Origin of the sequence: Pseudomonas versuta (assembly GCF_001294575.1) — a bacterium.
Taxonomy (GTDB): domain Bacteria; phylum Pseudomonadota; class Gammaproteobacteria; order Pseudomonadales; family Pseudomonadaceae; genus Aquipseudomonas; species Aquipseudomonas versuta.
Window position 1 is genome coordinate 2990001 of record NZ_CP012676.1, and the last position, 57671, is coordinate 3047671.

The window sequence follows — 57671 nt, forward strand, 5'->3', positions numbered from 1 at the left end:
ATCGGACACAGGGTCAATGTTTCAAACTTGAGAAACGAACCAAACTCCGACGCACCCGCCTCGCGATTCAATACCAGATTCTCGATTCGCACCCCCCAGCGACCCGGACGATATGTTCCTGGCTCGATAGAGGTGATCATCCCGGCCTGCATGGCTGTATGAGGCGCGGGTGCAGCCTGATAGGCAATAACCTGAGGCCCTTCGTGCACATTCAGGAAATAGCCCACGCCATGCCCGGTTCCATGCCCGTAATCCACGGCCTCAGCCCAAATGGGAGCTCTTGCAATCGAGTCCAGCAAGGGCGACAAAATCCCTTTTGGAAACTGAGCCCGGGACAAGGCAATCACACCTTTAAGCACACGGGTGCAATCGCGCTTTTGCTCATAGCTCAAGGTGCCAATTGGTACCATCCGGGTAATATCTGTCGTTCCGCCCAGATACTGGCCACCGGAATCTATTAACAGCAGACCATCCCCCTCAACCACGGCATGCTCCTGCTCTGTCGCGTGATAGTGGGGCATTGCGCCATTGGCATTAAAAGCAGCAATCGTGTTGAAACTCAGCGATACAAACCCCGGACGACGCGCACGCGCAGCGGTCAACTGCTCGTCAATCGTCAACTCAGTGATGCGCTCGCGACCCAAGGCTGTTTCCAGCCAGGCAAAAAACTCACAGAGCGCTGCACCGTCCTGCTCCATGGCCTGACGGATATGAAACGCGTCATCCAGGCTTTTCTGCGACTTGGCCAGAGTAGTCGGGTTTACTCCTTCGACCAGCTTCACATCAGGCTGCAGATGGCTGAGCAACCCGCAGGTCACCCGCGCCGGGTCTACCAGTAACCGGGTTGAAGCCGGCAATGCTGCCAGAGCGTCATTGATTTCAATGTACTCACGTAGCTCGACACCATCATGCTTGAGCGTCTCCTGCAGCGCGGGACTGACCTTGTTCAAGTCCACAAACAAGGTGGCTTGCTCTGCATTAATCAATGCGAACGAAACAAACACCGGATTGAAGGAAACATCCGAGCCACGCAGATTGAACAACCAGGCAATGTCATCAAGGGTTGCAATGAAATGCGCATCAGCCTTGCGCTGAACAAGTGATTCACGCAATTGCGCCAGCTTGACTACGCGGCTCACTGTCGCCTGTGGCGGCAAATGCTCGTATACCGCCTGGACCGGCAGCGCAGGACGATCCTCCCAAACCTGCCCCAGCAGATCGATATCAGTGCGCAAAACAGCACCGCGCTCCTTGAGCTTACCTTCCAGTGTTCGCGCCGAGGCCAGTGCGAGTACCGCGCCATCAACCGAAACCGTAGCCCCTTGAGGCGCTTGTTCCGCCAACCACTCCAGCGGCCCCGGCTGCCCTGGTACCAACTTGACCAGTTCGATGCTACTGCCGGCAAGCTCCTTGGTAGCCTGCTCCCAGTAACGACTGTCAGCCCAAAGACCGGCAAAGGTCGGGGTCACAATCAAAGTACCGACCGAGCCGTAAAAACCCGATAGCCATTGCCGCCCCTGCCAATAGGCAGGCAAGTACTCTGAAAGATGAGGGTCGGCCGAGGGTACCAACAGTGCCTGTATTCCGTTCTGGCTCATTAAAGCTCGGGTGCGCGCCAAACGCTGCACTACCAACCCCGGATTCAACGACTGAGTACTCATTCTGTCTCCTGCTAGCCACGGCTAATTATTATTCCCGTCGGATAATGAATCAGCAGCTAAGACTGGGCAACCGCCCAAAAAGGTGCAGGGGCGGCTACGGCCGTTTTAATCGCATTTACTGCAGTATCGATATCCTGCTCGCTTGTAAAACGCCCCAGACTCAAGCGGATGGTTCGACTTGCCTTATCAGCGTCGTGACCAAGCGCGAGCAGCACATGCGATGGTGTTTTGCTGGCTGAGTTGCACGCCGAAGTAGCCGAATACGCCAGCACCGCGCTCAATGCAGAACTATTGAAGTGCCCTTGGGGGAAAGTCAGGCTCAAGGTATGGGGAATTCGTTGTGTTGGACAGCCGTTGCATTGCACCCCCGGCACAGCGGCCAACTGCGCCAGCAAACGCTCACGCAGAACGCTGATATGGCCCAACTCCTTGGAGAATGACTCGCTGGCCAGGGCAAAGGCAGCTCCCATTCCTGCTATCTGGTGAGTGGCCAGCGTGCCCGAGCGCAACCCCGACTCATGACCACCACCATGAATCTGAGCCTGCAAACGATCCTGCGCACGCGCGCCTACATACAGCGCTCCAATTCCCTTGGGCCCGTACACCTTGTGCCCGGAGAATGACATCAGATCCACAGCCCACTTCTGCAGGTCAATGGCTATCTTGCCTGCGCCCTGGGCGGCATCAACATGGAACAAAGCGCCGTGCTCGCGAACCAGCAAACCAATAGCAGAGATATCATTTACCGTCCCGAGCTCATTGTTAACCAGCATCAGCGATACCAGCAGCGTGTCTTCACGCAATGCAGCGCTGACTTGTTGCGCACTTACAAGCCCATCGCTATCGGGCGCCAGATACGTCACGTCAAACCCTGACTGCTCCAGGAACCGCGCCGTGTCCAGTACCGCCTTGTGCTCAATCTGACTGGTGATGATATGCCCGCGTGATTTGCCATTGGCCAGCGCAACCCCCTTCAGCGCAAGGTTATTGGACTCGGTAGCGCCCGAGGTCCAGATAATTTGCTCTGCCTTGGCGTTAATCAACTGGGCAACCTGCTCGCGAGCCAGCTCCACCGCGCTTCGGGCTTGCTGACCGAATACATGGGAGCCCGAGGCAGGGTTGCCAAAATTTCCTTCAAAGCCAAGACAGTCGACCATCACCTGAATGACACGAGCGTCCACAGGAGTGGTGGCAGCGTAATCGAAATAAAGAGGTCTTTTGTTCATTGTCAAACCTACTGAGCGTTCCGGAATCAGGCAGTGCTTGATATCAGAAGAGTGAAGCCACGTTAAAGAATGGCCATTAGAAATACCCGATCAACCTGGGTGACAAAAGAAGCCGCTTCATTACATGTCGTAGGAGCATTCCAAAATTCACGACATCGAAAAACCATAGCCCTATAAAGCGCCAAAAAGACCGGTTTGTGCAAGTCCGATATGCCATAAGGATATATAAATATGGAATTAGGTTAGTTTACGGAATAACAAAAGCACTTTATAAAGCAGCCTCCGGCTTTCCTTTGTGGGTATAGCCCTCCCCCTTAAAAGGAGCTGTACATGCAGCTTTTGACACTGCCTGCCACTCCGGCACTCGCTACCTCCATACGGGCCACAGCCCAGGTTTTTGCAGATCCCGCCTCCAAGGCGTTACTCGCGCATCTACAGCAAATAGCGCCCAGTGATGCCAGCGTGTTGATCATTGGAGAAACCGGCACCGGTAAAGAAATCGTTGCCCGGCACATACATCAACTCAGCCACCGCAACCAGCAACCGTTTGTGGCCGTCAATTGCGGAGCGTTTTCAGAATCGCTGGTCGAAGCCGAGCTGTTTGGCCACGAGAAAGGGGCATTCACCGGCGCACTGGGGGCCAAGGCCGGCTGGTTTGAAGAGGCTGACGGCGGCACATTGTTCTTGGACGAAATCGGCGATTTGCCACTGCCCATTCAAGTGAAGCTGCTGCGCGTGCTGCAAGAGCAAGAAGTGGTGCGGCTGGGATCACGCAAAAGCACGCCGATTAATGTTCGCGTACTCGCGGCCACCAATGTGAATCTGGAACAGGCCATTGATGCCGGTCACTTTCGCGAAGATCTGTATTACCGGCTAAACGTGGTCAGCCTGGTGCTGAAGCCTTTGCGCGAACGCCAAGGGGACATCCTGCCGCTGGCCAGACATTTCCTTCAAACCTACCGGCAACGGCTGCAACACGGCCCCACTGCACTGAGCACATGCGCTGAAGACGTGCTCATGAACCACCCTTGGCAGGGCAATATCCGCGAGCTTGAAAACGTCATGCACCACAGCCTGCTCCTGTGCCGCAATCAGACCATCACGGCCCAGGACCTGCGCCTGTCACAGTCGCGCAGCAAACGGCTGGAGCACCCCGTACCGCAGCATTGCACCGATACCCCGGATCACTTGCTGCAACGTGCATTTCAAAAGTTGTTCGAGGAAGAACCCGGTGCGCTGCACGAAGCCGTCGAGGACAGCCTCTTGCGTGCGGCTTATGAGTTCTGCCATCACAATCAGGTGCACACCGCCAAACTGCTGGGTTTAAGCCGTAATGTCACCCGCACTCGCCTGATCAAACTCGGGGCCCTGGCAGTGAACACACGAAGGCTTGATGCTCAAACCCTCTCGGCGTTCTGAACCGACACCCCAGCAGCAGCCCGGGGCACTGCTGCCGGGGTCGCCCTCAAGCGGGTGTCAGTTGTTCAAGCGTGCTTGCTTCCAGCTCGCGCACTAAAGGCAGTACACGACGCCCGAAATACTCCACCTCTTCCTGAAAATGCAGAAACCCCGCCAGCACCAGGTCCACGCCCAATGCCTTGAGCGCCACGATCCGCTGCGCGATCTGCCGGGGGGTGCCAATCAAGTTGGTTTTAAAACCATCGTTGTACTGAACCAGATCTTCAAAGGTTGACTTGGCCCAGTTACCTTCTCCCTCAAGCGAAGACTTGCCCGCCTGTTTTGCAGCGTCGCCAAAGGCATGGACCGCATCAATGTCGGCATTTTCAATGATTTCCTGCAACACCGCCCTGGCCTCTTCCTCCGTGTCACGGGCAATGACAAAAGCATTCACCCCGACCTTCACTGAGTGCTGGTTGGCTGCAGCCTTGGCCCGTATATCGTCGATTTGAGCTTTGATGCCTTCTGGTGTGTTGCCATTAGTGAAGTACCAGTCCGATACGCGGGCGGCCATATCCCGTGCAGCACGCGAGCTCCCGCCCTGAAATATCTCCGGGTGCGGCAAGCCCAGCGGCTTGGGCTTTAGGGTGTAATTGTTGATTCGATAAAAATCCCCCTTGAAGGTGAAGTTATCCTGGGTCCAGATGCCTTTAAGGACCCGAATGAATTCCTCGGAGCGGCGATAGCGCTCGTCATGCTCCAGCCAATGCTCACCAATGGCGTTGAATTCGCCCTTGAACCAGCCACTGACGATATTGACCGCGACACGGCCCTGCGTCAGTTGATCAATGGTAGCCAGCTGCTTGGCCGCCAATGCGGGTTTCCAGGGCCCCGGCAGGATCGCCGCGATAACTTTCAAATGCGTGGTAGCAGCCAATAACGCGTGACTGAACGCTACGGACTCGTGCTGAAACTCGGCACCATAACCCGCCGTGAAGCGGATTTGCGTCAGTGCATATTCAAAGCCCGCTGCTTCTGCCAACTGGGCGAGTTTGCGGTTGTAATCAATCCCCCAGTGGGTGCGTTGCTCAATTTTGCTGACGACCAGTCCACCGCTGACGTTAGGCACCCAGTAGGCAAATTTTATGGCTTGCTGACTCATTGGCATGATCTCGGCGTTAGGGAATGTCATGACTACAGAGCAGCATTTATGCCAACAGGTCTAAACCGCCTTTGCGCCCCGTGAAACCGCACCGGGCTGTTCATCAGGCATTTTTTTGTTGAATCACTGTTGGCCATGCAACACTTTTCGAACGCAAAAGGTCAGTCGCAGCTGGTGACCGTTATCGGTAAGATGACGCCCTTCGCGCGCTTGTGCGCTGTCCGTCCTGCCGAATTAAGCCGACCCGATGCCATTTGAACTCAGCGTAGATTTGACCACCCTCGCCATTCTGGCCGCAGTGGCCTTTGTTGCCGGCTTTATCGATGCCATTGCCGGTGGCGGAGGCTTGCTCACCACGCCGGCCTTGCTGACTGCCGGCCTGCCCCCGCACCTGGTACTGGGTACCAACAAACTCAGTTCGACGTTTGGTTCGGCAACGGCCAGTTTTACCTTTTATCGACGCAAGCTGTTCCATCCCAGAGAGTGGAAGCTGGCAATTTTCGGTACGTTGGCAGGGGCCCTGATGGGAGCCATCGTGGCCCATTACATGCCGGCCGAGTGGCTGAACAAAATGCTGCCGGTGATTGTTTTTGGCTGTGGCCTGTATCTACTGTTCGGCGGCACACCCAAAACTCCGATCGACAACGATGCTCCAATAAAAAAGAAATGGCAGCTGCCCCAAGGCCTGGGTCTGGGCTTCTATGACGGTGTGGCAGGCCCCGGAACCGGTGCCTTCTGGACGGTCAGCAGCATGCTGATGTACCCCATCGACCTGGTGAAGGCCAGCGGCGTGGCCCGCAGCATGAACTTCGTCAGCAACATTGCAGCGCTGTCGGTGTTTGTTTTTTCGGGGCATGTGGACTGGGTCATCGGCCTGACCATGGGCTTTGCCGTCATGGTCGGTGCCTTCTTTGGCGCCCGCAGCGCGATCAGCGGCGGGGCCAAATTCATTCGCCCGGTGTTTATCACCGTGGTCTTGGGACTGACCGTGCGCCTAGCCTGGCAGCACTGGTTCGGCCAGGCCTAAGCGTCGCGCCACATACACGTCGATGAGATAGCGGGCAATCGAGCGCGATGCTGGCAGCGGCGGCAAATGATGCACATTGAACCACTGTGCATCTTCTATCTCGTCCGCCTGGGGAACGATTTCGCCCCCCGCATATTCAGCATGAAAACCCAGCATCATCGAGTGCGGAAAAGGCCAGCACTGGCTGCCCAGGTACTGGATATTCCTGACTTCCACCTGCACCTCTTCACGCACCTCGCGAATCAGGCAATCCTCCGCCGACTCTCCCGGCTCGGCGAACCCCGCCAGCGTGCTGTATACCCCCGGCACAAAGCGCGGCGAACGGGCCAGCAGCACCTCATCACCCCGGGTAATCAACACAATCATGCTTGGCGAAATTCGCGGGTAACTACGCAGGTCGCAGGGCGCGCAGTACATCGCACGCTCCAGGTGTATCTGGGTCATGGCCCGCCCGCAGCTTCCACAGAAACGATGCTCTCTGGCCCAGCTGCCTATTTGCGCGGCGTAGCCCAGGACCTTGTAAAGCGTGTGATCGCCCTCCAGCATAAAAGCTCGCAAGCCCTGCCAGCGACAGCCTTCAACCTGCGCCGCAAGGTCAAGCTCCAGCAGGTACACCGGCTCCCCGTCCAGGTGACCGATGCCATGCTCGGCCAGCACCGTCAGGTCCTGACGCTTTAGCCATTCACGGGGGAACAACGGGCCATTATCGTCAAGTAAAAAACCGTCGGGGCCGCGTGCCACAGCCAGGCCGCCAGGTAGGTCTGTATCCAGTACTGCCGTGGTCCAACGCGGTGTCATGAAACGATCCTTGGTCAGGTTAAAAATCGTCAATCGAGAAATTCAGGCTTTTGTTTGGTCATATGGGCGGTCATTGCCAGCCGCAAGTCGCTCGACTGGAGCATGGCTGCGTTCCATGTCGCGACATACTCCAGACCATCGTCTACGCGGTGATCGCGCATGTAGCTGATCATCTGCTTGGTACCGCCAATAGCAATCGGCGACTTGCCCGCGATCTCTTGCGCGATCGACATGACACCTTCGAGCAACGCCTGATGATCGCTGTAGACCCGGTTGACCAGGCCAATCGTGCGCGCTTCGTCGGCCGCCACCATGCGCCCGGTGTAGGCCATCTCACGCAGCATGCCGTCGCCGATGATGCGCGGCAGACGTTGCAGGGTACCGACATCGGCAGCCATGCCCATGTCGATTTCCTTGATCGAGAATTGCGCATCTGCAGCCGCATAGCGCATGTCGCAGGCTGCGATCAGGTCAATGGCGCCCCCCAGGCAATACCCCTGAATGGCCGCCAGCACCGGCTTGCGGCACTGATCGACAGCATTGAACGAAGCCTGCAATTGCAAAATCTTACGCCGCAGCAAACGGGCGTTACGCCCGACATCCTTGCCCAGTTCATTGGCAACCGAGGCCAGCAACATCAGATCGATACCGGCCGAGAAATGCTTGCCCGCGCCGCTGAGCACGACTACGCGTACGGCATCGGTTTCATCGATCCACTGAAAGATTTCGACGATTTCGCTCCAGAACGCCGCATTCATCGCATTGACCTTCTCAGGTCGGTTGATCTGCACGTGGGCAATGTTGCCCTGTAACTCAACCTGAAAAGCCTGGTAGTCGGACATAAACTCAATCCTTTTTGGGGCGCAGTGCCGGTCAATAAGTCGCGGACTATAACAAGCACTGCGGGCCTCAGGCAGGCCGTTATTACGCCAAAAACCGGGCTAAAGAATAAAGCGCTCGATCGCCCGGGCAACGCCGTCTTCAAGGTTACTGCCCGTCACATACATCGCCTGCTTGCGTATGTCTTCAGGGGCCTGGCCCATGGCAATCGAAATCCCCGCCCGGTGGAACATCGCCGGATCATTGCCCCCATCACCGATGGCCGCCGTGCGTACCAGCGGCACATCCAGAAACTCGGCCAGAGTGGCCAACGCCTCACCTTTATTGGCTTTGAGCGCAGTGATATCCAGATAACGAGCCTGTGAGCGACTGGCGATCGCGAGCCCGCTCAATACAGGTTGCAAACGCTGCTCGAGATCCATCAATAACGGTGCATCGCTACAGGTCGCTACGATCTTGTGCACCCGGTGCAGATAAGGTTCATAGCTTTCAACCACCTTGGGGGGGTAACCGAGGCCGTGCTGCTCGTGAGAAACCATCTCGCCCGACGGATCGCGCACCAGCCACTCTTCATCGACAAACAGCCAGACTTCAACCGGGTGCTCCGCCAACAGGGCCAGGGTCTTCAGCACCCCTTCATACTGCACGTGATGAGATTGCAGGTACTCCCCCTGGGCGTTGACCAGCAGTCCGCCATTGAATCCGGCGACCGGCAACTCAATGCCCAGTTGCTGACTGATCTCGCGCATGGCACGCGGCGGCCTGCCGGAGGCCAGGGTGAAATAAACGCCCGCCGCCTGCAGCTTTTTAACCGCGGCCAGGTTTCCGGGACTGATGGTGTGGTCAGGCATAAGAAGGGTGCCATCCATGTCACACAGCACCAGCTTAATGGTCTCTTGCTTCACGTCACTCATCCTATGTTCAGCCAGACGCGACCATCGCGGGCCAGTAGTTCTTTTGAGGCTTCGGGGCCATCCTGACCGGCCGGGTATGGATGCACGTCCGAATGTTCACGCCACGCATCGAGAAAAGGCTGCACAGCGCGCCAGCCGTTTTCAATATTGTCAGCACGCTGGAACAAGGTCTGATCGCCGGTCAGGCAGTCGTAGATCAACGTCTCATAACCGGTGGAAGGCTGCATTTCGAAGAAGTCTTTATAGGCGAACCCAAGGGCGATATTGGCCATTTTCAGCCCCGGGCCCGGACGCTTGGCCTGAAGGTCAAACCACATGCCTTCGTTGGGTTGAATCTGGATCCGCAAATAGTTTGGCTGCAGCCGATCGACTTCGGTGTCGCGGAACTGTGCATAAGGCGCGGGTTTGAAACAGATCGCGATTTCGGTATCACGGGCACTCATGCGCTTGCCGGTGCGCAGATAAAACGGCACGCCGACCCAACGCCAGTTATCGATCATCACCTTGAGCGCGACAAAGGTCTCAGTGGAGCTGTCGGCGGCCACGTTGTTCTCTTCGCGATAACCCTCTACCGGCTTGCCACCGGACTCACCGCGGGTGTATTGCCCGCGCACCGAGTTTTTTAACGCATCTTCCTTCGACCACGGGCGAATTGCTCCGATGACCTTGGCCTTCTCGCCGCGCACCGCATCAGCACCAAAGGCCGCGGGAGGCTCCATCGCAACCATCGCCAGCAACTGAAACAAATGGTTGGGCAACATGTCGCGCAAGGCACCGGTATGCTCGTAAAAACTGCCACGGGTCTCGACCCCGACGGTTTCTGCCGCCGTGATCTGCACATGGTCGATGTAATGATTATTCCAAAAGGACTCGAAAAGTCCGTTGGAGAATCGACTGACCAGGATGTTCTGGACGGTTTCCTTGCCCAGATAGTGGTCAATCCGGTAAATCTGCTTCTCGCTCATGACGGTCAGCAGGCACTCGTTCAATGCTTGTGCCGTTTCGACGTCAGAGCCAAAAGGTTTTTCAATAACTACCCGGCGAAATGCATCCGGGGTTTCTTTAAGCAATCCGCCAGCGCCCAACCGCTGCACCACTTCGCTGAAAAAGCGCGGGGCAGTGGCCAGGTAGAACACCGCGTTGCCAGTGCCACTGGCGATGATTTTCTGTTCCAGCGCGGTATAAGTGCTGTCATCCAGAAAGTCGCCCTGCACATAACTGATGTTCTTCGCCAGCGAAGCCCACAATTGGGCATTCAAGCCCTTGCCCTCAGGATGATCCACTTTGCTGGCGGCTTCATTGCGAATGAAGTCCTCCAGCTTTTTGGCAAAACCCTCATCACTGATCGCATTGTGGTCGACGCCCACAATGTGCAAACCATCGTCCAGCAAACCGTCCCGACTCAAGTTGTACAGCGCCGGCATCAGCAGGCGCTTGACCAGATCACCGTGAGCCCCAAACAGAAACAGCGTGGTGGGCGGTGCCGGCTTGGTGTTGGATTTGCTGGACTGATCGGTCATTTCTTAGGTGTCTCCACATGGCCGCCGAAACCAAAACGCATGGCAGACAACAATTTGTCTCCATACAGGCTTTGCTGGCGTGAGCTATAACGGGCAAACAAGGCGTTCGACAGTACCGGAACCGGTGTCGACTGTTCCATGGCCGCTTCGATGGTCCAACGGCCTTCACCGCTGTCCGCCACAGCGCCCGAGTAACCGTCCAGCGGTGCGTCAGTGGCCAGTGCATCAGCGGTCAGATCCAGCAACCAGGACGACACAACGCTGCCGCGGCGCCACACTTCGGCGATATCACCCAGATTCAGGTCAAAACGCTGATCTTCAGGCAGGTTTTCACCGCCCTTCATCTTCATCAGGTTGAAACCTTCGGCGTAAGCCTGCATCAGGCCGTACTCAATACCGTTATGCACCATCTTGACGAAGTGCCCGGCGCCCGCAGGACCTGCATGGATGTAGCCACGTTCTGCGCGGTCATCATCTGAGACACGATCCTTGGTGCGTGCGATGTCGCCCATACCCGGAGCAAGGGCCGCGAACAGCGGATCCAGATGTGTGACGACGCCAGTGTCACCGCCAATCATCATGCAGTAGCCGCGCTCCAGCCCCCACACGCCGCCAGAGGTGCCGACGTCAACATACTGAATGCCTTTTTCGGCCAGCGCCTGCGAACGACGGATGTCATCTTTATAAAAGGTATTGCCGCCATCGATGATGATGTCATCGGCGTCGAGCAGTTGGCTCAGGGTTTCAATGGTGTCTTCGGTCGGAGCACCGGACGGCAGCATGACCCAGACAGCCCGGGGCTTGGCCAGGCCAGCAACCAGCGCAGGCAAGTCGGTCACGCCTGTGGCGCCTTCCTGCTCGAGGGCACTGACAAAGTCGGTATTGCGGTCAAAAACCACGGTTGTATGCCCATTGAGCATCAGACGCCGCGCGATGTTACCGCCCATACGGCCCAATCCAATAATTCCCAACTGCATGTACTGTTGCTCCCAACGACAAATAAATAGGTGTACAGCACCTTAGTGCAGCATTGCTTAAGGTGCCCGGCTGAGGATTAGTCCTAGCGCATGCTGCATAGTTTCGCACAAGCAGCCACCCAGATTCGCGATTCAATACACTCAGAAGACGAACGAGCACACCTGGACCGCAAAAAAATTAAAAGTTCACATCACTCAAGAAAGAAATCACAATCGGCCACGACAGTGATCCATGTCCGGCAACGGGCTATCTGGATACTCGATATAAAGTTGCCAGAGGCGAAGTGAACCATGACCACCATACTGTCCGCACGACCTGCCCAGACCCTCTATGTCACCGTCCGCCGTGATGAGCTGCGTCAACTCAAAGAGGAGTGCGTGCAGTTGCGCCAGGAACTCGAACAATTGCGCCGGCAATTACAGAGTGCCCAGGCTGGCCATGTCAGCCTCCACGACTGATCCCCCCACAACACGCGGCGAGCCAGAGCCCGCCATCATCCCTGACAAAGTTTTCACATCCCGTTAGCAATACTTCAACACTTTGCGGCTGCTCATTAGTGATGCGGCCCTCACTTGTTGTGCCGGGCTAAACGGCATTGACGATTCAAGTTGTTATCAGCTGGAGCGCTGTATGGGGATGTTCAAACGCAGTAACACATCTGCGAAAGGTTTCGACTGGGCCGGACTCGGCTGGCTATTTCTGTTCTTCTGGTACTTTTCCGGCATTACCCAACTGCTGATCCAACTGACGGGCACCTCCGGATTTTCGGGCTTTCGCCAGGCGTTCATAATGAGCGCCATCTGGCTGGCACCCATGCTGATGTTCCCAAAGCATACCCGCGCAATGGCGGCCGTCATCGGCGTGGTGCTGTGGGCGTGTTCCATGGCCAGCCTCGGTTACTTCTTCATCTATCAGCAAGAATTCTCGCAAAGCGTCATCTTCATCATGTTCGAGTCGAACGTGTCTGAAGCCGGCGAATACATGACCCAGTACTTCGCCTGGTGGATGGTGCTGGCGTTCCTTGCGCACACCGCTTTCGCCGTATTCCTCTGGACCCGTTTGCGCCCGGTGTACATGCCCCGTGCCCAAGCCTGGACAGTAGCCATTGCCTTGCTGGTGGCGATTGTCGGCTACCCGATCATCAAACAATCGATCAAGCACGACACCATGGCCGCTGCCATGGAAAGCTTTGAAAGCCGCATAGAGCCTGCAGTGCCATGGCAGATGGTGGTCGCGTATCGCCGTTACCTGGAGCAACTGGACAACATGCAGGGCATGCTCGCCAGTGCCAGCAAAATCCCGCCATTGACCAACCTCAAGGACAATGAAGCCGGCAAGCCCACCACCCTGGTACTGGTCATTGGCGAATCAACCAACCGCCAGCGCATGAGCCTCTATGGCTACCCGCGCGAGACAACCCCCAATCTTGATAAATTGCGCGATCAGCTGGCGATTTTCGACAACGTCGTAACACCGCGCCCTTACACCATCGAAGCACTGCAACAAGTCCTGACGTTTGCTGATGAAGAAAACCCGGACCTGTACCTCAGCACCCCGTCGCTGGTCAGCGTGATGAAACAGGCCGGTTACAAAACCTTCTGGGTGACCAACCAGCAGACCATGACCAAGCGCAACACCATGCTCACCACGTTCTCCGAGCAGGCAGACCAACAGGTCTACCTCAACAACAACCGTAACCAGAATGCGCGCCAGTATGACGGCGACGTGATTGAGCCCTTCAACAAGATCCTGGCCGACAGCGCGCCACGCAAACTGATCGTGATTCATCTGCTCGGCACGCACATGAGCTACCAGTACCGTTACCCGCCGACCTTCGACAAATTCACCGATCGCACCGGTGTCCCCGCCGGCCTGACCGATGACCAGGTACCGACTTACAACAGCTACGACAATGCCGTTTTGTATAACGACTTTGTGGTGTCGAGCCTGATCAAGGACTTCGCCAAAACCGATCCCAACGGTTTCCTGCTGTACCTGTCCGATCACGGTGAAGACGTTTTCGATTCGGTTGGCCACAGCACCCTGGGCCGTAACGAAGCCAAGCCGACCGCTCCGATGTACACCATCCCGTTCATGGCCTGGGCCTCGCCAAAATGGCGTGAAAGCCATACCTGGAATTTCGCCAGCGACCTTGGCCGCCCGTATAGCAGCTCACAGTTCATCCACACCTGGGCAGATCTGGCCGGTTTGAGCGCTGACGAACTGGACGATAAAAAGAGCCTGGTAAGCGATCAGTTTGTCGCGCGTCCGCAATTGATCGGCGACCCGTACTCGCGCCCGCAAAAAGCCTTGATCGACTTCAGCCTGATCAAACCCAAGCCCCCTGCAGCGGGTAATGTGGCCACGCAGTAAAAAGCACAACGGGGAGCCAATACCTCCCCGTTGAGTGTTAGTTCACTACTGGAAACAATCAGAAACAACAATCATTCGCGATTACGCTAATTCGCCCCCTTGTCATTCGTTTGAAGCACTAGACCACTTCACAACAATGACAAGGAGCCGGCAGCGATGTTCGCGCCCACCACCCGTTCGATGACGTTAACCCTCGGCCTGCTAAGCAGCACCATCAGCCCCTGCCTCATGGCTGATAGCGAGATCAAGGACGAAACACGTTCCACCTCAATGGAACTCGGCAGCACCAGCATCACAGCCCAGGGACTGGGTGCAACGACTGAGAACACCGGTTCCTACACCACGGGCACGACCAGTACCGCCACCAAACTCAACCTGAGCATCCGCGAAACGCCGCAGTCGATTTCGGTGGTCACCCGCCAGGAGATGGACGACTTCAACCTCAACACCCTGACCGAAGCCATGCGTCATACCACCGGTGTCGTGGTGCAACACAACGATTCGGACCGGGTCAGCTATTCGTCTCGTGGCTATACCATCAACAACTTCCAGATTGACGGCATGCTCAACACCTTCAGTTTCATGAAGTCTGATGCCGACACCATCATCTATGACCGCATTGAAGTCATCCGGGGCGCAACAGGCCTGACCACAGGCGCTGGCGACCCGTCCGGCACCATCAACATGATCCGCAAGCGGCCAACCCGCGAGCTCCAGGCCAAAGCCGGCGTCACCGGGGGCAGCTATGACGACTATTACAGCTACGTTGATGTCGGCGGCCCGCTGGCGTTTGACGGGCGTTTGCGCGGGCGTACCGTGCTGGCTTACCGCGACAGCAAATCGTTCCGCGACAACTACGCACTCAAGCGAGAAGTGGCCTACGGCATTCTGGAAGCCGACCTGACAGACGACACCACAGTTGCAGTCGGATATGACTACCAGGACAAGCAAGTGCAGGGTTCATCCTGGGGAACAACACCGTACTGGACCGGCACCGGCGACAAAGCCGGATTTGGGCGCTCAACCAACCTGGCCACGTCATGGAGCTCATGGCCCATGAAGGACAAGACTGCATTCGCCACCCTGGAGCAACGACTGTTCAATGACTGGCGTCTGAAAGCGGCCTACACCCATCGCACCAGTGATGCCGAAGGCAAGGTGTACTACGCCGGCGGTGGTTTCCCCAATGCCGATGGCACCGGCATGTCGGCTTTTAGCAGCCATTTCATCGGAGAGGAAAAAATGACCGCCATCGATGTGAATATCTCGGGCACCTACCCGTTATTCGGGCGCGAGCATGATCTGATGCTGGGTTATGGCGAAGCCAAAAACGACAACACCTCGCCCTTGATGGTTGAACTCAACCCAGATAACTACCGCCAGATTCCGGACTGGCGGGACATGAGCACCATTGCCAGGTATCAGGACTTTAATACCGGCATTCAGGGCACCCGGGACATCATCAAACAGAAGTCAGGCTACCTGGCCACGCGCTTTAACCTGACCGATCAATGGCATGCCGTGCTCGGCACGCGGTATGGCAGCTGGCAAAGCTCCAGCGCCAGCACTGAGTTCGATGAAGCGTCCAAAGGGCTGGTGCATGCAAAAAAAGTTCAGACCCACAACGACATGCTCACCCCTTACGCGGGGGTGCTCTATGACTTCACCGAAGAGCTGACGGCCTATGTCAGCTACACCGACATTTTCAAGCCGGGTACCAACAAGGATATTGGCGACTCCTACCTGGAACCCGTTGTGGGCAGCAACTATGAGCTGGGGCTCAAGGGCAGCTTCTTTCAGGAGCGGCTCAATCTGTCGTCGGCCGTGTTCTGGAGCAAACAGGATAACGTGCCGGAAATCGACGACTCGGCACCCCGCGGGCCCAACGGCGAGCAATATTACAAATCCGGGGGCAAGGGCAATAAGGTCAACGGTTTCGAAATCGAGCTGGCCGGTGAAGTGATGCGTGACTGGAACATGATGGCCGGGTACACCTACACCCACTCACGTAACGCTGCGGGCAAGCGGATGAACACCGCGGCACCCTTGAACCTGGTAAAGGTGTCGACCACCTACCGCCTGCCTGCCGAATGGAAGGCCATGACCGTGGGGGCTGCCGTCAACTGGCAAAGCGATATCTACCGCGCGGCCAATCGTCCGACCGCAGAGAAAGACGCCAAGGGCTATCCGGTTACGTTCAAGGAAGACATCACCCAAAAGTCCTACACCCTCGTCGATCTGATGGCCCGCTACGAGTTCGACAAACACGTCTCGGCCACTTTGAACGTGAAGAACCTGCTGGATCAGAAGTACTACGAAAACGTCGGCTTCTATAACGGCGTGTTCTGGGGTGATCCACGGACCGTTAGCCTGGGCCTGGAGTGGACGCTCTAACCAGCCACAGGCTTTTGTAACTGCTGCCGCGTTCTGCGGCAGCGGCTATCGAGGTTGAGCCTTACAAATATTTATTCCAGAACAACATGCGACCATATGCAGGGTCGAGCTGCCCCTCACTGAAACCGAATTTCCTGTATGAACCTTGAGCTACCGGGTTTCCCTCAAGCACTTCAAGGGTGATCTTGCAGCAGTCACGCTCACGGGCAATTTCTTCTACCTTGAGCAGCATCTTCTGACTCAGGCCCAGACCACGAAATGCATCGACCACTGAAACGTCGTGCACGTTGACCAATGGCTTGCCGGCAAAGGTCGAGAAGCCTTCAAAACAATTGACCAGCCCTGCCGCCTCGCCATTTACAAAGGCCAGTACGCTGAACGCATGGGGACGTTTGGCCAGCTCGTCCGGTAACTGCTCCAGTACCTGCGCCGACAACGCCTCACCGCCGCCCATAGGGTCCTTGGCGTAGTGATTCAATACGTCTCTCAAGGCCTGGGCGTGTACCGGGTTTGTATAGTTTGCTTGCACTACCACGACATCCGACATTGCGTATGTTCCTCGACGACTTGGGTTCTTGGTGTCCGATTTTGACGACACCAGACCTTAGCGTGCCGCAAGCGACGCATACAAGTGCCCGGATCAGATATGGCTTGAGGGATCGATGCCTTGCATCAGCGCGTCGATTTTCGGCGCCAGGGTGTCGGCGTCCGGATAAATCAGAATGTGGCGAAACTGTGCATTGGCCTTGCGATACGCCTCGACATCCACAGCCGCTCCGCCCGCCATCTCCTGGCTGATCAGTAACAAATCAAACTCATGGGCTTGAGCGTCATACAGGCTCACTAACGCCTGCTGGTGATACAAGGGAGCAATGCGGTAGTAGCCCGCAGCATTGAGCGACCTTTCTAAGGTTAAAGCCTGGGCCGGTTCGGTGTCGGCAATCAAAATTCGTAATGACTTGGTGGGCATGATGTCTGAACCATCGTCAAAAGCATTCTGTTAGAACGGAACACGTCAGCAGTACTGCATGTACCGAAGCCAGATAAGTGCACTTTCGGACATTTCAAGACACCGTTTATCTCGTCACTGATTTGACGACCTGCACACTGGCAACAAAGTCAAAAACAGGCCCGGGGCTCATGCCCCGGTCTTTCTCCAGGGAGCGCCGGGCGACGCCCCCTCATTATGCTCCTGACTATCGGCTACGCCATCACTGCCAGCCAAATTTGCGGATGTAGAAACCCTTCACCGCCTGAGTCAACACCATGTAGGCCAGCAAAATCATTGGCAGGAACACAAAGTACAGTGGCGGCAACGCCTGCAATTTGAAGTAGGCCGCCAGCGGTCCCATCGGCAGGAATATCCCCACAGCCATGATGACGCCTGTCATGACCATCAGCGGCATCGCTGCACGGCTTTGCAGAAACGGAATTTTTGGCGTGCGGATCATGTGCACGATCAGCGTTTGAGTCAGCAACCCGACCACGAACCAGCCCGACTGGAAAAGGGTCTGGTGCTCAGGTGTGTTGGCTTTAAACACGTACCACATCAAGGCAAAGGTCAGAATGTCGAAAATCGAGCTGATCGGGCCAAAGAACAACATGAAACGCCCGACCTCGGCGGGCTGCCAGCGCTGCGGTTTTTTCAGCATTTCCTCATCGACGTTATCGAACGGAATAGCGATTTGTGACACGTCGTAAAGCAGGTTCTGGACCAACAGGTGCATGGGCAGCATCGGCAGAAACGGGATGAACGCACTGGCGACCAACACCGAGAACACGTTGCCGAAGTTCGAGCTGGCGGTCATTTTTATATACTTGAGCATGTTGGCGAAGGTCCGGCGCCCTTCCAGCACGCCCTCCTCCAGCACCATCAGGCTTTTCTCCAAAAGGATGATGTCCGCCGCTTCCTTGGCGATATCCACTGCGCTATCCACTGAAATCCCGATGTCCGCCGTACGCAGCGCAGGCGCGTCGTTGATTCCGTCCCCCATAAAGCCAACCACATGGCCGTTGGCTTTGAGCAAGCGCACGATGCGTTCTTTGTGGGTGGGTGTGAGCTTGGCAAATACGTTGGTGGTCTCAACAGCCACCGCCAGCTCGGCATCGGTCATGCGCTCAATGTCGTTACCCATCAGCAGCCCCTGTTGCTCCAGGCCCACTTCCCGGCAGATTTTCGCCGTCACCAGTTCGTTATCGCCAGTCAGGACTTTTACCGCAACTCCGTGTTCGGCCAACGCTTTAAGCGCGGGCGCGGTGCTCTCTTTAGGCGGATCAAGGAACGCCACATAACCAATCAGCGTCAGGTCCTGCTCGTCTGCCAGGTTGTAGGTATCACGCCCGGCAATCATGGGTCTGGCCGCCACCGCCACTACCCGCAACCCTTCTTCGTTAAATGCTGCGGTCACCTGGCGAATACGCGCCAGCAACTCGTCGCTCAGGGCTTCCTCCGACTCGCCATGGCGCACGGTTTTGCACACTGACAGCACCTCTTCGACAGCACCTTTGCAGATCAGCAGATGGGGCTGATCCTGCTCGGCCACGACTACCGACATGCGCCGCCGTGTGAAGTCGAAAGGGATTTCATCCACTTTGCTAAAGGCAGTGCCCACATTTAACTCTCGGTGCACCTCGACATGCTCCAGCACCGCCACATCCAGTAGATTTTTCAGTCCGGTCTGGTAGTAGCTGTTGAGGTAAGCCATTTCCAGCACGTCATCGGATTCTTGACCCCAGACATCCACGTGCCGTGCGAGAAAGATCTTGTCCTGGGTCAAAGTGCCGGTTTTATCGGTGCACAGTACATCCATCGCGCCAAAGTTCTGGATCGCGTCCAGCCGCTTGACGATGACTTTTTTACGCGACAGAAACACTGCGCCCTTGGCCAGGGTTGAAGTCACGATCATCGGCAGCATTTCCGGAGTCAGGCCAACGGCTACCGACAATGCAAACAGCAAGGCTTCGGTCCAGTCGCCCTTGGTAAAGCCGTTAATGAACAGAACCAGCGGCGCCATTACAAACATGAAGCGGATCAGCAACCAGCTGACCTTGTTGACCCCGGTCTGAAACGACGTAGGACCACGGTCCGTCGCGCCGACACGCTGCGCCAGCGCGCCGAAGTAGGTGTTATTGCCGGTCGTCAGTACAACTGCCGTGGCCGCACCGGATACCACGTTGGTGCCCATGAACAGAATATTTTCCAACTCCAGCGGGTTACTGGTCTGGCTGTCGGACTGTCGGGAAAATTTCTCGACCGGCATTGACTCACCCGTCATCGCCGCCTGGCTGACAAACAGGTCCTTGGCGCTGAGCACCCTGCAATCTGCCGGAATCATGTCGCCCGCGGACAACACGATCAAATCCCCCGGAACCAATTGCTTGATCGGCAGTTCAATGCGTTGCGCGCCTCTGATTTGCTGGGCTGCGCCGTAGAACTTGCCAAACATTGGCGAGCTGTCAGCACTGAAATCGCGCCGCATGACCGTCGCGGTGTTACTCACCATGGCCTTGAGCGCGTCCGCCGCCTTGTTGGACTTGGCTTCTTGCCAAAACCGCAGCAACGTCGACAACACCACCATGGTGCCAATCACCACCGCAGCCTGAATGTCATCAGTGGCCAGAGAAACAGCTGCCAGCAAGGTCAACAGCAAATTGAACGGATTTTTGTAGCAGTGCCACAAATGCACCCAGCGGCTGAGGGGCTGTTCGTGCTCAACTTCATTGAGCCCGTGTTGCTGGCGCAGGGCTTCAGCCTCGGCTTCGCTCAGGCCATCAGTATGCGTACCCAGACTGTCGATCAATACCGCACTATCGCGGTTGGCTGCTGCCACCAGGGTCTGGGCCAGTGTCGCAGGCACTTCACGGCTGACCGTGGTGTTGGTCAAACTGTCGAGCAAGGCCAGACGCCGGAAATGCCGGCCGATATGGCGAGTGCGCAAAAAGCCGGCGAAGAATTCTTTGAGGGTGAGTTTCATCGTGCTACTCCTGCGCCGCCTGCACTCACCCGTTCAGAGTGACTATGCAGACGGCCTAAATCTGGAACCGTCATTCATGGTTTTAAATCCCGGGGCGAACCAGATGCTCGCGTCTAATCGAACAATCGGACACAGCCCGGCAATGCGGGCCGATGATGGCGGCGACGGATTGGCATAAAGAAGTTGCCCATAACGATTTCCCCTGACGATCAACCAAACGGCGCAGCGGGCACACGCGTACGACATGTCGCGACCTGCCACCAAGGGCATTGATCACACACGTTTCAGTGTCGATGAGAGAACTTGCGGGGTCGGGTCGCTACTGACCCGATCAAGACGCCGCTTCTCGCTACTCAGCAAGAAAACGGCAGGGGAATCTGCGCGCTAGCTTGCCGGGAATATGCCGGTGTTGATAACCGGCCGACAACTGTGACTCGAGTTTTTACCCACTGAGAGCCTGCGCTATTAATGAAAACGCCGGCAGCTTACGCCCGACGTTTTAGAGAGTAAACCGCAGCAAGGCTTCGGTTTTGTGAATTAGAAGGATCTTCAGGCGGGGTTCAGTTTCACTCATATGAAGTGACATAAGGGCCCGAAACAGGGAGTCAAACCCTGGTATCCAATGCAGAATCAGCCTTCTGGGGGCGCTTGTCACAGGCGCGCAGCGACATGAAAGCCTTGCCGGGCGAATCGGCATGACAGGCAGCTGCGGGTCGCTCAAGCCATGCCTGACCTGACAAAAATCTGCATGCATATCACTGCCTTGCCAGGCGTATCAGTGACCTGGAGGTCATCGCGGCTCATGTCAAAAACGCTCAGGTATTCAGTCCATGGCGCCCGCCTTGGCGCCTCGTAACGCTGCCCGGCAAACTCGCCGTTCGTGGTCTTGGCCTGGACATCCCCGCTTACAATACTGGCCACGCCGACAGGCCCGAAAACACATCAAAACTCAGGTGTTATCCCACTGCCTGATACGAATCCGGCAATGCTTCATGGCGTTGACAATATGCTTCTCGACCATGCTGCGTGAAATGCCGAGGCGCTCGGCAATTTCCGGATGCGACAAGCCTTCAAGCTTGCGCAGTAAAAAGCTGTCACGGCACGCCGCAGGCAGTTCGGCCAGAGCGCGCTGGATCAAGTCCAGGCGTTGATGCTGGTCCATCAACACCTGGGGCGAGGGGGTGAAAAAGCGCTCCTCGGCGTCCAGCACCTCCAGCGGTTCAACCTGACGCAAAGCGTTGCGCCGATGACCATCAATCACCAGATTGAGCGCCGTGCGATATAGAAATGCCCGCGGCTGCTGGATCGGCTCATCACTGGCGCGCTCAAGCACACGCACGTAGGCGTCATGCACCACATCTTCTGCCGCCTGGGCATTGCCCAGCCTGGCACTCAAAAACTTCACCAGTTCGCGATAGTAGTTTTCCAACATGACTCCTGGCCGCAGGGTTGCGGCAACATTCCATGAGCGCAGAAACAGGCCGAATCAATAGCGGCATGATGATGGCACTTTTGCAGATGTAATTTATAGCAATTCTCATATAGATTTAAGATTGCAGCGCTAAACCACCCTGAAACATTATGTAACAAGCGTAAAAACAAACACTTAAATCTGCGATTCACTCTCTCGTTTACTCAACAGCTCCCGTGTCTGTCGGTTTGCCGACAGCGTTCGCTTTTGCCGTTTACGGTTCAAACAGCGTAGCGACGGGCCGACTCCTATTGGCCGGAACCCAGCATGAAACGCCCGAGACAGAACCGTCGTGCACTTTTCATCTGCCTGTTGGCATTATTCGTTGGAGTTCTGACTGCGTGGCTATTTGTGCCCCCGGGTCGCCAAGCGTATGACACCGTCCCTGTCACACGTGCAGATATTGAAAGCAGTGTGACGGCCCTCGGCACCCTGCAACCGAGCCAATACGTCGACGTGGGTGCGCAGGCATCAGGGCAAATCAACAAAATCCACGTCAATGCCGGTGATGAAGTCCAAGAAGGTCAGTTGCTGGTCGAAATCGACCCGGCGACCCAGCGAGCCAAGCTCGATGCCAGCCGTTTTGCCACGCAAAACCTCAAGGCTCAACTACAGGAACAGCGCGCACTGCACGACCTGGCCAAAAAGAAATATCAGCGCCAGCTGAATCTCGCCAAAGGCGGCGCAACCCGCGAAGAAGACATACAAAGCGCACTCGCTGAAGTGCGTACCACCCTGGCACGGACCGACATGGTCCAGGCGCAAATCCTTCAGGCCCAGGCCAGTTTGCGCAGTGACGAAGCAGAACTGGGCTACACCCGTATCTACGCGCCCATCTCCGGCACCGTGGTGGCACTGGATGCACGCGAAGGCCAAACCCTCAATGCCCAACAGCAAACACCGCTGATTCTGCGCATTGCCAAACTCTCGGCCATGACCGTCTGGGCAGAAGTCTCGGAAGCAGATATCGGCTACGTCAAACCGGGCATGCCAGCGTATTTCACCACCCTGAGTGGGGCTAACCGGCGCTGGAACACCCGGGTACGGCAGATTTTGCCCGTGCCGCCCAAACCTCTTAATGAGGCCAGCCAGGGCGGTGGCAGCCCTTCGAGCGCAGGCAAAAGCGGCAGCGCGCGCGTGGTGCTTTACACCGTACTGCTCGACGTCGACAACACCGATCAGGGGTTGATGCCTGAAATGACTGCCCAGGTGTTTTTCGTCGCTGGCCAGGCCAAAGACGTATTACTGGCCCCCATCATTGCCTTACAGGGCAGTGCTGAAAGCAACCGGCAAACCGCCCGTATCGTGAGCAGAGACGGCAAAATCCAGTCCCGCGAGATCCGCACCGGAATCAGTGACCGCTTGCGGGTAGAAATTATCGATGGCTTGAACGAAGGCGATCACCTGCTCATCGGCCCCGCCACCGGTAACGGAGGCTGAATGCCCACTCCCCTGATCGACCTGCAAGATATCCGCAAGGTCTACGGCGGCAGCGAGACGCCCGAAGTTCACGTACTCAAAGGGATTAGCCTGTCGATCCATGCCGGAGAGTTCGTGGCGATTGTCGGAGCCTCGGGCTCGGGCAAATCCACCCTGATGAACATTCTGGGCTGCCTCGACCGCCCGACCTCAGGGCGCTATTTGTTCGCAGGTGAAGACGTGGCCCGTCTGGACAGTGACGAACTGGCCTGGCTACGCCGCGAAGCCTTCGGCTTTGTGTTCCAGGGTTATCACCTGATCCCCTCGGCGTCGGCCCAGGAAAACGTCGAAATGCCGGCCATTTATGCCGGCATGCCCGCCGCCGAGCGTCACGCACGGGCGGGCGCCCTGCTCGCCCGCCTGGGCCTGGGCGAGCGCACGGCCAACCGCCCTCATCAGCTGTCCGGCGGTCAACAACAACGGGTATCGATTGCCCGCGCCCTCATGAACGGCGGGCACATCATCCTCGCCGACGAACCCACCGGCGCTCTGGACAGCCACAGCGGCGCCGAAGTCATGACCCTGCTTGACGAGCTGGCGAGCCAGGGTCACGTGGTGATCCTGATTACCCACGACCGCGAAGTCGCAGCGCGGGCCAATCGCATCATCGAAGTGCGCGACGGCGAGGTGGTCAGCGACAGCGCCAGCGCTCAACCGTCTGCGCGCGCCGATAACCCTGACGCCTTGCAGGCCGTCGATTTACGCAAACGCCTCAATGAAGGCAGCGAAGCCCGCGGGGCCTGGAAAGGCGAGCTGGTCGACGCGGTTCAGGCGGCCTGGCGGGTGATGTGGATCAACCGCTTCCGCACGGCCCTGACCTTGCTCGGCATCGTTATCGGTGTGGCCTCGGTGGTCGTGATGCTGGCGGTGGGCGAAGGCAGCAAACGCCAGGTCATGGCCGAAATGGGGGCATTCGGCTCCAACATCATTTACCTCAGCGGTATGCCACCCAGACCACGGGCACCGCCGGGCATCGTTAGCCTCAACGACGTCGCAGCGCTTTCGACCCTGCCCCAGGTACAAATGATCATGCCAATCAACGGCGCGCAAATCGGCGTTCGTTACGGGAACGTCGACCACACCCTGTACACCGGCGGCAATGGCATCGACTTCCCGGCGATTTTCAACTGGCCGGTGGTCCTGGGCAGCTTCTTCACCCAGGCCGACGAAGACGCCGCCGCTGCCGTAGCGGTGATCGGTAAAAAGGTCCGGGACAAAGTGCTCAAGGATGTACCCAACCCTATTGGCCAGTACATCCTGCTGGAGAACGTACCGTTCCGGGTGGTCGGCGTACTGGCCGAAAAAGGCGCCAGCTCCGGCGACTCCGACAGTGACGCGCGTATCGTGGTGCCCTACTCCGCCGCCAGCGTGCGCCTGTTCGGCACGCACAATCCGGAATACGTGGTGATCGCGGCTGCCGATGCAAGCAAGGTCAGACAAACCGAAAAAGCCATCGAGCAGTTGATGCTCAAACTGCACCACGGCACGCGGGATTTCGAGATCACCAACAATGCGGCGATGATCCAGGCCGAAGCCAAAACCCGTAATAGCCTGTCGCTGATGCTCGGTTCGATTGCCGCCATTTCATTGTTGGTGGGGGGTATCGGGGTGATGAATATCATGCTGATGACCGTACGCGAACGTACCCGTGAAATCGGTATCCGCATGGCCACCGGCGCCCGTCAGCGCGACATTCTGCGCCAGTTCCTGACCGAGGCCCTGATGCTCTCTATGGTCGGCGGGCTGACCGGTATCACCTTGGCCTTCATGGTCGGTGGCATTCTGTTGCTGTGCGATGTGGCGGTGGCGTTCTCCCTGTTTGCGGTCCTCGGCGCCTTTGGTTGTGCGCTGGTGACTGGCGTTATTTTCGGCTTTATGCCGGCCCGCAAAGCTGCCCGGCTAGATCCGGTCACAGCCCTGACCAGTGAATGATTCGATGAACCTGTCCTTGAGCGTGCTGACTGCGTGCCTGCTGCTAAGCGCGTGCAGTCAGCCCCTGCCCCATAACAGCCCTGCGCCGATACCGCCTTCGAGCTGGCAATCGCCCCATGCACTGGCCAGCCAGGCAGGCAGTCGACAATGGTGGAGTCATTTTTCCAGCACGGACCTTGACCGTTTGATTACTCAGGCCCGTACCTCCAGCTACGACCTCGCAGCCGCCGTCGCACGCGTGCAGCAGGCCCGGGCCAGCGCCGTGATCGCTGGCGCCCCGCTGATGCCTGAAGTGAAATTCGGTTCCAGCGCCAATCGCGAGAAGCTATTACGTGGCAAGGGCTATAGCCAGCTGGATGCCAGCGATGACAACAAGGCCGTGGCCTATTTTGACGCCAACCTGAGCGCCAGTTATGAAGTGGACTTTTGGGGCGGCAAATCCGCAGCACGGGACAGCGCCGTACAGGCGCTCAAGGCCAGCGAATTTGATCAGGCCACGGTGGAGCTGACCTTGCTCAGCAGCGTGGCCAACAGTTATGTGCAAACCCTGGCCTTCAACGAACAACTGCGCATTGCCAGGCTCAATCTGGCCAACGCACAGAGCGTCATGCATGTCGTGCAAACCCGCTATGACGCAGGCTCGGCCACAGCCGAGGAACTGGCCCAGCAAAAGAGCCTGGTGGCCAGCCAGCAACGGCAATTGCCACTGGTTGAGCAACAGGCCCAAGAGGCGCGAATCACCCTGGCCGTGCTGCTAGGTCAACCGGTGCAAAGCCTTGTTTTGGGCAACACTGCGTTCGACCAGTTGCAATGGCCATCGATTGGCAGCGGCTTGCCCAGCGAACTGCTGACCCGGCGCCCCGACATCGCCAGTGCCGAAGCCAGACTCGCCGCTGCAGCGGCCGACATCAGGGTGGCGCGAGCGGCCATGCTGCCCGGCCTGACCCTGAGCGCGAGCCTGGGATCGGGTTCAGACCGTTTCAGCGATGTCCTGCGCAGCCCGTTCTACAGCCTCACCGCCGGGCTGGCAGCGCCGATCTTCAATAACGGCCGCCTCAGCGCCGAACGCGACAAAGCCACAGCACACCAGCAAGAGCTGCTGCAGACCTATCGGGGGAGCATCATCAACGCTTTTGCCGACGTCGAAAAAGCCCTCAACAGCGCCAGTGGTCTGGACCAACAACGGCACTGGCAAGACGAAGAACTGAAACAGGCACAGCAGGCATTCGATATTGCCGAACACCGCTATAAAGCCGGTGCCGAGATATTGCTCACGGTCCTGGAGACCCAGCGCACGCTGTATCAGGCCCAGGACCAGAACGTACAACTGCGTCTGGCCCGGCTGCAGGCCAGCATTGCGCTGTACAAGGCATTGGGCGGAGGCTGGCAGGTGGATATCCCTCACCTGTAGGAGCGAGCTTGCTTGCGAGCTTTTATTTCAGACACCGGACAGCTCGCTCCTACACGAGTTACGGTAAGCCACTGGATGGAACTCTGAATGACGGAGGGGATCAGTGATTCATGACCTGCGGTTAAATGTGCTTTGCCTGACTTGCGGTTTTTCCCGCAGAACAAGGCGAGGATACTCAGTCTGATTCTTACGACCTCCAAGGAGTTATCCATGACAGTTCCAGCATTCGGCGTCGGCACGTTCCGTCTTAAAGGCCAGGTGGTGATTGACTCAGTCAAGAACGCGCTAGATTTGGGCTACCGGGCCGTCGATACCGCGCAGATCTATGAGAACGAAGCCGAAGTCGGCCAGGCCATTGCCGAAAGTGGCATAGCCCGTGATCAACTGTTTATCACCAGCAAAATCTGGGTCAGTAACTTCGCCCACGACAAGCTGATTGCCAGCCTCAAGGACAGTCTGAAAAAACTGCGCACCGACCATCTGGACCTGACGCTGATTCACTGGCCGTCACCGAACGACGAGGTGCCGGTCGCAGAGTTCATGGGCGCGCTGCTTGAAGCCAAAAAACTGGGTTTGACCAGGCAGATCGGCATTTCCAACTTCACCATCGCGCTGATGAAAGAAGCCATTGCCGCTGTCGGTGCCGAGAACATCGCCACCAATCAGATTGAACTGCACCCGTACCTGCAGAACCGCAAAGTGGTTGAGTTCGCACAGAGCAAAGGCATCCATATTACGTCTTACATGACGCTGGCCTACGGCGAGGTACTGAAAGATCCGGTGATCAAGGCCATTGCAGATCGTCATGGGGCAACCAGCGCCCAGGTGACCCTGGCGTGGGCCATGCAACTGGGCTACTCGGTGATTCCGTCATCCACCAAGCGGGCCAACCTGGAGAGCAATCTCAAGGCCTGCGCGCTGACCCTGAGCGAAGAAGACATGGCGCAGATTGCAGCGCTGGATCGCGGCCATCGCCTGACAAGCCCGCAAAGCGTTGCGCCGAAGTGGGATTGATCGCTGCACGGTGATATACAACGGCGAGCTTGCCTGATGATGCCGGAATGCGGCTGAAACTATCGCCAGGCAAGCTCGCTCCTTCCGCCGTGATTTCTAATGGGTCCCGAACCTCTCTAGCTGCATTTCCTGAAGCCGGCTCAGCGTACGGCGAAAGGCAAACTCCAGGTAACCCAGGGTATACAGCTGATCCATGGGCACTTGCGCCTCGATGCACACCGGTACTTTACGGTCGTAGCACTCGTCTACCAGTGCGATAAAACGTCGTACGCTGTCGTCAAACCTGGACAGTTGCGGCAGTTCACGATCCCCCGCCTCGACTTTCACCGGCCCATCTTCGGTGCCACGGGCGATCTTGCCTTCCCGCTGCTCGGCGCTCAGGCAAGGCACCTCGCTGAGCAGAATCACCTTGAAGCGATCGCAGATATCCATGAACTCACTGGCGGCCAGCGGCTGCTCGCACAGTTCATGGAAGTTGCACCACAGCACGCTATCGCTGGCTTGCACCACGCGCAGCGAACGGTGTCCGACTCTAACCGGTTGATCACTCACCGCCTGCCCCCGGGTCAGCTCTGCAAACACTGACGGCATGACACTGGGCTGCCCGGGCCCGGTCACCCAGTAGCGCTGTCTGGCGATGCCGGGATGCAAGCGGTGATCCTCGCTGCCATCCACCGAAACGATGTCCATGTGCTTGAGAATGGCGGTAATCGCCGGGGCGAAACGTTCTTTATTGTGCCCCTGGCTATAAAGTTGTTCCGGCGGCTGATTGGAGGTGCAGACCAATACCACCCCTTCATCAAACATCACCTGAAACAAGCGCCCGAGAATAATGGCGTCGCCAATGTCATTGACGAACAGTTCGTCAAAACACAGAACCCTGAGCTCTTTGCCCAACTCCTTGGCCAATACCTTGAGCGGGTCGGCGGTACCGGTCAGTTGAAACAGACGCTGATGCACCCATTGCATGAAGTGATGAAAGTGCTGACGCCGCGCCGCAACCCGCAAGCTTTGGTAAAACTGATCCATCAACCAGGTTTTGCCTCTGCCCACCGGCCCCCACAGATACACCCCCCTGACTTCCCGCGCGCCTTGATGCAGGGCTTCGTGGCAGTGCTGCAGCGCCTGTACTGCTTGCCATTGAGCGGGATCATGGACAAAACCTTGCTGCTCGACGGCCTGTCGCCAGGCACTGAGGGGGGATTGGGTATTCATTGCGATAACGGGCTCCGGAATCAGACGCGCAAGTATGCCAGCAAGGCAGCGATTTTCGGCACTTGAAATTTTCCTGGCCGCCACCACATTGTTACCCGAGCGGTAACAGAGCATTTTGCCATCGGATCTTTTTACTTTGATGGATCGGCGTATTATTGAGCAGGTGAAATGAACAGCAGTTGAAACACCACGGTACTTCGTACGACGCTGATTGAACCTTCAACACGCGCCGTAACTTCTTTCCGCCCGCATGGCAAATGAAGTCAGTCAGTTTGATAACTTTAGAGGCCACTTACATGAAAACTTTAATTGCATTATTCCTTGCCGGTTTTGCCAGCCTGGCACTGGCCAGTGGAAGTTCAACGGTTGATCCCTCGTCGGTCGAACATTACAACTACGGGTCGAAACTGGACATTGCGAAAGTGATCAGCCTGTCCAGTATCCCTGACGTGTGTGAAGTCGTACCGGCGCAAATGATCTATGAAGACTCTCATGGTCAGCGTCATACCCTTGAATACCAGGTGATGGGTGACGGTTGCAGCAACCACTAGGCACACGCAGTTGCATGCACGGATGCAACCCCCGGGCCCCCTCTTTGCAGGGGGCTTTTTATTGGGCGGTTAAAACACAGGATTATTACTGATCCGGAAAGACTGCATGACAAAGTTTTGACTTTAATCACTGCGGGAGACGCGTATTCTATGTTCATCCCTCACCACAACATTGAAACAGGGCACGGTACTTCGTGTTACGCCGCACTGCTGACGGCGTAATAACTTCGACCGCCGGCACGGCAATAGAAGTCAGTGATACGTGATTGTTTTAAGGTCTCAACAATGAAAAGTTTTATTGCTCTTGCATTGATTGGTTTTTCAACACTGGCCGCTGCTGATGAACTTCAAGTCGCCCAGCCACAACCGGTTGTAGAACATTACACCTATGCCACTAACCTCGATATTGCGAAAGTCATCAGTGTTTCGCCAACCGACGACGTCTGTGAAGTGGTGCCGGCACAAATGACTTACGAAGACCATCAGGGTCAGCGTCATATTCTTGAATACCGCGTAATGGGCAATGGCTGCAGTAACGGCTAATACCCCCGCGCCAGGCTCCAGACTAGCCCCCGTTGTACGGGGGCTTTTTTATGGGTGGTATTGAGGGGTAATCTCGACGCTCAGTTACGGCAAGGAAGCAATGCTCATGCAAGCGCCCCCCACCTTACGCACCCGGCAATTATTGCTGCAGCCACTGACCCTCGGGGATGCGGCGGCAATTCAGGAGCGCTTCGCGCACTGGGAGGTGGTGCGCTACCTGAACGCTGCTGTGCCCTGGCCCTACCCTGACGACGGTGCGCTGAGCTATGTGCGGGATGTCGCCTTACCGGCAATGGCCCGCGGCACGGAGTGGCACTGGACGATACGTTTGCGCTCGCGCCCCGACGATGTGATTGGCAGCATCAGCCTGATGGATCAGGTTGATAACCACCGGGGGTTCTGGCTGTCACCGCCCTGGCAGGGTCAGGGTTTGATGAGCGAGGCCTGTGAAGTCGTGGACAATTTCTGGTTTGAGACCCTGGGACGCCCGCTGATGCGTGTGCCAAAGGCCGCACCTAACGTGGGATCGAGGCGAATCTCGGAGCGCGGAGGGATGAGCCTGGTGAGCAGCGAAGAAAGCGACTTTGTCAGTGGCAGGTTTGCTAGGGACCTATGGGAAATAACCCGCGAGCAATGGCTGGCTCAGCGCCACCGCACCTAAAACAAAGCCCGACCCTGCACAGGCAGGATCGGGCTCGAAGCGCTTGGCAAGCGGTTCGTGAAAGACGTCAGAATCAGTCTTTTTTCTCGGAAATCACTTTGCCGTTATGGTCAAAAGTGGTTTCGACCTCGACTTCCACGCCGTCAATTTTCTTCAGGCCCTCTGCTTTCCAGATGCCTGCAGCCGGATTTTCCAGCTCGATTTTCTTGATCACGGTGTAGCCATTCTTACCCTGAAGCACTTCCACTGCTTCTTTGGAGAATGCCCAGTTCGGGCCAGGAGTGGCAGCAGCCATCGCAGCGCCGGAGCTCAACAGAACAGCGGCAGTGATCGCAGCAGCAAAGGTTTTCTTCAACATTGTCTTAACTCCATTAATTGATGTTGCGTCTGGTACTGAATGTGACTGGAACAACCGTAGCAGATATAAAAACGTCCATAGGGCTAAATGGCCTGATTTTGACATGGCTCATGCTCTCGTTAATTCACGCGCAGAGTTAGAATGCCCGGCACCCAGGAGAACCAATGAGCGAAACACGCCTCACACACACCCAAGTTGATGCCATCACCGAAGCTGCCGCTCAGTGGTGCATGCGCTTGCACGAGCCCGATTGCACTGAACAGGAACGTGAAGCCTTCGCTGTGTGGCTCAAGGCTGACCCTCTGCACGCGCTTGAATATGAAGCCATGCTCGACATCTGGGATGTCAGCGAACATTTGCCCCGTCCTGCCAAGGTCATTGCACTGCCTGGCCGCCAACCTCACAGCACTTGGCGCCGTTTGGGCATCGCGGCTGCTATCACCCTGCTAGCGCTTCCGCTGGCCGCTTACAGCGGCTGGCAATTGGGTTGGGTGCCCAACGCTTACGAGCGCCTTGAAGCCAGCAGCAGTATGAAAACCGTAACCCTGCCCGACGGCAGTCAGGTAGAGCTTAATCTCGGTACGCAACTGACCTTCAGCAACTACAAAGACCAGCGCCGGGTGAACCTGAGCAAGGGCGAAGCTTTTTTCAAGGTGCGCCACGATGCTTCCCACCCGTTCGTGGTGCAGGCAGCCGAAGGCCGCATTCGAGTCACCGGCACACAGTTCAATGTGTGGAGGTATGAAGACCAGGTGCGGGTGACGCTGCTCGAAGGATCGGTGCTGGTGACCGGCAACCAGAACCTGAGTGGTGACGGCCTGCGCCTCGAACCGGGGATGCAGGCCCGCTATAAAGCGGGCGACTACACGCCACAAATCAGCCAGACCTATGCCGACACTCCGGACCTGGCGTGGCGCAACGGCAAGCTGGTGCTGGACAACCTGACCCTGGCCGATGCCCTGCCCTTGATCAACCGCTATCTGGACACGCCCCTGGTACTGGCCGACAACGCCACCGGCAAACTGCGCATTGGCGGGGTGTTCAATACCCATGACATCAACCAGTTGGTGACGTCCCTGCCCAAGGTGTTGCCGGTGTACCTGAGCCTGAACCAGGACGGCAAGCCGATAATCAACGGCCGACCAGGCAACTAGACTCAAAGCCACCACCCGGCTAGAGCCTGTACTGAAAACGAAGCAGATTAAAGAAAATTAATAAACGGTCACCCCCCCGGCCACACAGGGCCTTTGCGTGAGCCCGACGATTTCACGACAAATTTTCTACATCCCGGTGTTCATGATTTACGCCGCTCATTCGTCTAGTTAACTAAGAGCACTTTTTTATTTTCCTGATCAGGCTCTGAAAAGGAGTTTTTTGCATGCCAAACCAGCAAATGCCAACGGACGGCCAACATCATCGTGAGTCCGTTTTCCAGCCTGACCCCGGGTTGCTGGAAGCGCTTGCACCATTGCAAGGCAACGAACGGATCCGCCACTTACTTAAATGCTTCGGGCTGCGTACCAGCCTGGTGCGACTCAAGGTCATCGATGCGTTGCTGACAACAGTCGGGAGCGATCGCCGGCTGGGGGTGCGCGGCATGCACAGTCACTTGCTGGCACTGGATATTCCACTGTCATTTCTGAGTGTGCGCGAGGTGCTCAAGCGCCTTTGCAGCGAGGGGGTGGTGGTGCTTAACAACGATAAAAGCTACAGCCTGCATCCACAGGCTGAAGCGGTTCTGACTGCCAGGATCGACGCTTAGATCTTGGTCTTGCGGCGCATCACACCGTTGATCACCACAACAACCACTGCCACGCCAATGGCAATGTACTGGAACATTTTCTCGGAGATCATGCCGGCGTTTTGCATGTACGAAAGACCGAACATGATCCCCAGAACCACCAGTGAAATCAGAATCGAATATTTCAAGCGCTGTGAAGAGGTCATTACCTGTTCCTGAAAGTGAGGCTAAAAACGTCAGCCGGAAATTTAACAAATATGTCGGGGTTGCGGAGATGATTTGAAACAACCGTGGTCTCATCTTACAGCCGGGAACGCTTTTTAGCTCCCTGGCGATAACCTTGAGGATTGGCCCATGTTGCATCGAATCACCCGGCTGGCTCCGCTCTTGCTCATCCTGGCCATGAGCGGTTGCGTGTTTTTCCCAGACCATGGAAGGCATCACGATCATCGCTACTATGATGGCGGCCCAGGCTACTTCCACCGCTGATGCTTGAACCCGAGCCTGCCCGGCAGGCTCGGGTCAGTGCCGAAAACCACTGCCGGGTCGCCCGCACAAATCCACCAGCCAGTCGACAAACACCCGTACCCGGGAAGACAGTTGCCGGTGTTGCGGGTACAACGCCGTCAACGCCAGACGCGGTGGCAAACAATCCCCGAGCACCTCTTGCAAACGCCCTTCGCGCACCAGTTGTGCGACGTGATAATGCGGCGTCTGCACCAGCCCGTACCCCGCCATGCACGCTGCCAGATACCCTTCTGCGCTATTGACCGAAACCTGCTTGGGCAGATCGATCAGACGCACCTCGTCCCCGGCCTGAAACTCCAGCCCGTAGCGCTTGCCCGACACACTGGAGAAGTACTCCACCACCTGATGCCCGCTCAGGTCTTCGAGCGATTGCGGTACTCCGTGGGCCTGCAGATAGTCGGGGCTGGCGCATGTCACCTGATCCATCATCACCAGAGGACGCGCCACCAGCGAATCATCCATCGTCAGACCGCCACGGACCACGCAATCCACACCTTCACGAATCAGGTCCACCGGCCGGTCACTGAGGCCGACTTCCAGCTCGATCAGGGGGTAACGCCGGGTGAACTCGGGTAACGCCGGGAACACCACCAGACGCCCCACCGCCGCAGGCATATCGACGCGCAACTTGCCTTTTGGCTGGCTGCCCCTGAACAGCCCCTCGGCCTCTTCAAGATCGGACAGCAAGCTGACGCAGCGCTGGTAGTACGCAGCGCCATCCAGGGTCGGACTGACCTGGCGTGTGGTGCGATGTAACAACTGAACGCCCAAATGTGCTTCCAGTTGCTTGATCAGCACCGTGACCGAGGCACGGGGCATTTGCAGGCTGTCTGCGGCCCTGGCAAAGCCACCCAGGTCGACGATCCGGGTAAAAACCAGCATGGCGTTGATTCGGTCCATGGTCTGTCCACTGTTTAGATTTTACGAATAGTCATAATGCTTTTACCCGGTTTATCTTGCCAGTATCGCGGTTAACAATGGCCCCTCCATAACTCAGGAGCACCTCGCATGCACACTCGCCAACTCGGTAAAGACGGCCCGCAGGTCAGCGCTATTGGCCTGGGCTGCATGGGCATGACGGATTTCTATACCACCGGCAGTGACACCCGCGAAGCCGTGGCCACCTTGCACCGCGCACTGGAACTGGGCATCAACCTGCTCGACACCGCCGACATGTACGGCCCGCACACCAATGAAGAACTGATCGGCCAGGCGATTCGCGGCAAACGTGACCAGGTTTTTCTGGCCAGCAAATTCGGAATTGTGCGGGATCCGGCCAACCCCGCGGCCCGCGGCGTGAGCGGACGTCCCGAGTACATTCGCCAGTCCATTGAGGGCAGCCTGAAACGTCTGGGGGTTGAAACCCTGGATCTTTATTACCAGCACCGCATGGACCCCGGCGTACCGATTGAGGATACCGTCGGCGCCATGGCCGACCTGGTCAAGGCCGGCAAGGTGCGATACCTGGGTTTGAGTGAGGCCTCGGCCACAACTCTGGAGCGAGCGCACAAAGTGCATCCGATCAGTGCCCTGCAAAGTGAGTACTCACTGTGGAGCCGCGACCCCGAGGACAACGGCTGCCTGGCGGCATGCCAGCGTCTGGGTATTGCATTTGTGCCCTACAGTCCGCTGGGCCGGGGATTTTTGACCGGAGCACTGAAGTCTGCCGACGACTTTGCCGCCGATGATTACCGTCGCCTCAGCCCGCGTTTTCAAGGTGACAACTTCGCCAAAAACCTGCTGCTGGTCGAACAAGTGCAAGCCCTGGCCGCAGCCAAAGGTGTGACTGCCGGGCAATTGGCCCTGGCCTGGGTGCTGGCTCAGGGGGATTACCTGATCCCGATTCCGGGCACCAAACAACGCAAATACCTGGAAGAGAATGTCGCGGCACTGGACATCAAACTGAGCACCAGCGAACTGCAGGCACTGCAAGCGATCTTCCCGGCCAGCGCCGTGGCGGGACAACGCTATGCAGAAGAATCGATGAAGCAGCTCAACCGCTGAGTTCTGGATTCCACAGGGCAACCCCCGCACCAGAAGTCCCCTGAAAACGCTGTAGGAGCTGGCTTGCCAGCGATAGGGTCACTGCGGTTCTTTTTGAAAGACCGCCGTGCCTGAATCGCTGGCAAGCCAGCGCCTACAAGTAAGTGAGAGCCTCAGAAATCCCGTTTGTAGAAGATATCCAGCGAGCTGGCGACGCCGCTGGCGACCTCCACATAGACCCGCTTACTGAGCTTGTAGCGCAAGGCAATGGTACTGGCAGGTTCAAACACGCCAACGCCATAACGCACGCTCAAACGCTCGTTGATCTTGCCACTGGCCACGACTGCGGTGTCATTGCCGCTGCCTTCGGTGTCGAGTTCAAAATCCTTGATCCCCAAATGATTGGCCAGATCAGTGGTAACCCCTGAACTGCCCATCAGCCCTAACCCCAAGGCCGCTTGCGCCAGCAAGTTGTCATCTTCGCCTGTGCCTGTCAGCGGACGTCCCAGAACCAGGTACGACAACGCCTGTTCCTGACTCATGGCCGGCTCCGAGAAAATCTGCGTGGTGGGCTGCTCGGCGCTGCCCGTCAAGCGAATCCCGGCGATGACGTCATCGGTCTGGCGAATCGCTTCAATGTCCAGATACGGCTGATCGATGGGCCCGGCAAACAACAGGCGCGCCCGGCGTATCGTCAACTTCTGGCCATAGGCCCGGTAACGGCCATTGTTAAGACGCAATTCACCGCGGGTGTCCATGTTGTTGCCGATATGGACCTGACCCGCCAGATCAGCATTCAGACCAAAGCCCGAGAACGTCAGCAGCTCTTGCCCGACCACCACATTGATGTCCATGTCGACCACCATGGGCGGCGCTTCATCCGACACCTGTTGCCCGACAATCACGGTGTCATCCGAAACCTTGACCGTCGAAGGCGGCAACTCCCGCACCACGATTTCACCTTTGGGGATGTTCACCGTGCCCGCAATCAACAAGGTGTTGTCGGCGTTGAGCGAAATTTTCAGGTCAGGCGCAACCTCGAGTTTGGCGTATGGCTCGACCGTGACCGGAAGATGGTTGCCCTTGACCAATATATTGACGGCCGTGGCTTTGCCCCAGGCCACATCACCGCTGATGCTGCCCTGCCCCTGCTTGCCGCTGGTCCAGCCACCATTGAGCAGCGCGGTTTCACCATTGATGGTGGCCGTCAGCTGCAGGTTCTCGAAGTTGGTCGGCAGTTGCGGGCCGGACACTTCACCACCGGTCAGAGCCACATTGCCGTTGATGTGCGGCGCCAGTAAACCGCCCGCGATCGTGCCCGAACCATTCAACTGCCCCGTGAGTGTCTCGACCATGGGCACAAAGGGACGAATCACCGATACATCCAGCCCGCTCAGACGGAACTCGCCGGTAACCGGCTTGTTTTTTGGCAGCGGATTGATCCGTGCACTCAGCATCAATTGCCCCAGCTTGCCGCCGTCAAAATCAAACCGTGTGTCGACTCGGTTGGGCGTCAGGTTGCTGGTCAATTTGAACGTCTGGTACGGTAAGTTCAGCCACTGGCCTTTGTCCTTGATACGTAAAGTACCGCCGCTGGCATCCACCACCACCTGGCCTTTTGGACCGCTGGCAGGCAAGTCCAGCAACAGGTCTGCGTTGAGCTGGCCCTGCCACTGGAAGTCCTTGGGAAACCATTGCGCCAGACTGTCGAGGGGGAATTGCTTGAGTTGGAAACGCAGCTGCGGGTCCGGCATCAGACGCTGGTCTTCACTGCACAGGCTGGCAGGGCCGGAAATCCAGCATTGCGCCCCCAGATTGACCCGGCCATCGGCCAGACGCTCCAGGCGTACCGGGTTTTGCAGCACCCAGTTCTGGCCGCCGGCCTTAACGTCACCACTGACCACTCGCCCGCGCCAGTTGTCTTTATCCAGACCGCCGTCAAGCGCCAGCCCCAGCTGCAGAGTGGGCCCCTGCAAGGCCAGCTTCAGCTGTTGACGCTTGATGTCGCCGCTACCGTTGACGGTCAGTACGCCGAGCTGAGTATCTCCCGCCTCGATTGCGCTGCCCTTGAGGTTGATCTGACCGCGCTGATTGCGATCAAGGGTGGCGTCCAGTGTCAGGTTTTGCAGGCGGTTGTCCGCAAACGCCAATTGCTGGCCATTAAGCACGACCTTGCCTTGCGGAGCCTTGAGGGTCCCGGCAACGTCGACGCGACCTTTAAGTTGCCCGCGCAGTTCAGGCCATAGCTGACCCAGACGCGGCAAGTTGAGGTCCAGTTGTGCCTTGATCTGCTGCTGCAAACTGGCGGTACCGTTAATCCGGTTATCCCCTAGACGAATGTCCAGCGCACTGACGGTCCAGGCTTCACCTTCGCCCACGGCTTTGGCCTGCAGCATGGCAGGCAAGCCACGCAGACGGCCTTTTAGATCCAGATTGGCGTCCAGCTTGAGGCGCTCGTTCTTGAACTCGCCGGTGCTGCGCAAGGGCCCCGCCAGCGTGCCGGGCAATTCGGCGACCCAATACGCGGGGTCGATGGCGCTCAAGTCCAGCGCGGTATCCCAGGCAACACCGTCGGCAAATTGAACATTCACATGGCCCTCGGCTTTGCCCTGGCCGGCAACCAGCTTCAACTCCGGCAGGAAGATTTTGCCCAGATCGCCACTGAACGGGCTGCTGAGGCTGAACTTGCCTGCAGGGCCGTCGAGGTCGGCCTTGAAGTTGCCCAGATAATTACCGTCGCGGTAGGAGACTTCGCCGCTGAAGGCACGCAGATCCACATCCGGCTTGGCGATAACCGGATAAAGGTTATGCCAGGGAAATTCCAGCCAGTCGATTTTGGCCTCGGCACTCAATCCCTCATGCCAGTCCACCTGCCCCGAAAGCTTCAAGTGCTGCTGCGGGCCGGAGGTCAACTCCAGTGCCGCGACTTGCGCGCTCTTGGCATCCACTCGTCCTTTGAGCAGCAGGTTCACCGGAGTATTTTCGGCCGGCAAGGTGGCGTTGCCATTGAGTTCGTAACCGTCCTTCAAATCGCCTTTGGCGGTGAGCACCAGTTGATTGAGCTGCAAGGTGTCCGGCAGGTCGAAGCCGGGCTTGAACTGCTCCGACGTGATTTTCAACTGCGCCGGCAGGTTATCGGCCAAAGGCTGAAGTTCGCCCGCGATGTGAGCATTGAGATAACCGCTGGTATCCGCGGTCAGGTTCAGCGTGTTGCGCACATTGCCATCGACCTTAAGCGCCAGTGCCAATGGCTTGCCATCCGGCGCAGGCAGGTTGATGTTGCCTTGCAGGGTCAGCGGCCAGTCGCCATTGGGCTGCAACAAGCCGGACAATTCCACATTCAGGTCGTCACGTTCGACATGTACCGAGTCAATCTGTAAACCCTTGGCTGTCCATTGTGCCGCCATCTGCATGCCCTTGAGCTGCTCGATGCCGTTGAACAGTACATTGCCGACTTTCACGACCCCGACTTCGATTGCCAGCGGCAATTTGAGATCAGGCAAGCTGACCGGTCCGCTGCTGCTGTCTTCGCCCGGAGGAAATTGCAGGCTGACCCGGTCGGCCTGCAACTGGTCGATACACAGCGTCATGCGGGTCAGACAACCCGGTGACCAGGCAAAAATCGGCCGGTCAACTTCGACCCGGCTGGTGCCTTGCTCCCACAACAAATGATCGGCGCTCCACTGGCCGCCCAAACGCCCGGCAAAGTTGTCCACCTGTAAACCGGGTACTTGCCCCAATACCCAGCGGCTGCCTGCCTGGGTGCCGAGAATCACACCCACACCGATAACCACCAGCAACACCAACGCCAACAGCACAAGGCCGACTATTTTCAAACCACGAATCACAGCTCAGGCCCCATCGAAAAGTGCAAACGGACACCGCCATCGTCATCCAGCGCATGGGCCAGGTCGAGACGGATCGGGCCCACTGGCGAGATCCAGCGAATGCCCACACCGACCCCGGTTTTCAGGCTTGGAAAGTCCAGGGTGTTGAACGCATTGCCTTGGTCGACAAAGGTCGCCCAGCGCCATTTTTCAGCAAACTGATACTGGTATTCGAGGCTGCCGGCCAGCATGTACCGCCCGCCGATGCGGTCGCCTTCCGAGTTTCTCGGTGACAGGCTCTGGTAGTCATAACCCCGTACGCTTTGATCGCCACCGGCGAAGAAACGCAAGGACGGCGGAATCGACTTGTAGCCGTTAGTTGCGCTGCCACCAAACTGGATACGGCCCAGAAATCGGTGTTTGTCCCACAGGGTGGTCAGGGCTTTGAACTTGATATCGCCATGCAACAGGTTGGTGTCCGACATCAGACCTTCCTTGGCCACCCGGACATCGGTGTTGATGCTGTAGCCGTGGCTCGGATCAATGCGGTTATCACTGCGCAGGACCGAATAGCTCACCCCCGGCATCAGCAATGTACTCAGGCCATCGTCATCCCCCAGGCGATATTCTTCGCGCTGCCACTTGAGCGAAACAATCCGCGTCCAGCCGTTATCCAGCTTGCTGTGCCACTCCGGCCCCACCGTCAGCAATTTGCTCAGGGTATCGGTGTTGGCAATTTCTTCGTACTGATAGCCAGCGGCCAGACGTAATTTGTCGGTCAGGGGCGGGTCCAGGGGAATGTCGTACCAGGCACCGACGTTTTGCTTGGGCTGGGATATTTCAGATTCAAAGCCATAGCTGTCACCGCGCGGGTTATCCCAATGGCGCGTCCAGCTGGCTTTGCCTCGGGGCCCGGTGTCGGTCGAATAACCAAGACCCAGAGTCATGGTGCGCGGTTTGCGCGTTTGCAGATCCACGTCGACCGGAATCACCTGCCCTACCGCGGTACTCGGCGCAGCATCAACGCGCACGACTTCAAAATAGCCGCTGCTTTGCAGGTTTTGATTGAGTTCGGCAATCAATTCCGAGTCGTAAGGGGTGTCGGGTTTAAAGGGCACCATGCGTTGCAGCAGGATTTGATCGAAGGGGGCGTCACCGGCAAAACTGACTTTGCCGAGCACGTATCGCGGCCCGCTTTCGTAGACCAGATTGATATCGGCAAATCCGCCTTTAGGATCGACCAGCAGTTCGTGCTTGATGAATTTACCGTTGAAAAAACCGTAGCGCAGGGCGCGGTTCAGAATCAACCGTTTGGCTTGTTCGTAGTTGCCCTGGTTAAGTACCGCACCGGGCTTTAGATCATCACTGGCGGGGATTTGAAAAGCCTTGAGCGAGGCCGCCGGGCCTTCGACGCGCACATTGACGTTACGCAGATGCACCGGCTCACCGGGATCAATGCTTAACACCAGGCGCGGCGGATCACCGGGGCTGACCTCGGCTTCAATGATGGGTTGGTAATATCCCAGGGCCTGGGAGGCTTTCAGCGCTTGCTCCTGGGCACCACGCTTGAAGCGCAGCAAGGCAGCCTCGTCGCGATCGCCGAGGCTGCCGATATAGCCTTCCACATTGGCCTTGAGGGCATTGTTTGCCGGCTTGACCTTGACCACCAACTCGCTCTGGGCAAATGCCGCGAAGCTGCTGATCAGCAGGACAAGACCACTGGTAAATCTTCCTGGAGACTTCATAGGCGCGAATGCTATCACGGGCAGGAGTGCGCATAGAGCGCACCTATGCCCGCAAATCCGCTTTTAAGCTGTCTCTGTATGTAACACCTGCGGGTTGGCGTGAAAGAACACGTGTTCGAGCACCGGGCCGATCGCCACTTCGCCGATTTCCACATAACCCTGGCGTTTGTAAAAGTCCTGATAATGCGGGTTGCCTGTATCGAGCACCACGCCTTCGGAATGTTTGTCCTCAGCGCACCAGTTGTGCACGGCCTCAAGCAACTGTTCGCCATAGTGCAAGCCTTGAAATTCTGGATGGATGCCCAACAGTGGCAGCATGTGTACCGCATCGCCCGGCACGCAGGCCTGGACCGCCTGATGATAGTCAAGATAGCGCCGCGTGCACCGCAGGCCGGTGCTGAGCAGCATGCGCAATTGCCACGCCCAGCTTTCGGTAATGCCCAGGCGCCGCTGAGGCGGTGCGATCAGGGCGATGCCCACAAGACGGTCATTGACCAGCAGGCCCAGCGCGGGCAAGTCCTGCAAAAAATGCTGTTTGACCAACTCCCGGACCGTGGCCCGGACCCGTTGTTCGTAGCCTCGATGCTGCGCCTCAAACAAGTAACGGAACGTCGGTTCATGGCGATAAGCCTGGTAAAGCAAAGAACGTGCTTCCCTTGAATAGCCGCTGTCGAGCATTTGAATCTGGCTGGCAGCGTTCGACGTTTGCGTCATGACAGTTAATCTCCCTGGCGGATGGCGGCACTTCTAGTGAGTACGAGCCTCCGGGGGCCACAACAGTTCAATCGTGACCACGTGCATCCTACGTTAGCAGCGCATTTGCCCCACTGCACGCTGGCCGCTAACATCGCAGTTTTACCCAGGACTGCCCGCCCATGAAAATTGTTTCCTTCAACATTAATGGCCTGCGCGCTCGGCCGCATCAGCTGGCAGCGCTGATCGAAAAACATCAGCCCGACGTGATCGGCCTGCAAGAAACCAAAGTCCATGACGATCAGTTCCCCCTCGCCGATATCGAAGCGCTGGGCTATCACGTGCACTTTCATGGGCAGAAAGGTCATTACGGGGTCGCCCTGCTCTCTCGCCAGGCGCCGCTTGAATTGCACAAAGGCTTCGCCAGCGATGAAGAAGATGCTCAGCGGCGGTTTATCTGGGGCACGTTCGCTGACGAAAACGGCCAGCCGGTGACCATCATGAATGGTTACTTCCCACAGGGCGAAAGCCGCGATCACCCCACCAAGTTCCCGGCCAAGCAGCGCTTTTACAGCGACCTGCAACAATTGCTCGAGAGCCAGTTCAGCAACGAGCAGCCATTGATCGTGATGGGCGATATCAATATTTCCCCGCAAGACTGTGACATCGGCATCGGCCCGGACAACGCCAAGCGCTGGCTAAAAACCGGCAAGTGCAGCTTTTTGCCTGAAGAGCGCGAGTGGATGGAACGTCTTAAAGGTTGGGGGTTGGTGGACAGCTTCCGCTACCTGCACCCGGATGTGACTGATCGCTTCAGCTGGTTTGACTATCGCAGCCGTGGTTTCGAAGACGAGCCCAAGCGCGGCCTGCGCATCGACGTCATTCTGGCTTCCCGGGGGCTGGTGCCACGCATCAAGGCTGCCGGTGTCGACTACGACCTGCGCGCCATGGAAAAGCCCTCGGACCATGCACCGATCTGGCTGGAATTAAGCTGACCCGGTGCAGGAGCAAGCGTGCTCGCGAGCTTTTTATCGAGCCCGTATTGCTTAGCGAGTGAACGCGCCATTCTTGAGAAGCTTGCTCCTGCAGGGTTTTGGGACGAAGGTGACAGCCACCACAAAGCCCGGGGCCTGGACCTGTGTCATCGGGCTGAAACACATCTGATTTAAATTGCTGGCACTTCTATGGCTCCAGGAAGGTGCCCGCTGATGCTGCGCTTTATGTCGCTAACCCTGCTCTGGGCGATCACCAGCCTGGCCATTGCCGCGGACTTGCGGATTCAGGGTTCAAATACCATTGGCGCCAATCTTGGGCCGGCGCTGGTACAGGCCATGCTGGCACAGCAAGGTTTGCACGACATTCACAGCGTCCCGGCATCCCCTCCCAACGAGCACAGCATTGTCGGCACCGACGCGTCGGGCCAGCAAGTGCGGGTGGATGTGGCAGCCCACGGTTCCGGCACCGGGTTTGCCGCACTCAAGGCCGGGAAGGCGGATCTGATAGCGTCCTCACGGCCGATCAAGGACCGTGAACTGGTTGAACTCGAAGCCCTGGGCGACCTGAAGAGCCCGGATGCCGAGCAAATCATCGCCATCGACGGACTGGCAATTATCCTTCACCCGGACAATCCGCTTAATCAATTGAATACCGAGCAACTGGCACAGATATTCAGCGGCCAGATTTCCACATGGGAGGCTCTGGGCGGTATTGCCGGCCCGATTCATTTATATGCCCGTGATGAGCAGTCCGGCACCTGGGAGATTTTTAAAGAGTTGGTGCTCAGCCGTAGCGGGAACCCTCTAAGCCATAACGCACAGCGTTTCGAGTCCAGTGAACAGTTGTCGGATGCAGTCAGCAATGACCCTCAGGGCATCGGTTTTATCGGTTTGCCTTACATCCGCGCAGCCAAACCCGTGGCTATCGTCGACGGGCTGTCACAACCGATGTTGCCGCTCAACAGTTTGATTGCCAGCGAAGATTACCCGCTGTCACGGCGCCTGTACTTCTACCTGCCCCCGGCCATCCATAATCCATGGGCCCGGGCACTGATTAGCTTCACCCAAAGTGCACAGGGTCAGGCCATCGTGGCGCAAAACGGTTTTGTCGCGCAAAGCGTCCAGGCCACTAGCGTGACCCCCGGCGCGCATATGCCCCGGGACTACCAGACGTTGACCACACAGGCGCAGCGTTTGTCAGTCAATTTCCGCTTTGAGGAAGGCAGCGCCTCGCTGGACAACAAGGCGCGTCAGGATTTGCTGCGGGTGGCCGACTATTTAAAGGCCAACGGCAAGCTCGACAGACAAGTGACACTGGTGGGTTTTGGCGATGCCAAGGACGACCCCGAACGCGCACAACTGCTGTCGAAACTGCGAGCCATGGCAGTACGCCGCGAGCTGGTCAAAAGCGCTGTAGTGCTGCGCGAGATCCGGGGTTACGGCGCGCAGATGCCAGTGGCGGCCAACACCGAAGATGAAGGCCGTATCAAGAATCGCCGGGTTGAAGTCTGGGTGTATTGAGCCGGCAATACGCTTGTAGGAGCTGGCTTGCCAGCGATGGCATCGCTGGCAAGAGTCATGCTTTACGCCTGCAGATCAGCGTACTTATCCAGCTCAAACTTGCCCACAGCGGCCCGATGCACTTCATCCGGCCCGTCAGCCAGGCGCAGGGTACGTTGCATTGCATACATGTAGGCCAACGGGAAGTCTCCCGAAACCCCTGCGCCGCCATGGATCTGAATGGCCCGGTCAATCACCCTCAGTGCCACGTTGGGGGCAATGACCTTGATCTGAGCAATTTCGCTTTTTGCGATTTTATTACCCGCCGTGTCCATCATGTACGCGGCCTTCAGTGTCAGCAGCCGGGCCATATCGATCTCCATTCGCGAGTCGGCAATTTTGTCGATATTGCCACCCAGCCGCGCCAGCGGTTTACCAAAGGCCGTGCGCGACAGTGAGCGTTTGCACATCAATTCCAGTGCCCGCTCGGCCATGCCGATTGAGCGCATGCAATGGTGAATGCGCCCCGGGCCAAGACGGCCTTGGGCAATCTCAAAACCGCGCCCTTCGCCCAGCAACACGTTTTCGTAGGGCACCCGCACGTTATCGAACAACACTTCGGCATGCCCGTGGGGCGCATCGTCGTATCCGAATACCGGCAATGGCCGTACGATTTTCACCCCCGGCGTGTCGACGGGCACCAGGATCATCGAATGCTGCTGATGGCGCGGGTTCCCGGGATTGCTCAAGCCCATGAAGATCAGGATTTTGCAACGCGGGTCACAGGCACCCGAGGTCCACCATTTGCGGCCGTTGATCACCCACTCGTCGCCGTCGCGAACAGCCCGGGCGTCCATATTGGTCGCATCGGACGAAGCAACATCGGGCTCGGTCATGGCAAACGCTGAACGAATCTCACCACGCAGCAGCGGCTCAAGCCATTGCTGCTTTTGCTGCTCGCTGGCGTAGCGCACCAGTACTTCCATATTGCCGGTATCCGGCGCCGAGCAGTTGAACGGCTCCGGCCCGAGCATCGAACGGCCCATGATTTCAGCCAGCGGCGCGTACTCCAGATTCGTCAGCCCCGCGCCCAGGTCCGATTCAGGCAAAAACAGGTTCCACAGCCCTTCGGCCTTGGCCTTGAGTTTCAACTCTTCCATGACCGCAGTTGGCTGCCAGCGATCACCTTCAGCCACTTGCCGGTCGAAAATCGCCTCGGCCGGGTACACATGAGCGTCCATAAACGCAGTCACGCGCTCGCGCAGTGCCTGAACTTTCGGGGAATAAGCGAAATCCATGGGTGGCTACCTTTTACCGGAAATATCGAGAAGTGATGCCCGATGCTAGAACAGCCACCTACCATTTACCCTGCCTATTTACCGCGTGTATTACCATTCATAAGCAATATATGATTCGCGAGCCCGACTTTCTAAAACAAGAGCTCTGAGCCATGAATCTGAACAAGGTTGACCTGAATCTGTTTATCGTCTTCGACGCCATCTACACCGAGGCCAATCTGACTCGCGCCGGACAGATCATCGGTATCACTCAGCCGGCGGTATCCAACGCCCTGGCTCGCCTGCGCGAGAGCTTTAACGACCCGTTGTTCGTGCGCACGGCCCAGGGCATGGTGCCTACGCCAATGGCGCAGAACATTATCAGCCCGGTGCGCAGTGCCCTGGCCCTGTTACGTGTGTCGGTCCAGGAAAGCCGCACCTTCAACCCCCTGCAAGCCAGCAAAACCTTCCGGATGAGCATGACCGACCTGACCGAGGCAGTGATTTTGCCCCCGCTGTTTCAACGCTTGCGGCGTCAGGCACCTGCTGTGGTGATTGAGAGTTTTCTTTCGCACCGACGTGAGACCACCAGCGACCTGGCTGCCGGACGCCTGGATTTCGCCGTGGATGCGCCGCTCAATACCGACCCGCAAGTACGCCACGTCAAGTTAATGGAAGACCGTTACGTCTGTGCCATGCGTCAGGGCCATCCATTGGCTGGCAAGCCCGTGATCAGCCTCGATGAGTATCTGGCGTTGACCCATATTCATATTTCGACCCGCCGCAATGGCCTGGGAGAAGTTGACCTGGCGCTGGGCAAAATGGGCCTGCAGCGCAAGATCACCCTGCGCTCGCAGCATTACCTGATGGCCTCCAATGTGTTGCAACAAACCGACATGGTCATGACCGTGCCCGAACGTTTTGCCCGACGCCATGCCCTGCATTTTGTGAAGTTGCCCCTCAACGAACTGCCCAACGTGGAGACCCATTTGTACTGGCATGAAAGCACTGAGCAAGACCCGGCCAATCGCTGGATGCGCGAGCAACTGATTGAGGTGTGCCAACAGCAGGTCATCCAGGAAAATAAAGCCGGGGCCGCCAGCTTGCTTGACGTAAACGTCAAGCAACCAGTAGCTTAAGCCCATGATTTCTTAAGAGCCCGCCCATGAGCAGCCAGACGTACAGTATTTCCGACCTTGCCCGCGAGCTCGACATCACCACCCGGGCCATCCGCTTTTATGAAGAACAGGGCTTGCTCGCTCCCGAACGACGCGGCCAGGAACGCGTGTATTCAGCACGGGACAAGGTCAGCCTGAAATTGATTTTGCGCGGCAAGCGCATCGGTTTTTCACTGGCCGAATGCCGCGAGCTGATTGAGCTTTACGACCCCACCAGCGGCAATCAAAAACAATTGAACAGCATGCTGGCCAAAATCGCCGAGCGCCGTGAGCAGCTGGAGCAGCAATTGCTGGACATTCAACATATGCAGCTCGAACTCGACACTGCTGAAGAACGCTGCGTCCACGCCCTTGAACAAACCATAAAGAACCAGACAGCCTCCTGACGCTGAAGATCATGCGGGACCCGGGCCGGGTAATCCTTCGGCGCCCGCTGGCAAGCCAGCTCCCCCAGGGGGCACAAACAATAAATACGGTGAATCCCCATGACGCTTCCTACCCATGTGCGCCTGATTGAAGTCGGCCCGCGCGACGGTCTGCAAAATGAATCCCTGCCCATCAGCGTGGCGGACAAGGTGCATCTGGTTAACGCCCTGACCGAGGCCGGGCTTGGCTACATAGAAGTCGGCAGTTTTGTGTCGCCCAAGTGGGTGCCGCAAATGGCCGGTTCTGCCGAAGTCTTTGCCCGGATCCAGCGCAAGCCCGGTGTGGTCTATGGCGCTCTGACGCCCAACCTGCGCGGATTTGAAGACGCCGTGGCGGCGGGGGTAAAAGAAGTCGCCGTATTTGCCGCTGCCTCGCAAGCGTTCTCGCAACGCAACATCAATTGTTCGATCAGCGAGAGCCTGGAGCGGTTTATCCCCATCATCGACGCCGCCCGCCAGCACGGCATCAGTGTGCGCGGCTACGTTTCCTGCGTGCTCGGTTGCCCCTATGAAGGCCAGGTCGCGCCGCAACAGGTCGCAGCAGTGGCACAAGAGCTCTATGCCATGGGCTGTTACGAGGTTTCTCTGGGCGACACCATCGGCACCGGCACTCCGACGGCAACACGGGCAATGTTTGAAGCGGTAACGGCCCATGTGCCGCGAGAGAAGCTCGCCGGGCATTTCCATGACACCTATGGCCAGGCGCTGGTCAATATCTACGCCAGCCTGCAAGAGGGTATTGCGGTGTTTGACAGCTCTGTCGCAGGGCTGGGCGGCTGCCCGTATGCCAAGGGAGCAAGCGGTAACGTGGCCACCGAAGACGTGTTGTACATGCTCAACGGCATGGGCATCGATACCGGCGTCGACATGGACAAACTGTTACTGGCCGGCGAGCACATCTGCAAAGTGCTGGGCCGTGTTACCGGGTCGCGGGTCGCGAAAGCGCGCCAGGGCTAAAAAATGTGCCTGAGTGTTACCTCGTCATCCCCTAAACGAGTAACACGGAAACAAACCGGCCAGCACAATGGCCGGTTTTTTATTGCCTGAAAAACCAAGCCTTTGATTTATAAGGGTTTTTAAAAGTTGGCACGGCTCCTGCTATCTCTATGGCATAACAAGAATAAAAACCGCAGCAACATAATAAAAACAATACGAAACGACTCTGACATAACAAAAACAACACGGCAGAGACGCAGCTAACAGATTTTTTTGGAGAAGGTTTACTTTTCCGAGGAGCCAAAAGCCACCTCGCAACCGGGCAGAGAATAATAAAACTACCTTCAGGTAGCACCCGCACAGGTTGGATCACAGGTTTGATAGCCAGTGATGAAAGTGGATCAGCGCTCAAAAAAATACGTTTGCTCTTGATCCCGCATGGGGATCGCACAAAACAGTAACAAAGGGCCACGGTTCCAAAAACAACAATAGACCGCCCCTCAATAATAAAAAAAGAGCACGCAACGACATATTAAAGGGGAGCCTCGGCTCCCCTTTGTGTTGTCTGTAATCCCCGTTTTGCTGCAGGAGCGAGCTTGCCTCGCGATGGGGATGGTCGAGCAACGGCTTCAGCGACCCCCGTACTGATCCTGTCGCGAGGCAAGCTTGCCCCTAGAGGGCGTTGAGCAAGCCTTACGGTGTGCCAAGTTCCTGAATGCTGATTTCACGCATTTTGAATTTCTGGATCTTGCCGGTCACCGTCATCGGAAACACATCCACAAACTTGAAGTAACGCGGCGTCTTGAAGTGTGCGATACGCGACTTGCACCAGGTTTGCAGTTCCAGCTCGTTGGCCGTATGACCCGGATGAAACTTGATCCAGGCAACGATCTCCTCGCCGTATCGGGCGTCGGGGATACCCACAATCTGCACATCTGCCACCGCCGGGTGGGTGAAAAAGAACTCTTCCAGCTCCCGCGGATATATGTTTTCGCCGCCACGAATAATCATGTCCTTGTTGCGCCCGACGATGCGCACATACCCCTGCTCATCCATTTGTGCCAGGTCCCCGGTATGCATCCAGCCTTCGCTGTCGATTGACTCGCGGGTCGCTTGCGGGTTGTTCCAGTACCCCAGCATCACGCTGTATCCCCGGGTACACAACTCACCGATCTCACCCCGCCCAACAACGTTGCCGTCAGTGTCGATCAGCTTGTTCTCCAGTTGTGGCTGAGTTCGTCCTACGGTGGTAACGCGTAATTCGAGGTCATCTGCAGGGCCGGTCTGCATCGATACCGGGCTGGTTTCAGTCATGCCGTAGGCAATTTGTACCTCCCCCATGTGCATCTCGCTGATGACCCGGCGCATCACCTCAATCGGGCAGGTGGCTCCGGCCATGATCCCCGTGCGCAAGCTCGAGAGGTCAAATTCAGCACGCTTCGGGTGGTCGAGCATGGCGATGAACATGGTGGGCACACCGTACAGCGCCGTTGCCCGCTCTTGGGCAACCGCTTGCAGGGTCAAACCGGGATCAAAGGCTTCACTGGGATAAATCATGGTGGTGCCATGGGTCACGCATCCCAGATTGCCCATCACCATGCCAAAACAGTGGTACAGCGGTACCGGAATCACCAACCGGTCGTTGGCCGTCAGCCCCAGGCTTTCGCCTACCATATAGCCATTGTTGAGGATGTTGTGATGGCTGAGGGTCGCCCCCTTTGGAAACCCCGTAGTACCCGAGGTGTACTGAATGTTCACCGGTTGATCGGGGCGCACACCGGCTTGACGGTTATACAGTTGGTCGACAGTAACCCCGGCGCCCAGCGTGCTCAGTTGCGACCACGGCAAAAAGCCGGCAGGGGGCTGAGCATCAAGGCTGATGACGCCGCGTAGTTCGGGAAAATGCTCACTCACCAACTGCCCCGCCGACGAATCGGCCAGCGGCGCAATCAGCTCCTGGAGCATGGCGTGATAGTTGGAAGTCTTGAATGCACCGGCACAGACCAGCCACTGACACGCCGACTGTTTAAGTACATATTCCAGTTCAGAGGCCCGGTATGCGGGGTTGATGTTAACCAGGACCACCCCGATTTTTGCGCTGGCAAACTGGCACAAGAACCATTCGACACAGTTGGGTGCCCATACTCCCAGCCGGTCTCCCGCCTGCAAACCCAATGCCAGCAGCCCTCTGGCACACAGGTCAACCGCCTGAGCCAGTTGCCCCCAGGTGTAACGCTGCTGTTGATGGCACACCACCAGCGCGTCGCTATCGCAATAGCGTGCGGCGGTGTGATCGAAAGCCTGACCGATGGTCATCGTCAGCAGCGGTTTGTCCTGAGCGCCCTGACTGTAACTGGGGGCAGAATGTGGCTTCATGAAAACTCCTCTTGTGATTGTTTTGGGAGCATGGGTACGGCGCATGCTGCGCCACCTCATTGACGAGCAGCAATGACTCTGCCTCAAGTTGACGTTAACGTAAAGGTCATTGACAGCCCAAGCCTCCAAGCTTACGTTAACGTAAAGGTTATCAATGGCGACGCTGCACACGCCTCCTACAAGAACAACGATCAAGGTGCCCCATGAGCTACCCGACTTTGAACTTCGCCCTTGGCGAAACCATCGACATGCTGCGCGATCAGGTGCAAGCCTTCGTTGCCGCCGAACTGACCCCACGGGCGGCGCAAATCGACAAAGACAACCTGTTCCCGGCGGACATGTGGCGAAAGTTCGGGGACATGGGTCTGCTGGGTATCACTGTTGCAGAAGAATACGGCGGCACCGGGCTCAGCTATCTGGCCCACGTGGTTGCGATGGAAGAAATCAGCCGGGGCTCGGCCTCCGTCGCCCTCTCCTACGGCGCTCACTCAAACCTGTGCGTCAACCAGATCAACCGCAACGGCACCCACGCACAGAAGCTTAAATACCTGCCCAAACTGATCAGTGGCGAACACGTCGGCGCATTGGCCATGAGTGAGCCGAACGCGGGCTCCGATGTGGTTTCCATGAAGCTGCGGGCCGACAAGCGCGGCGACCACTTTGTGCTCAATGGCAGTAAAACCTGGATCACCAATGGCCCGGATGCCAATACCTACGTGATCTACGCCAAAACCGACATCGAGAAAAATGCCCATGGCATCAGTGCATTTATCGTCGAGCGCGACTGGAAAGGCTTCAGCCGTGGCAAGCACTTCGACAAGCTCGGCATGCGCGGCTCGAACACCGGCGAACTGTTTTTCGATGACGTTCAAGTCCCTGAAGAAAACCTGCTGGGCCCTCTGAACGCCGGCGTTAAAGTCCTGATGAGCGGACTGGACTACGAACGCGTGGTGCTTTCGGGCGGCCCCACCGGGATCATGCAAGCGTGCATGGATCTGGTGGTGCCTTATATCCACGACCGCAAACAGTTCGGCCAGAGCATCGGCGAGTTTCAGCTGATCCAGGGCAAGGTCGCGGACATGTACACCCAACTCAATGCCAGCCGCGCTTATTTGTACGCTGTTGCAGCCGCTTGCGAGCGTGGAGAAACCACACGCAAGGACGCAGCCGGAGTGATTTTGTACAGCGCTGAACGCGCCACCCAGATGGCCCTCGATGCGATCCAGATTCTGGGCGGTAACGGCTATATCAATGAATTCCCTGCCGGACGTCTGTTGCGTGATGCCAAGCTGTATGAAATCGGCGCAGGCACCAGCGAAATCCGCCGCATGCTGATTGGCCGCGAACTGTTTAACGAAACTCGCTAAGGAGCGCGCATGTCCATCCTGCATACGACAGTCAACCCGCGTTCGGCCGACTTCCTGACCAATCGCGACGCCATGCTCACCCAGGTTGATGCCCTGCATACCCTGCTCAACCAGGTACAACAAGGTGGCGGCGCCAAGGCCCAGGAACGCCACACATCACGTGGCAAGTTACTGCCCCGCGAGCGTATCGATCGCTTGCTGGACAGCGGCTCTGCGTTTCTCGAGCTCAGTCAGCTGGCCGCTTATGGTGTTTACGGCGAAGACGTTCCCGCGGCCGGAATAATCGCCGGCATTGGCCGGGTCGAAGGTGTGGAATGCATGATTGTGGCCAACGATGCCACGGTCAAAGGTGGGTCGTATTACCCGTTAACGGTTAAAAAACACTTGCGCGCGCAGACCATTGCCGAGCAGAACCGCCTGCCATGTATCTACCTGGTGGACTCGGGCGGGGCCAATCTGCCGCGCCAGGATGAGGTGTTCCCCGACCGTGAGCACTTCGGCCGGATCTTCTTCAATCAGGCCAACATGAGCGCCGCAGGCATCCCGCAAATCGCCGTGGTGATGGGCTCCTGCACGGCGGGTGGTGCGTATGTACCGGCCATGGCTGACGAAGCCATCATGGTGCGCCAGCAAGCGACGATTTTCCTCGCCGGCCCGCCACTGGTAAAAGCCGCGACCGGCGAAGTAGTCAGTGCTGAAGACCTGGGAGGCGCCGATGTGCACTGCAAAATTTCGGGAGTGGCCGACCATTACGCCGAAAGTGATGAGCACGCCTTGGCTCTGGCACGGCGCAGCGTAGCCAATCTCAATTGGCGCAAGCTCGGCCAGGTGCAGCAACGTGCACCGCTGGCACCGCTGTACAGCACTGAAGAACTGTATGGCATCGTCCCTGCCGACCCCAAGCAGCCCTTTGATGTACGTGAAGTGATCGCGCGGCTGGTGGACGGTTCGGTATTCGATGAGTTCAAGGCCCTGTTCGGCACTACGCTGGTGTGCGGCTTTGCGCATTTGCATGGTTACCCGGTCGCGATCCTGGCCAACAACGGCATTCTGTTTGCCGAATCGGCACAAAAAGGCGCGCACTTCATTGAACTGGCATGCCAGCGCGGCATTCCGTTGATCTTTCTGCAAAACATCACCGGCTTTATGGTCGGGCAAAAATACGAAGCCGGCGGCATCGCCAAACACGGGGCCAAGCTGGTGACCGCAGTAGCCTGCGCCAGGGTCCCCAAATTCACAGTGATCATCGGCGGCAGCTTTGGCGCCGGTAACTACGGCATGTGCGGCCGTGCTTATGACCCGCGCTTTCTGTGGATGTGGCCTAACGCGCGAATCGGCGTGATGGGCGCCGAACAGGCCGCAGGCGTTCTGGTGCAAGTCAAGCGCGAGCAGGCCGAACGCAATGGCCTGGTTTTTTCCAGCGCGGAAGAAGCCGGTATCAAACAGCCGATCCTTGACCAGTACGAACATCAAGGCCACCCCTACTACTCCAGCGCCCGGTTGTGGGATGACGGCGTAATCGATCCGGCGCAAACCCGTGACGTCTTGGCCCTGGGTCTGTCGGCCGCGTTGAACGCACCCATCGAAGCCACGCGCTTTGGTGTGTTGCGCATGTAACCCGCCCGGTGCCTGCATCGCTGGCGAGCCAGCGCCTACATCCATTTAAGGACTGACGGACATGATCGATTTCAACACCCTGGAACTGCACAACGACCCCCGGGGGTTTGCCACCCTGTGGTTGAGTCGCGAGCAAAAGAACAACGCCTTCAATGCCGAGATGATCCGCGAACTGATCTTGGCGCTGGACGCCGTGCAAGGCGATCCAAATCTGCGTTTTCTGGTGCTGCGTGGACGTGGAAAACATTTCAGCGCCGGCGCCGACCTGGCGTGGATGCAACAGTCAGCCGAGCTCGACTATCACACCAACCTTGATGACGCCCGACACCTGGCAGAGCTGATGTACAACCTGGCCAAGCTGAAAATCCCGACCATGGCGGTGGTGCAAGGCGCGGCCTATGGCGGTGCGCTGGGGCTGATCAGTGCCTGTGATATGGCCATCGGGGCCAATGATGCTCAGTTCTGCCTGTCCGAAGTCCGGATTGGCCTGGCGCCAGCCGTGATCAGTCCATTCGTGGTGCAAGCCATCGGCGAGCGCGCCGCACGCCGTTATGCCCTGACTGCGGAGCGCTTCAGCGGTGAGCGCGCCCGTGAATTGGGGCTGCTCAGTGAAAGCTACCCCGTGGCCGAGCTGGAACAGCAAATCGAGCTGTGGATCGACAACTTGCTGCTCAATAGCCCGCAGGCCATGCGTTCGTGCAAGGACTTGCTGCGTGAAGTCAGCCATGGCGCACCCACCCCGGCCATTCGCCGCTACTGCGAGAATGCCATTGCCCGGATTCGGGTCAGCCCCGAAGGGCAGGAAGGCTTGCGCGCGTTTCTGCAAAAGCGTGCGCCAAGCTGGCAGGCCGACACCTCTACTCAGGAGTCACGCCCATGAGCGCGCCTCTGATTACGTCGGTGCTGGTGGCCAACCGGGGCGAAATAGCCTGCCGGGTGATGCGCACGGCCAAGTCTTTGGGCTTGACCACCGTGGCTGTCCACAGCGCCACCGACCGCGACGCACGGCATTGCCGCGAGGCTGATATCTGCGTCGATGTGGGGGGCAACAAGGCGGCCGACAGCTACCTGAAAATCGACAAAATTATTGCTGCAGCCAAAGCCAGTGGTGCGCAGGCAATTCATCCGGGCTACGGCTTCTTGTCCGAAAACGCAGGTTTCGCACGGGCAATTGAGGATGCCGGTCTGGTTTTTCTCGGCCCACCCGCCTCGGCGATTGATGCCATGGGCAGCAAATCGGCGGCCAAGGCGCTGATGGAAATTGCCGGGGTGCCACTGGTACCGGGCTATCACGGTGAAGCGCAGGATCTGGAAACTTTCCGCGTTGCAGCCGAGGCTATCGGCTACCCGGTATTGCTCAAGGCCACGGCCGGTGGCGGCGGCAAAGGAATGAAAGTTGTCGAGGACGTCAGCGAGCTGGGTGAAGCCCTGGCCTCGGCCCAGCGCGAAGCGCTGTCCTCATTTGGCGATGCGCGCATGCTGGTAGAAAAGTATGTGCTCAAGCCACGCCACGTCGAGATCCAGATTTTCGCCGACCGGCACGGCAACTGCCTGTACCTCAATGAGCGCGACTGTTCGATTCAGCGTCGCCACCAAAAGGTCGTTGAAGAAGCCCCGGCCCCTGGCCTCAGTATTGAACAGCGCCAGGCCATGGGCGAATCCGCCGTGCGGGCCGCACAGGCCATTGGTTATGTCGGTGCGGGCACCGTGGAGTTTTTGCTGGATGCCCGGGGCGAGTTCTTCTTTATGGAGATGAACACCCGCCTGCAAGTGGAGCATCCGGTGACAGAAGCCATTACCGGGCTGGATCTGGTGGCCTGGCAAATTCGCGTGGCACGTGGTGAGGCGCTGCCCATCAGCCAGGCAGAGGTGCCGTTGCGCGGCCATGCCATTGAAGTGCGCCTGTATGCCGAAGACCCGGGCAATGATTTTCTGCCCCAAACAGGACGTCTTGAGGTGTACCGCGAGTCTGCCGCCGGGCCGGGCCGCCGCGTCGATAGCGGGGTCAGCGAAGGTGACGAGGTTTCGCCGTTCTACGATCCCATGCTGGGCAAGTTGATTGCCTGGGGGGAAGACCGTGAACAGGCGCGCTTGCGGCTGCTGGCGATGCTTGATGAGTTCGCCATTGGTGGTTTGAAAACCAACCTGGCTTTTTTACGCCGCATCATCGGCCACCCGGCCTTTGCTGCGGCCGAACTGGATACAGGGTTCATCCCGCGCTACCAGGAGCAGTTACTGCCTGCAGCCCAGCCTTTACCCACAGCATTTTGGTCCGCAGCGGGCCAGGCTTTTCGACAAAGTCAGACACAGGCGGTACGCGCAGATGACCCGGCTTCGCCCTGGTCCACCGGCAACGGTTTTCGCTGCGGCCTGCCTGCCCATACCCTGCTGGCCTTGAGTTGCAACGGCGAGCAACACACCGTCAACCTCCACGCGCCGTCAGCGGTCCTGCACGAGGAACAGTTGCAGATTGAACACAACGGCGTGCGTCGCCTGCATCTGGCAATTCGTCGCGCCGATACGCTGTATCTGCGCTGGGAGGGCGAGCTGCATAGTATCGAGGCCTATGACCCGATTGCCGCGGCAGGCGCCAGCCATGCCCCGCAGGGTGGCTTGAACGCCCCCATGAACGGCAGCATTGTGCGAATACTGGTTGAGGCCGGGCAAACGGTCGAAGCCGGCACCCAGTTGGTAGTACTAGAGGCGATGAAAATGGAGCACAGCCTGCGCGCGCCTCACGATGGCGTGGTGAAAGCGCTGTTTTGCCAGGAAGGTGAGATGGTCAGCGAAGGCACGGTGCTGGTTGAACTGACGTAAACGCAGCGCCCAAAAAAGGCGGACCTCTGTAAAAGGTCCGCCTTTTTTATTCCGGCCCGCAACAACCCGGCCACTGCCCCTAGAGCTTGGTAGTAGCCTGCACTACCACTCCGATAATCCGGCAGTGCTCATCAAACACTGTCTTGGGATATGTCGGGTTCAAAGGCTTGAGGTAGAGCTGACCGCTCTCCTCCATCAACTGGCGAAACGTGGCTTCTTCCGAGCCCGGGGTACGGGCCACCACCATTTTTCCGGGTTCGGGTTCAATGTCGGGGTCGACCAGAATCATCATCCCTTGTGCAACGCTGATACCTATCGGAGCGGTCATTGCATCGCCCCTCACTTGCAACCAGAACGCTGCACCTTTGGCGTAATGGTCACTGACCTCGAACGCCTCGCCGCGTTCATAGCCCGTCTCTTGCGCCTGCTCGTTAACCTGCCCTGCCGTCACCCAGTTACCGACCGGGTATCGAAACGCAGACGTAATATCGAAGGCATAGTCGTCCGCGGACGTGTCCTCGTTTGCAGCACTGCGATCGCGAATCACCAGGGCAACTTCAAGGTGCTCCAGCCCGAGGGCGTGCAGCACCTTGTTCATCGTTGGCAGGTCGGGTTGACGGCGTTTATTGAGCCAATGACCCACACCGCCCTGAGATGCCCCGACGCGTTCGGCTAGTTTTTCTTGGGTGAGCTTGAGCTCGCGCAATTTGGTTCTGACTAAAGCGATCCATTTATCCATCAGCCGAACAATACGGATTGAATTCGAGCCAACAATACACATTCGGTATTATTTATATCAATTCCAAAAATACCTTATGTACTAATCTGCTGATGGCTGATTCGATTAATCTTAGAACGCAGGCAAATCATGACTCCTATCACAAAAATAACCCCGCAAACCGAGGCGGATATTGAGCTCGAAGCCTTGAAGGACAGCGCCGCTACCCAGCGGGCGCTCGACTATTATTTGAAACCAGCTGTTTCTCAGCAGTTTTTCGAGAAAAAACTGTTCATCGTGCGCAGCGATCTGAGCCAGGAAGAAGCGATGGTCAATGCATCGGATTATCTGCGGTGTGCGATTGCTACCGCGCATGGCGCAGCCGAGAGCCAGCAGGGCTCTCCTCGCGACCTGTTCCTGAGCGTGGCGCACTTTGCCGAGTCAGCCAAGATGCTGCTGGACAAAGCGCTGGATGTTCAGCAAGTGTCTGTGCGCTGAAAGGCCAAAAGGCGCTGGCTGATTCACCTGGATCGGTTGAGATTTGATCGTGCTGGCGGCGCAACACGACTACACAACAGACCCTGTGAGCCAACGCCTTTCAATCATGCGTTCAGGCGCTCCTGAGCGAGGCTGTCGGCAATATTAGTAGTGTTGCGATCCTCAGCTTTGGCTCGCAGGAAGATCTGACGCAAGGTGTCACCAATGCCTTCGACGTGCCGACGTACCTGTTCAGGCGAACCCCCGGTGTACTCGTAGGACACATCAATAATGCCACCCGCATTGATCGCGTAGTCCGGCGCATGCAGGCAACCGCGTCGCCACAACACATCGGCATGAGAGGCTTTGGCCAGCTGGTTATTGGCGGCACCGGCAATCACGGGGGCCTGCAGCAACTGCAGCGTTTCGCCGTTGATGATGGCGCCCATCGCACACGGCGAGAACACATCAACGTCCAGGCCGTAAATGTCTTGAGCACCCACTGCGTGAGCACCCAGCTCATCGACTGCACGACGCACGTTAGCCTCCTGGATGTCGTGTACCCAGAGCT

General features: G+C 57.6%; 48 protein-coding genes (2 of these 48 cut by a window edge). 25 read left to right on the forward strand and 23 right to left on the reverse strand.

The features are described from left to right. Positions 1 to 1661 carry the 5' portion of an aminopeptidase P family protein gene (locus AOC04_RS13335; RefSeq protein WP_060694088.1) on the reverse strand. It extends 160 nt beyond the left edge of the window, so only the first 1661 of its 1821 coding nucleotides appear in the window; its start codon is at positions 1659 to 1661; its stop codon lies beyond the left edge, outside the window. Between the two features lie 56 nt (positions 1662 to 1717). Then, complete coding sequence (locus tag AOC04_RS13340; protein WP_060694090.1) at positions 1718 to 2887, reverse strand: cysteine desulfurase family protein; 1170 nt, start codon at positions 2885 to 2887, stop codon at positions 1718 to 1720. A 330-nt stretch (positions 2888 to 3217) separates the two neighbouring features. Here AOC04_RS13340 and AOC04_RS13345 point away from each other — a divergent pair, with 330 nt between their 5' ends. Next, entirely contained in the window at positions 3218 to 4306 is a 1089-nt protein-coding gene (locus tag AOC04_RS13345; RefSeq protein WP_060694094.1) for a sigma-54 interaction domain-containing protein, read from the forward strand. A gap of 46 nt (positions 4307 to 4352) precedes the next feature. On the opposite strand, the gene sfnG is transcribed toward AOC04_RS13345, so the two are convergent. Further along, complete coding sequence (gene sfnG, locus AOC04_RS13350; RefSeq protein WP_162232803.1) at positions 4353 to 5453, reverse strand: dimethylsulfone monooxygenase SfnG; 1101 nt, start codon at positions 5451 to 5453, stop codon at positions 4353 to 4355. Between the two features lie 241 nt (positions 5454 to 5694). Between sfnG and AOC04_RS13355 the strand changes: the two genes are divergently transcribed. Then, positions 5695 to 6474, forward strand: a complete 780-nt coding sequence (locus tag AOC04_RS13355) for a TSUP family transporter (protein ID WP_060694098.1) — start codon at positions 5695 to 5697, stop codon at positions 6472 to 6474. Here the strand turns inward: AOC04_RS13355 and nudC are convergent. From nudC to gnd, 5 genes are all read right to left on the reverse strand, one after another. Next, positions 6442 to 7272, reverse strand: a complete 831-nt coding sequence (gene nudC, locus AOC04_RS13360; protein ID WP_060694100.1) for an NAD(+) diphosphatase — start codon at positions 7270 to 7272, stop codon at positions 6442 to 6444. The genes AOC04_RS13355 and nudC overlap by 33 nt on opposite strands. Positions 7273 to 7301: 29 nt before the next feature. Then, a complete protein-coding gene (locus tag AOC04_RS13365; protein WP_060694103.1) occupies positions 7302 to 8114 on the reverse strand; it encodes a crotonase/enoyl-CoA hydratase family protein in 813 nt (270 codons plus the stop codon). A 99-nt stretch (positions 8115 to 8213) separates the two neighbouring features. Further along, positions 8214 to 9026, reverse strand: a complete 813-nt coding sequence (locus AOC04_RS13370) for a Cof-type HAD-IIB family hydrolase (protein WP_060694105.1) — start codon at positions 9024 to 9026, stop codon at positions 8214 to 8216. Next, a complete protein-coding gene (gene zwf, locus AOC04_RS13375; RefSeq protein WP_060694107.1) occupies positions 9023 to 10546 on the reverse strand; it encodes a glucose-6-phosphate dehydrogenase in 1524 nt (507 codons plus the stop codon). The genes AOC04_RS13370 and zwf overlap by 4 nt, the downstream gene beginning before the upstream one ends. Next, positions 10543 to 11523 carry a phosphogluconate dehydrogenase (NAD(+)-dependent, decarboxylating) gene (gene gnd, locus AOC04_RS13380; protein WP_060694109.1) on the reverse strand — a complete coding sequence of 327 codons (981 nt, stop codon included), beginning with the start codon at positions 11521 to 11523 and terminating at the stop codon, positions 10543 to 10545. The genes zwf and gnd overlap by 4 nt, the downstream gene beginning before the upstream one ends. 291 nt (positions 11524 to 11814) lie before the next feature. Here gnd and AOC04_RS23980 point away from each other — a divergent pair, with 291 nt between their 5' ends. From AOC04_RS23980 to AOC04_RS13390, 3 genes are all read left to right on the forward strand, one after another. Then, complete coding sequence (locus AOC04_RS23980; protein WP_167344883.1) at positions 11815 to 11982, forward strand: DUF6026 family protein; 168 nt, start codon at positions 11815 to 11817, stop codon at positions 11980 to 11982. A 172-nt stretch (positions 11983 to 12154) separates the two neighbouring features. After that, positions 12155 to 13897 (forward strand): phosphoethanolamine transferase CptA, encoded by a 1743-nt coding sequence (locus AOC04_RS13385; protein ID WP_060694111.1) that lies wholly within the window; start codon positions 12155 to 12157, stop codon positions 13895 to 13897. A gap of 156 nt (positions 13898 to 14053) precedes the next feature. Beyond that, positions 14054 to 16291: a TonB-dependent siderophore receptor gene (locus AOC04_RS13390; RefSeq protein ID WP_060694113.1), complete on the forward strand. Its 2238-nt coding sequence runs from the start codon at positions 14054 to 14056 to the stop codon at positions 16289 to 16291. A gap of 61 nt (positions 16292 to 16352) precedes the next feature. Here the strand turns inward: AOC04_RS13390 and AOC04_RS13395 are convergent, their stop codons facing one another. The 4 genes from AOC04_RS13395 to AOC04_RS13415 all read right to left on the reverse strand — a co-directional run bounded on the left by AOC04_RS13395 (position 16353) and on the right by AOC04_RS13415 (position 21697). Further along, positions 16353 to 16838, reverse strand: a complete 486-nt coding sequence (locus AOC04_RS13395) for a GNAT family N-acetyltransferase (RefSeq protein ID WP_060694115.1) — start codon at positions 16836 to 16838, stop codon at positions 16353 to 16355. 93 nt (positions 16839 to 16931) lie between these two features. Further along, on the reverse strand, positions 16932 to 17261 hold the full coding sequence (locus tag AOC04_RS13400; RefSeq protein WP_060694117.1) for an ANTAR domain-containing protein: 330 nt from the start codon (positions 17259 to 17261) through the stop codon (positions 16932 to 16934). Between the two features lie 241 nt (positions 17262 to 17502). After that, complete coding sequence (gene mgtA / locus AOC04_RS13405; protein ID WP_060694119.1) at positions 17503 to 20265, reverse strand: magnesium-translocating P-type ATPase; 2763 nt, start codon at positions 20263 to 20265, stop codon at positions 17503 to 17505. Between the two features lie 949 nt (positions 20266 to 21214). Then, positions 21215 to 21697, reverse strand: coding sequence for a sigma-70 family RNA polymerase sigma factor (locus AOC04_RS13415; protein WP_171970608.1), 483 nt, complete (start codon positions 21695 to 21697; stop codon positions 21215 to 21217). Positions 21698 to 22003: 306 nt separating this feature from the next. Between AOC04_RS13415 and AOC04_RS13420 the strand changes: the two genes are divergently transcribed. From AOC04_RS13420 to dkgB, 4 genes are all read left to right on the forward strand, one after another. Further along, a complete protein-coding gene (locus tag AOC04_RS13420; protein ID WP_060694124.1) occupies positions 22004 to 23176 on the forward strand; it encodes an efflux RND transporter periplasmic adaptor subunit in 1173 nt (390 codons plus the stop codon). Next, complete coding sequence (locus AOC04_RS13425) at positions 23177 to 25147, forward strand: MacB family efflux pump subunit (protein ID WP_060694126.1); 1971 nt, start codon at positions 23177 to 23179, stop codon at positions 25145 to 25147. Positions 25148 to 25151: 4 nt separating this feature from the next. Beyond that, positions 25152 to 26558: an efflux transporter outer membrane subunit gene (locus tag AOC04_RS13430; RefSeq protein ID WP_060694127.1), complete on the forward strand. Its 1407-nt coding sequence runs from the start codon at positions 25152 to 25154 to the stop codon at positions 26556 to 26558. A 210-nt stretch (positions 26559 to 26768) separates the two neighbouring features. After that, a complete protein-coding gene (gene dkgB, locus AOC04_RS13435; protein WP_060694129.1) occupies positions 26769 to 27572 on the forward strand; it encodes a 2,5-didehydrogluconate reductase DkgB in 804 nt (267 codons plus the stop codon). Between the two features lie 96 nt (positions 27573 to 27668). On the opposite strand, the gene zapE is transcribed toward dkgB, so the two are convergent. Next, positions 27669 to 28787, reverse strand: a complete 1119-nt coding sequence (gene zapE / locus AOC04_RS13440) for a cell division protein ZapE (RefSeq protein WP_060696957.1) — start codon at positions 28785 to 28787, stop codon at positions 27669 to 27671. 296 nt (positions 28788 to 29083) lie between these two features. On the opposite strand from zapE, the gene AOC04_RS13445 reads away from it, so the two are divergent. The 3 genes from AOC04_RS13445 (at position 29084) to AOC04_RS13455 (ending at position 30542) form a co-directional block, all read left to right on the forward strand. Continuing rightward, positions 29084 to 29338 (forward strand): DUF2790 domain-containing protein, encoded by a 255-nt coding sequence (locus AOC04_RS13445; RefSeq protein ID WP_060694131.1) that lies wholly within the window; start codon positions 29084 to 29086, stop codon positions 29336 to 29338. Between the two features lie 285 nt (positions 29339 to 29623). Continuing rightward, the gene (locus tag AOC04_RS13450; protein ID WP_060694132.1) at positions 29624 to 29881 is read left to right on the forward strand and encodes a DUF2790 domain-containing protein; all 258 of its coding nucleotides are present in this window, start codon (positions 29624 to 29626) and stop codon (positions 29879 to 29881) included. Between the two features lie 106 nt (positions 29882 to 29987). Then, positions 29988 to 30542 carry a GNAT family N-acetyltransferase gene (locus tag AOC04_RS13455; RefSeq protein WP_125878545.1) on the forward strand — a complete coding sequence of 185 codons (555 nt, stop codon included), beginning with the start codon at positions 29988 to 29990 and terminating at the stop codon, positions 30540 to 30542. A 73-nt stretch (positions 30543 to 30615) separates the two neighbouring features. On the opposite strand, the gene AOC04_RS13460 is transcribed toward AOC04_RS13455, so the two are convergent. Next, positions 30616 to 30900: a PepSY domain-containing protein gene (locus AOC04_RS13460; RefSeq protein ID WP_060694136.1), complete on the reverse strand. Its 285-nt coding sequence runs from the start codon at positions 30898 to 30900 to the stop codon at positions 30616 to 30618. Positions 30901 to 31064: 164 nt separating this feature from the next. Between AOC04_RS13460 and AOC04_RS13465 the strand changes: the two genes are divergently transcribed. Both AOC04_RS13465 and AOC04_RS13470 read left to right on the forward strand, forming a co-directional pair. After that, a complete protein-coding gene (locus AOC04_RS13465; RefSeq protein ID WP_060694138.1) occupies positions 31065 to 32054 on the forward strand; it encodes a FecR family protein in 990 nt (329 codons plus the stop codon). Positions 32055 to 32278: 224 nt separating this feature from the next. Continuing rightward, positions 32279 to 32662 (forward strand): hypothetical protein, encoded by a 384-nt coding sequence (locus tag AOC04_RS13470; protein ID WP_060694140.1) that lies wholly within the window; start codon positions 32279 to 32281, stop codon positions 32660 to 32662. Here the strand turns inward: AOC04_RS13470 and AOC04_RS13475 are convergent. Both AOC04_RS13475 and AOC04_RS13480 read right to left on the reverse strand, forming a co-directional pair. After that, positions 32659 to 32847: a hypothetical protein gene (locus tag AOC04_RS13475; RefSeq protein WP_003441459.1), complete on the reverse strand. Its 189-nt coding sequence runs from the start codon at positions 32845 to 32847 to the stop codon at positions 32659 to 32661. The genes AOC04_RS13470 and AOC04_RS13475 overlap by 4 nt on opposite strands. 316 nt (positions 32848 to 33163) lie before the next feature. Next, on the reverse strand, positions 33164 to 34069 hold the full coding sequence (locus tag AOC04_RS13480) for a LysR family transcriptional regulator (protein ID WP_060694142.1): 906 nt from the start codon (positions 34067 to 34069) through the stop codon (positions 33164 to 33166). A gap of 108 nt (positions 34070 to 34177) precedes the next feature. On the opposite strand from AOC04_RS13480, the gene AOC04_RS13485 reads away from it, so the two are divergent. Continuing rightward, the gene (locus AOC04_RS13485) at positions 34178 to 35173 is read left to right on the forward strand and encodes an aldo/keto reductase (RefSeq protein WP_060694143.1); all 996 of its coding nucleotides are present in this window, start codon (positions 34178 to 34180) and stop codon (positions 35171 to 35173) included. A gap of 152 nt (positions 35174 to 35325) precedes the next feature. On the opposite strand, the gene AOC04_RS13490 is transcribed toward AOC04_RS13485, so the two are convergent. From AOC04_RS13490 to AOC04_RS13500, 3 genes are all read right to left on the reverse strand, one after another. Continuing rightward, complete coding sequence (locus tag AOC04_RS13490) at positions 35326 to 39000, reverse strand: translocation/assembly module TamB domain-containing protein (protein ID WP_060694145.1); 3675 nt, start codon at positions 38998 to 39000, stop codon at positions 35326 to 35328. Then, positions 38997 to 40724 (reverse strand): autotransporter assembly complex protein TamA, encoded by a 1728-nt coding sequence (locus AOC04_RS13495; protein WP_060694148.1) that lies wholly within the window; start codon positions 40722 to 40724, stop codon positions 38997 to 38999. The genes AOC04_RS13490 and AOC04_RS13495 overlap by 4 nt, the downstream gene beginning before the upstream one ends. A 63-nt stretch (positions 40725 to 40787) precedes the next feature. Continuing rightward, positions 40788 to 41438 (reverse strand): GNAT family N-acetyltransferase, encoded by a 651-nt coding sequence (locus AOC04_RS13500; protein WP_060694149.1) that lies wholly within the window; start codon positions 41436 to 41438, stop codon positions 40788 to 40790. Positions 41439 to 41599: 161 nt separating this feature from the next. Between AOC04_RS13500 and xthA the strand changes: the two genes are divergently transcribed. Continuing rightward, the gene (gene xthA / locus AOC04_RS13505) at positions 41600 to 42412 is read left to right on the forward strand and encodes an exodeoxyribonuclease III (protein ID WP_060694152.1); all 813 of its coding nucleotides are present in this window, start codon (positions 41600 to 41602) and stop codon (positions 42410 to 42412) included. Between the two features lie 213 nt (positions 42413 to 42625). Continuing rightward, on the forward strand, positions 42626 to 43933 hold the full coding sequence (locus AOC04_RS13510) for a substrate-binding domain-containing protein (RefSeq protein WP_060694153.1): 1308 nt from the start codon (positions 42626 to 42628) through the stop codon (positions 43931 to 43933). Positions 43934 to 43995: 62 nt separating this feature from the next. On the opposite strand, the gene AOC04_RS13515 is transcribed toward AOC04_RS13510, so the two are convergent. After that, positions 43996 to 45210, reverse strand: coding sequence for an acyl-CoA dehydrogenase (locus tag AOC04_RS13515; RefSeq protein WP_060694155.1), 1215 nt, complete (start codon positions 45208 to 45210; stop codon positions 43996 to 43998). A gap of 152 nt (positions 45211 to 45362) precedes the next feature. Here AOC04_RS13515 and AOC04_RS13520 point away from each other — a divergent pair, with 152 nt between their 5' ends. The 3 genes from AOC04_RS13520 to AOC04_RS13530 all read left to right on the forward strand — a co-directional run bounded on the left by AOC04_RS13520 (position 45363) and on the right by AOC04_RS13530 (position 47749). Next, positions 45363 to 46328 (forward strand): LysR family transcriptional regulator, encoded by a 966-nt coding sequence (locus AOC04_RS13520; RefSeq protein WP_060694156.1) that lies wholly within the window; start codon positions 45363 to 45365, stop codon positions 46326 to 46328. A gap of 26 nt (positions 46329 to 46354) precedes the next feature. Then, a complete protein-coding gene (locus AOC04_RS13525) occupies positions 46355 to 46753 on the forward strand; it encodes a MerR family transcriptional regulator (RefSeq protein ID WP_060694159.1) in 399 nt (132 codons plus the stop codon). Positions 46754 to 46852: 99 nt separating this feature from the next. Next, positions 46853 to 47749 carry a hydroxymethylglutaryl-CoA lyase gene (locus AOC04_RS13530; protein ID WP_060694161.1) on the forward strand — a complete coding sequence of 299 codons (897 nt, stop codon included), beginning with the start codon at positions 46853 to 46855 and terminating at the stop codon, positions 47747 to 47749. Positions 47750 to 48421: 672 nt separating this feature from the next. On the opposite strand, the gene AOC04_RS13535 is transcribed toward AOC04_RS13530, so the two are convergent. Further along, the gene (locus tag AOC04_RS13535) at positions 48422 to 50104 is read right to left on the reverse strand and encodes an AMP-binding protein (RefSeq protein ID WP_060694162.1); all 1683 of its coding nucleotides are present in this window, start codon (positions 50102 to 50104) and stop codon (positions 48422 to 48424) included. Between the two features lie 203 nt (positions 50105 to 50307). Between AOC04_RS13535 and AOC04_RS13540 the strand changes: the two genes are divergently transcribed. The 4 genes from AOC04_RS13540 to AOC04_RS13555 all read left to right on the forward strand — a co-directional run bounded on the left by AOC04_RS13540 (position 50308) and on the right by AOC04_RS13555 (position 55905). Next, the gene (locus tag AOC04_RS13540) at positions 50308 to 51471 is read left to right on the forward strand and encodes an isovaleryl-CoA dehydrogenase (protein ID WP_060694164.1); all 1164 of its coding nucleotides are present in this window, start codon (positions 50308 to 50310) and stop codon (positions 51469 to 51471) included. Between the two features lie 9 nt (positions 51472 to 51480). Beyond that, positions 51481 to 53088 (forward strand): carboxyl transferase domain-containing protein, encoded by a 1608-nt coding sequence (locus tag AOC04_RS13545; RefSeq protein WP_060694167.1) that lies wholly within the window; start codon positions 51481 to 51483, stop codon positions 53086 to 53088. 61 nt (positions 53089 to 53149) lie between these two features. Then, complete coding sequence (locus tag AOC04_RS13550; protein ID WP_060694168.1) at positions 53150 to 53968, forward strand: gamma-carboxygeranoyl-CoA hydratase; 819 nt, start codon at positions 53150 to 53152, stop codon at positions 53966 to 53968. Further along, on the forward strand, positions 53965 to 55905 hold the full coding sequence (locus AOC04_RS13555; protein ID WP_060694171.1) for an acetyl/propionyl/methylcrotonyl-CoA carboxylase subunit alpha: 1941 nt from the start codon (positions 53965 to 53967) through the stop codon (positions 55903 to 55905). Before AOC04_RS13550 ends, AOC04_RS13555 begins: the two co-directional genes overlap by 4 nt. Before the next feature lie 79 nt (positions 55906 to 55984). On the opposite strand, the gene AOC04_RS13560 is transcribed toward AOC04_RS13555, so the two are convergent. Continuing rightward, the gene (locus AOC04_RS13560; protein ID WP_060694173.1) at positions 55985 to 56644 is read right to left on the reverse strand and encodes a LexA family protein; all 660 of its coding nucleotides are present in this window, start codon (positions 56642 to 56644) and stop codon (positions 55985 to 55987) included. Positions 56645 to 56773: 129 nt separating this feature from the next. On the opposite strand from AOC04_RS13560, the gene AOC04_RS13565 reads away from it, so the two are divergent. Continuing rightward, positions 56774 to 57121: a DUF6124 family protein gene (locus tag AOC04_RS13565; protein ID WP_060694175.1), complete on the forward strand. Its 348-nt coding sequence runs from the start codon at positions 56774 to 56776 to the stop codon at positions 57119 to 57121. A gap of 104 nt (positions 57122 to 57225) precedes the next feature. On the opposite strand, the gene AOC04_RS13570 is transcribed toward AOC04_RS13565, so the two are convergent. Continuing rightward, positions 57226 to 57671, reverse strand: the 3' end of a protein-coding gene (locus tag AOC04_RS13570) for a Glu/Leu/Phe/Val dehydrogenase dimerization domain-containing protein (protein WP_060694177.1). Its footprint extends 607 nt past the window's final position; only the last 446 of its 1053 coding nucleotides appear in the window; its start codon lies beyond the right edge, outside the window; the stop codon is at positions 57226 to 57228.

Bases quoted from the DNA above. Each gene is read 5' to 3' on its own strand.
- AOC04_RS13340 (WP_060694090.1), bottom strand. From the start codon at position 2,887: ATGAACAAAAGACCTCTTTATTTCGATTACGCTGCCACCACTCCTGTG.
- AOC04_RS13345 (WP_060694094.1), top strand. From the start codon at position 3,218: ATGCAGCTTTTGACACTGCCTGCCACTCCGGCACTCGCTACCTCCATA.
- sfnG (WP_162232803.1), bottom strand. From the start codon at position 5,453: ATGCCAATGAGTCAGCAAGCCATAAAATTTGCCTACTGGGTGCCTAAC.
- AOC04_RS13355 (WP_060694098.1), top strand. From the start codon at position 5,695: ATGCCATTTGAACTCAGCGTAGATTTGACCACCCTCGCCATTCTGGCC.
- nudC (WP_060694100.1), bottom strand. From the start codon at position 7,272: ATGACACCGCGTTGGACCACGGCAGTACTGGATACAGACCTACCTGGC.
- AOC04_RS13365 (WP_060694103.1), bottom strand. From the start codon at position 8,114: ATGTCCGACTACCAGGCTTTTCAGGTTGAGTTACAGGGCAACATTGCC.
- AOC04_RS13370 (WP_060694105.1), bottom strand. From the start codon at position 9,026: ATGAGTGACGTGAAGCAAGAGACCATTAAGCTGGTGCTGTGTGACATG.
- zwf (WP_060694107.1), bottom strand. From the start codon at position 10,546: ATGACCGATCAGTCCAGCAAATCCAACACCAAGCCGGCACCGCCCACC.
- gnd (WP_060694109.1), bottom strand. From the start codon at position 11,523: ATGCAGTTGGGAATTATTGGATTGGGCCGTATGGGCGGTAACATCGCG.
- AOC04_RS23980 (WP_167344883.1), top strand. From the start codon at position 11,815: ATGACCACCATACTGTCCGCACGACCTGCCCAGACCCTCTATGTCACC.
- AOC04_RS13385 (WP_060694111.1), top strand. From the start codon at position 12,155: ATGGGGATGTTCAAACGCAGTAACACATCTGCGAAAGGTTTCGACTGG.
- AOC04_RS13390 (WP_060694113.1), top strand. From the start codon at position 14,054: ATGTTCGCGCCCACCACCCGTTCGATGACGTTAACCCTCGGCCTGCTA.
- AOC04_RS13395 (WP_060694115.1), bottom strand. From the start codon at position 16,838: ATGTCGGATGTCGTGGTAGTGCAAGCAAACTATACAAACCCGGTACAC.
- AOC04_RS13400 (WP_060694117.1), bottom strand. From the start codon at position 17,261: ATGCCCACCAAGTCATTACGAATTTTGATTGCCGACACCGAACCGGCC.
- mgtA (WP_060694119.1), bottom strand. From the start codon at position 20,265: ATGAAACTCACCCTCAAAGAATTCTTCGCCGGCTTTTTGCGCACTCGC.
- AOC04_RS13415 (WP_171970608.1), bottom strand. From the start codon at position 21,697: ATGTTGGAAAACTACTATCGCGAACTGGTGAAGTTTTTGAGTGCCAGG.
- AOC04_RS13420 (WP_060694124.1), top strand. From the start codon at position 22,004: ATGAAACGCCCGAGACAGAACCGTCGTGCACTTTTCATCTGCCTGTTG.
- AOC04_RS13425 (WP_060694126.1), top strand. From the start codon at position 23,177: ATGCCCACTCCCCTGATCGACCTGCAAGATATCCGCAAGGTCTACGGC.
- AOC04_RS13430 (WP_060694127.1), top strand. From the start codon at position 25,152: ATGAACCTGTCCTTGAGCGTGCTGACTGCGTGCCTGCTGCTAAGCGCG.
- dkgB (WP_060694129.1), top strand. From the start codon at position 26,769: ATGACAGTTCCAGCATTCGGCGTCGGCACGTTCCGTCTTAAAGGCCAG.
- zapE (WP_060696957.1), bottom strand. From the start codon at position 28,787: ATGAATACCCAATCCCCCCTCAGTGCCTGGCGACAGGCCGTCGAGCAG.
- AOC04_RS13445 (WP_060694131.1), top strand. From the start codon at position 29,084: ATGAAAACTTTAATTGCATTATTCCTTGCCGGTTTTGCCAGCCTGGCA.
- AOC04_RS13450 (WP_060694132.1), top strand. From the start codon at position 29,624: ATGAAAAGTTTTATTGCTCTTGCATTGATTGGTTTTTCAACACTGGCC.
- AOC04_RS13455 (WP_125878545.1), top strand. From the start codon at position 29,988: ATGCAAGCGCCCCCCACCTTACGCACCCGGCAATTATTGCTGCAGCCA.
- AOC04_RS13460 (WP_060694136.1), bottom strand. From the start codon at position 30,900: ATGTTGAAGAAAACCTTTGCTGCTGCGATCACTGCCGCTGTTCTGTTG.
- AOC04_RS13465 (WP_060694138.1), top strand. From the start codon at position 31,065: ATGAGCGAAACACGCCTCACACACACCCAAGTTGATGCCATCACCGAA.
- AOC04_RS13470 (WP_060694140.1), top strand. From the start codon at position 32,279: ATGCCAAACCAGCAAATGCCAACGGACGGCCAACATCATCGTGAGTCC.
- AOC04_RS13475 (WP_003441459.1), bottom strand. From the start codon at position 32,847: ATGACCTCTTCACAGCGCTTGAAATATTCGATTCTGATTTCACTGGTG.
- AOC04_RS13480 (WP_060694142.1), bottom strand. From the start codon at position 34,069: ATGGACCGAATCAACGCCATGCTGGTTTTTACCCGGATCGTCGACCTG.
- AOC04_RS13485 (WP_060694143.1), top strand. From the start codon at position 34,178: ATGCACACTCGCCAACTCGGTAAAGACGGCCCGCAGGTCAGCGCTATT.
- AOC04_RS13495 (WP_060694148.1), bottom strand. From the start codon at position 40,724: ATGAAGTCTCCAGGAAGATTTACCAGTGGTCTTGTCCTGCTGATCAGC.
- AOC04_RS13500 (WP_060694149.1), bottom strand. From the start codon at position 41,438: ATGACGCAAACGTCGAACGCTGCCAGCCAGATTCAAATGCTCGACAGC.
- xthA (WP_060694152.1), top strand. From the start codon at position 41,600: ATGAAAATTGTTTCCTTCAACATTAATGGCCTGCGCGCTCGGCCGCAT.
- AOC04_RS13510 (WP_060694153.1), top strand. From the start codon at position 42,626: ATGCTGCGCTTTATGTCGCTAACCCTGCTCTGGGCGATCACCAGCCTG.
- AOC04_RS13515 (WP_060694155.1), bottom strand. From the start codon at position 45,210: ATGGATTTCGCTTATTCCCCGAAAGTTCAGGCACTGCGCGAGCGCGTG.
- AOC04_RS13520 (WP_060694156.1), top strand. From the start codon at position 45,363: ATGAATCTGAACAAGGTTGACCTGAATCTGTTTATCGTCTTCGACGCC.
- AOC04_RS13525 (WP_060694159.1), top strand. From the start codon at position 46,355: ATGAGCAGCCAGACGTACAGTATTTCCGACCTTGCCCGCGAGCTCGAC.
- AOC04_RS13530 (WP_060694161.1), top strand. From the start codon at position 46,853: ATGACGCTTCCTACCCATGTGCGCCTGATTGAAGTCGGCCCGCGCGAC.
- AOC04_RS13535 (WP_060694162.1), bottom strand. From the start codon at position 50,104: ATGAAGCCACATTCTGCCCCCAGTTACAGTCAGGGCGCTCAGGACAAA.
- AOC04_RS13540 (WP_060694164.1), top strand. From the start codon at position 50,308: ATGAGCTACCCGACTTTGAACTTCGCCCTTGGCGAAACCATCGACATG.
- AOC04_RS13545 (WP_060694167.1), top strand. From the start codon at position 51,481: ATGTCCATCCTGCATACGACAGTCAACCCGCGTTCGGCCGACTTCCTG.
- AOC04_RS13550 (WP_060694168.1), top strand. From the start codon at position 53,150: ATGATCGATTTCAACACCCTGGAACTGCACAACGACCCCCGGGGGTTT.
- AOC04_RS13555 (WP_060694171.1), top strand. From the start codon at position 53,965: ATGAGCGCGCCTCTGATTACGTCGGTGCTGGTGGCCAACCGGGGCGAA.
- AOC04_RS13560 (WP_060694173.1), bottom strand. From the start codon at position 56,644: ATGGATAAATGGATCGCTTTAGTCAGAACCAAATTGCGCGAGCTCAAG.
- AOC04_RS13565 (WP_060694175.1), top strand. From the start codon at position 56,774: ATGACTCCTATCACAAAAATAACCCCGCAAACCGAGGCGGATATTGAG.